General features: G+C 64.2%; 57 protein-coding genes, 2 tRNA genes and 1 pseudogene (1 of these 60 only partly in view). 23 read left to right on the top strand and 37 right to left on the bottom strand.

The genetic code is table 11. The features are described from left to right. The 3 genes and pseudogenes from NOV72_RS32895 to NOV72_RS28115 all read left to right on the top strand — a co-directional run. Positions 1-137: pseudogene (locus tag NOV72_RS32895) on the top strand (IS4 family transposase); the annotation flags it as partial. Positions 138-342: 205 nt separating this feature from the next. Beyond that, positions 343-693, top strand: a complete 351-nt coding sequence (locus NOV72_RS28110; RefSeq protein WP_106857806.1) for a BON domain-containing protein — start codon at positions 343-345, stop codon at positions 691-693. Positions 694-849: 156 nt separating this feature from the next. After that, positions 850-2244, top strand: coding sequence for a sigma-54-dependent transcriptional regulator (locus NOV72_RS28115; RefSeq protein WP_106857807.1), 1395 nt, complete (start codon positions 850-852; stop codon positions 2242-2244). 54 nt (positions 2245-2298) lie between these two features. On the opposite strand, the gene nagZ is transcribed toward NOV72_RS28115, so the two are convergent. The 22 genes from nagZ to NOV72_RS28225 form a co-directional block, all read right to left on the bottom strand. Further along, positions 2299-3327 (bottom strand): beta-N-acetylhexosaminidase, encoded by a 1029-nt coding sequence (gene nagZ / locus NOV72_RS28120; RefSeq protein WP_106857808.1) that lies wholly within the window; start codon positions 3325-3327, stop codon positions 2299-2301. 39 nt (positions 3328-3366) lie between these two features. Beyond that, the gene (gene acpS / locus NOV72_RS28125; protein WP_106857809.1) at positions 3367-3771 is read right to left on the bottom strand and encodes a holo-ACP synthase; all 405 of its coding nucleotides are present in this window, start codon (positions 3769-3771) and stop codon (positions 3367-3369) included. A 9-nt stretch (positions 3772-3780) separates the two neighbouring features. Next, positions 3781-4554, bottom strand: a complete 774-nt coding sequence (gene pdxJ / locus NOV72_RS28130) for a pyridoxine 5'-phosphate synthase (RefSeq protein ID WP_106857810.1) — start codon at positions 4552-4554, stop codon at positions 3781-3783. Continuing rightward, a complete protein-coding gene (recO, locus tag NOV72_RS28135; RefSeq protein ID WP_106857811.1) occupies positions 4551-5426 on the bottom strand; it encodes a DNA repair protein RecO in 876 nt (291 codons plus the stop codon). The genes pdxJ and recO overlap by 4 nt, the downstream gene beginning before the upstream one ends. A gap of 3 nt (positions 5427-5429) precedes the next feature. Further along, positions 5430-6329 carry a GTPase Era gene (era, locus tag NOV72_RS28140; RefSeq protein WP_106857812.1) on the bottom strand — a complete coding sequence of 300 codons (900 nt, stop codon included), beginning with the start codon at positions 6327-6329 and terminating at the stop codon, positions 5430-5432. A 57-nt stretch (positions 6330-6386) separates the two neighbouring features. Beyond that, the gene (gene rnc, locus NOV72_RS28145) at positions 6387-7460 is read right to left on the bottom strand and encodes a ribonuclease III (protein ID WP_106857813.1); all 1074 of its coding nucleotides are present in this window, start codon (positions 7458-7460) and stop codon (positions 6387-6389) included. A 165-nt stretch (positions 7461-7625) separates the two neighbouring features. Then, complete coding sequence (lepB, locus tag NOV72_RS28150) at positions 7626-8519, bottom strand: signal peptidase I (RefSeq protein WP_106857814.1); 894 nt, start codon at positions 8517-8519, stop codon at positions 7626-7628. Between the two features lie 45 nt (positions 8520-8564). Continuing rightward, positions 8565-10355, bottom strand: coding sequence for a translation elongation factor 4 (gene lepA, locus NOV72_RS28155; protein ID WP_106857815.1), 1791 nt, complete (start codon positions 10353-10355; stop codon positions 8565-8567). A 133-nt stretch (positions 10356-10488) separates the two neighbouring features. Continuing rightward, positions 10489-10749 (bottom strand): glutaredoxin family protein, encoded by a 261-nt coding sequence (locus tag NOV72_RS28160; RefSeq protein ID WP_106857816.1) that lies wholly within the window; start codon positions 10747-10749, stop codon positions 10489-10491. 4 nt (positions 10750-10753) lie between these two features. After that, positions 10754-12289 (bottom strand): DegQ family serine endoprotease, encoded by a 1536-nt coding sequence (locus NOV72_RS28165; protein WP_106857817.1) that lies wholly within the window; start codon positions 12287-12289, stop codon positions 10754-10756. Positions 12290-12311: 22 nt separating this feature from the next. Continuing rightward, entirely contained in the window at positions 12312-13355 is a 1044-nt protein-coding gene (locus NOV72_RS28170) for a MucB/RseB C-terminal domain-containing protein (protein WP_106857868.1), read from the bottom strand. A 4-nt stretch (positions 13356-13359) separates the two neighbouring features. Further along, entirely contained in the window at positions 13360-13995 is a 636-nt protein-coding gene (locus NOV72_RS28175; protein WP_106857818.1) for a sigma-E factor negative regulatory protein, read from the bottom strand. A gap of 82 nt (positions 13996-14077) precedes the next feature. Then, complete coding sequence (rpoE, locus tag NOV72_RS28180; protein WP_035501673.1) at positions 14078-14677, bottom strand: RNA polymerase sigma factor RpoE; 600 nt, start codon at positions 14675-14677, stop codon at positions 14078-14080. 95 nt (positions 14678-14772) lie between these two features. Continuing rightward, complete coding sequence (locus NOV72_RS28185) at positions 14773-15213, bottom strand: protein YgfX (protein ID WP_245933188.1); 441 nt, start codon at positions 15211-15213, stop codon at positions 14773-14775. A 46-nt stretch (positions 15214-15259) separates the two neighbouring features. Beyond that, positions 15260-16498 carry a beta-ketoacyl-ACP synthase II gene (gene fabF, locus NOV72_RS28190; protein WP_106857820.1) on the bottom strand — a complete coding sequence of 413 codons (1239 nt, stop codon included), beginning with the start codon at positions 16496-16498 and terminating at the stop codon, positions 15260-15262. A gap of 144 nt (positions 16499-16642) precedes the next feature. After that, on the bottom strand, positions 16643-16882 hold the full coding sequence (gene acpP, locus NOV72_RS28195; RefSeq protein WP_004197638.1) for an acyl carrier protein: 240 nt from the start codon (positions 16880-16882) through the stop codon (positions 16643-16645). A 249-nt stretch (positions 16883-17131) separates the two neighbouring features. Continuing rightward, a complete protein-coding gene (gene fabG, locus NOV72_RS28200) occupies positions 17132-17872 on the bottom strand; it encodes a 3-oxoacyl-ACP reductase FabG (protein WP_106857821.1) in 741 nt (246 codons plus the stop codon). 11 nt (positions 17873-17883) lie between these two features. Next, entirely contained in the window at positions 17884-18816 is a 933-nt protein-coding gene (gene fabD / locus NOV72_RS28205; protein WP_106857869.1) for an ACP S-malonyltransferase, read from the bottom strand. 119 nt (positions 18817-18935) lie between these two features. Further along, positions 18936-19925 carry a beta-ketoacyl-ACP synthase III gene (locus NOV72_RS28210; protein WP_106857822.1) on the bottom strand — a complete coding sequence of 330 codons (990 nt, stop codon included), beginning with the start codon at positions 19923-19925 and terminating at the stop codon, positions 18936-18938. Beyond that, complete coding sequence (plsX, locus tag NOV72_RS28215; RefSeq protein ID WP_106857823.1) at positions 19925-21064, bottom strand: phosphate acyltransferase PlsX; 1140 nt, start codon at positions 21062-21064, stop codon at positions 19925-19927. The genes NOV72_RS28210 and plsX overlap by 1 nt, the downstream gene beginning before the upstream one ends. 138 nt (positions 21065-21202) lie before the next feature. Beyond that, positions 21203-21382, bottom strand: coding sequence for a 50S ribosomal protein L32 (rpmF, locus tag NOV72_RS28220; protein ID WP_035501683.1), 180 nt, complete (start codon positions 21380-21382; stop codon positions 21203-21205). Between the two features lie 119 nt (positions 21383-21501). Further along, on the bottom strand, positions 21502-22125 hold the full coding sequence (locus NOV72_RS28225) for a DUF177 domain-containing protein (protein ID WP_106857824.1): 624 nt from the start codon (positions 22123-22125) through the stop codon (positions 21502-21504). Between the two features lie 325 nt (positions 22126-22450). Here NOV72_RS28225 and NOV72_RS28230 point away from each other — a divergent pair, with 325 nt between their 5' ends. Together NOV72_RS28230 and NOV72_RS28235 are read left to right on the top strand one after the other, a co-directional pair. Next, complete coding sequence (locus NOV72_RS28230; protein ID WP_106857825.1) at positions 22451-23068, top strand: Maf-like protein; 618 nt, start codon at positions 22451-22453, stop codon at positions 23066-23068. Continuing rightward, on the top strand, positions 23065-23784 hold the full coding sequence (locus NOV72_RS28235; protein WP_106857826.1) for an SAM-dependent methyltransferase: 720 nt from the start codon (positions 23065-23067) through the stop codon (positions 23782-23784). Before NOV72_RS28230 ends, NOV72_RS28235 begins: the two co-directional genes overlap by 4 nt. Here NOV72_RS28235 and NOV72_RS28240 read toward each other — a convergent pair whose 3' ends face one another. From NOV72_RS28240 to rluC, 4 genes are read right to left on the bottom strand one after another with little or no spacing between them, the layout of a single operon-like run. Next, on the bottom strand, positions 23785-24744 hold the full coding sequence (locus NOV72_RS28240; RefSeq protein ID WP_106857827.1) for a S49 family peptidase: 960 nt from the start codon (positions 24742-24744) through the stop codon (positions 23785-23787). Positions 24745-24770: 26 nt separating this feature from the next. Beyond that, the gene (locus tag NOV72_RS28245; protein ID WP_106857828.1) at positions 24771-25145 is read right to left on the bottom strand and encodes a Rieske (2Fe-2S) protein; all 375 of its coding nucleotides are present in this window, start codon (positions 25143-25145) and stop codon (positions 24771-24773) included. Continuing rightward, entirely contained in the window at positions 25142-25801 is a 660-nt protein-coding gene (locus tag NOV72_RS28250; RefSeq protein ID WP_106857829.1) for an HAD-IA family hydrolase, read from the bottom strand. Before NOV72_RS28250 ends, NOV72_RS28245 begins: the two co-directional genes overlap by 4 nt. Continuing rightward, entirely contained in the window at positions 25802-26800 is a 999-nt protein-coding gene (rluC, locus tag NOV72_RS28255; protein WP_106857830.1) for a 23S rRNA pseudouridine(955/2504/2580) synthase RluC, read from the bottom strand. Between the two features lie 886 nt (positions 26801-27686). On the opposite strand from rluC, the gene NOV72_RS28260 reads away from it, so the two are divergent. The 6 genes from NOV72_RS28260 to NOV72_RS28285 all read left to right on the top strand — a co-directional run bounded on the left by NOV72_RS28260 (position 27687) and on the right by NOV72_RS28285 (position 35200). Then, positions 27687-30968 carry an Rne/Rng family ribonuclease gene (locus tag NOV72_RS28260; protein WP_106857831.1) on the top strand — a complete coding sequence of 1094 codons (3282 nt, stop codon included), beginning with the start codon at positions 27687-27689 and terminating at the stop codon, positions 30966-30968. Between the two features lie 220 nt (positions 30969-31188). Next, positions 31189-32295, top strand: coding sequence for a GTP 3',8-cyclase MoaA (moaA, locus tag NOV72_RS28265; RefSeq protein WP_106857832.1), 1107 nt, complete (start codon positions 31189-31191; stop codon positions 32293-32295). 43 nt (positions 32296-32338) lie between these two features. Then, entirely contained in the window at positions 32339-32932 is a 594-nt protein-coding gene (gene mobA, locus NOV72_RS28270) for a molybdenum cofactor guanylyltransferase MobA (RefSeq protein WP_245933191.1), read from the top strand. Between the two features lie 134 nt (positions 32933-33066). Then, complete coding sequence (gene moeA, locus NOV72_RS28275; RefSeq protein ID WP_106857834.1) at positions 33067-34371, top strand: molybdopterin molybdotransferase MoeA; 1305 nt, start codon at positions 33067-33069, stop codon at positions 34369-34371. A 65-nt stretch (positions 34372-34436) separates the two neighbouring features. Beyond that, a complete protein-coding gene (locus NOV72_RS28280) occupies positions 34437-34712 on the top strand; it encodes a hypothetical protein (RefSeq protein ID WP_008342276.1) in 276 nt (91 codons plus the stop codon). A gap of 68 nt (positions 34713-34780) precedes the next feature. Beyond that, positions 34781-35200, top strand: a complete 420-nt coding sequence (locus tag NOV72_RS28285) for a GNAT family N-acetyltransferase (protein WP_106857870.1) — start codon at positions 34781-34783, stop codon at positions 35198-35200. 1 nt (position 35201) lies between these two features. Here NOV72_RS28285 and NOV72_RS28290 read toward each other — a convergent pair whose 3' ends face one another. The 5 genes from NOV72_RS28290 to pncB all read right to left on the bottom strand — a co-directional run bounded on the left by NOV72_RS28290 (position 35202) and on the right by pncB (position 41053). Then, positions 35202-36650, bottom strand: coding sequence for a DNA recombination protein RmuC (locus NOV72_RS28290; protein ID WP_106857835.1), 1449 nt, complete (start codon positions 36648-36650; stop codon positions 35202-35204). Next, the gene (locus NOV72_RS28295; RefSeq protein ID WP_106857836.1) at positions 36647-37627 is read right to left on the bottom strand and encodes a 2-hydroxyacid dehydrogenase; all 981 of its coding nucleotides are present in this window, start codon (positions 37625-37627) and stop codon (positions 36647-36649) included. Before NOV72_RS28295 ends, NOV72_RS28290 begins: the two co-directional genes overlap by 4 nt. A 9-nt stretch (positions 37628-37636) precedes the next feature. Further along, the gene (locus NOV72_RS28300; protein ID WP_106857837.1) at positions 37637-39049 is read right to left on the bottom strand and encodes a sodium:proton antiporter; all 1413 of its coding nucleotides are present in this window, start codon (positions 39047-39049) and stop codon (positions 37637-37639) included. A 5-nt stretch (positions 39050-39054) separates the two neighbouring features. Then, positions 39055-39726, bottom strand: a complete 672-nt coding sequence (locus NOV72_RS28305) for a LutC/YkgG family protein (RefSeq protein ID WP_106857838.1) — start codon at positions 39724-39726, stop codon at positions 39055-39057. Between the two features lie 136 nt (positions 39727-39862). Then, positions 39863-41053, bottom strand: coding sequence for a nicotinate phosphoribosyltransferase (gene pncB / locus NOV72_RS28310; RefSeq protein WP_106857839.1), 1191 nt, complete (start codon positions 41051-41053; stop codon positions 39863-39865). Positions 41054-41343: 290 nt separating this feature from the next. Between pncB and fdxA the strand changes: the two genes are divergently transcribed. The 3 genes from fdxA (at position 41344) to NOV72_RS28325 (ending at position 42018) form a co-directional block, all read left to right on the top strand. After that, positions 41344-41667 (top strand): ferredoxin FdxA, encoded by a 324-nt coding sequence (fdxA, locus tag NOV72_RS28315; protein WP_035501717.1) that lies wholly within the window; start codon positions 41344-41346, stop codon positions 41665-41667. 120 nt (positions 41668-41787) lie between these two features. After that, positions 41788-41863, top strand: a tRNA-Asn gene (locus tag NOV72_RS28320). A 79-nt stretch (positions 41864-41942) separates the two neighbouring features. Further along, positions 41943-42018, top strand: a tRNA-Asn gene (locus NOV72_RS28325). Between the two features lie 473 nt (positions 42019-42491). Here the strand turns inward: NOV72_RS28325 and NOV72_RS28335 are convergent. The 3 genes from NOV72_RS28335 to NOV72_RS28345 are packed head-to-tail and all read right to left on the bottom strand — an operon-like array spanning position 42492 to position 45201. Further along, positions 42492-43073, bottom strand: a complete 582-nt coding sequence (locus NOV72_RS28335) for a LutC/YkgG family protein (RefSeq protein WP_106857840.1) — start codon at positions 43071-43073, stop codon at positions 42492-42494. Continuing rightward, the gene (locus NOV72_RS28340) at positions 43070-44461 is read right to left on the bottom strand and encodes a lactate utilization protein B (protein WP_106857841.1); all 1392 of its coding nucleotides are present in this window, start codon (positions 44459-44461) and stop codon (positions 43070-43072) included. Before NOV72_RS28340 ends, NOV72_RS28335 begins: the two co-directional genes overlap by 4 nt. Further along, a complete protein-coding gene (locus NOV72_RS28345; RefSeq protein WP_106857842.1) occupies positions 44458-45201 on the bottom strand; it encodes a (Fe-S)-binding protein in 744 nt (247 codons plus the stop codon). The genes NOV72_RS28340 and NOV72_RS28345 overlap by 4 nt, the downstream gene beginning before the upstream one ends. Before the next feature lie 126 nt (positions 45202-45327). On the opposite strand from NOV72_RS28345, the gene NOV72_RS28350 reads away from it, so the two are divergent. The 6 genes from NOV72_RS28350 (at position 45328) to NOV72_RS28375 (ending at position 49851) form a co-directional block, all read left to right on the top strand. Next, positions 45328-46071, top strand: coding sequence for a FadR/GntR family transcriptional regulator (locus NOV72_RS28350; RefSeq protein ID WP_106857843.1), 744 nt, complete (start codon positions 45328-45330; stop codon positions 46069-46071). A 295-nt stretch (positions 46072-46366) separates the two neighbouring features. After that, positions 46367-46843: a CreA family protein gene (locus NOV72_RS28355; protein WP_106857844.1), complete on the top strand. Its 477-nt coding sequence runs from the start codon at positions 46367-46369 to the stop codon at positions 46841-46843. A 74-nt stretch (positions 46844-46917) separates the two neighbouring features. Further along, entirely contained in the window at positions 46918-47739 is an 822-nt protein-coding gene (locus tag NOV72_RS28360; RefSeq protein ID WP_106857845.1) for a helix-turn-helix transcriptional regulator, read from the top strand. Between the two features lie 172 nt (positions 47740-47911). Then, a complete protein-coding gene (locus NOV72_RS28365; RefSeq protein WP_245933192.1) occupies positions 47912-48601 on the top strand; it encodes an AzlC family ABC transporter permease in 690 nt (229 codons plus the stop codon). Next, positions 48598-48921, top strand: coding sequence for an AzlD domain-containing protein (locus tag NOV72_RS28370; RefSeq protein WP_106857846.1), 324 nt, complete (start codon positions 48598-48600; stop codon positions 48919-48921). The genes NOV72_RS28365 and NOV72_RS28370 overlap by 4 nt, the downstream gene beginning before the upstream one ends. A gap of 165 nt (positions 48922-49086) precedes the next feature. Beyond that, positions 49087-49851, top strand: coding sequence for a DUF4088 family protein (locus NOV72_RS28375; protein WP_106857847.1), 765 nt, complete (start codon positions 49087-49089; stop codon positions 49849-49851). Here NOV72_RS28375 and NOV72_RS28380 read toward each other — a convergent pair. The 3 genes from NOV72_RS28380 to NOV72_RS28390 form a co-directional block, all read right to left on the bottom strand. Continuing rightward, positions 49848-51971: an ATP-dependent helicase gene (locus NOV72_RS28380; protein ID WP_106857848.1), complete on the bottom strand. Its 2124-nt coding sequence runs from the start codon at positions 51969-51971 to the stop codon at positions 49848-49850. The two genes, NOV72_RS28375 and NOV72_RS28380, sit on opposite strands and share 4 nt — an antisense overlap. A gap of 147 nt (positions 51972-52118) precedes the next feature. After that, positions 52119-52376, bottom strand: a complete 258-nt coding sequence (locus tag NOV72_RS28385) for a hypothetical protein (RefSeq protein WP_106857849.1) — start codon at positions 52374-52376, stop codon at positions 52119-52121. Positions 52377-52435: 59 nt separating this feature from the next. Beyond that, positions 52436-52876, bottom strand: a complete 441-nt coding sequence (locus tag NOV72_RS28390) for a hypothetical protein (RefSeq protein ID WP_106857850.1) — start codon at positions 52874-52876, stop codon at positions 52436-52438. Positions 52877-53170: 294 nt separating this feature from the next. On the opposite strand from NOV72_RS28390, the gene NOV72_RS28395 reads away from it, so the two are divergent. The 3 genes from NOV72_RS28395 to NOV72_RS28405 all read left to right on the top strand — a co-directional run. Next, positions 53171-53392: an RNA-binding S4 domain-containing protein gene (locus tag NOV72_RS28395; protein WP_106857851.1), complete on the top strand. Its 222-nt coding sequence runs from the start codon at positions 53171-53173 to the stop codon at positions 53390-53392. Positions 53393-53630: 238 nt separating this feature from the next. Next, positions 53631-55079, top strand: a complete 1449-nt coding sequence (locus NOV72_RS28400; RefSeq protein WP_106857852.1) for an MATE family efflux transporter — start codon at positions 53631-53633, stop codon at positions 55077-55079. Positions 55080-55413: 334 nt separating this feature from the next. Further along, positions 55414-56238 carry the start of a phospholipase D family protein gene (locus NOV72_RS28405; RefSeq protein WP_106857853.1) on the top strand. The gene runs 837 nt beyond the window's last position, so only the first 825 of its 1662 coding nucleotides appear in the window; the start codon lies at positions 55414-55416; the stop codon falls past the right edge of the window.

Genomic DNA, 56238 nt, shown 5'->3' on the forward strand with positions numbered 1-56238 from the left:
CCGCCTGCCTTCAGCGTCTGCGCGAAAGGCTCAAGTCTCTGCCCAACGAAAAACGACCCGGACGTGCATGCGACCGGGTCGTCAAATCCCGCCCCAAACGGTACACCGTTCGCTATCTAAGAAAAGACCTTAACTGAACGGCATTACCCATCGCGGGCGCTTTTTCTTTTGCATGAAGTTTTTGACAAATTCAGGCAAACTTTACCGGTTGCGCCCGGAATAATTTTGACGCCCGTGGACGCGAGCGTCTGCGGATCGCCCGCTGGAATTGCATCCATCGGAAAAATTAACTGCGTGGCACGATTTCTGCTCGATCGTGCAAATCCAGATTTCAGAGCCGACATGCCAAGCACGCCTTCCTTTCATCGCCGGTTTCTGATCGCTGCGGCGCTCGCTTTGCCCGCATTCGCGTTCATCGCCGGCTGCAAGTCCACCCCGGCGGCATCGGCGAATGCGAGCGGCGGCAGCGAGATCGCCACCGACGACGCGGCGCTTGCCGCGCGAGTGAAGGCCGCGCTCGTCGCCGATCCGGGACTGAAGGCGTTGCCGATGAGCGTCGCGACCTATCGCGGCGTCGTGCAGTTGTCGGGATATGTGGATTCGGAGGTACAGATTCAGAAAGCGCTCGCCGTGGCGCGTGGCGTGCCGGGCGTGCAATCCGTGAGCAACGAATTGCATCTCAGGCCGCAATGACGCGCGCGCACAAGAATTGACGAACGAATGACGCAGGACGAAAACCGCAGCGGGTGACGCGCCAGACGCCGGAAAGAGGCGCCGTTCCCGCCCACGAACCGCCCGATCCCACGCGGAGACGGCGCACTACAGTCCACTTTGATACGTTGGTCCGCCATGCCACACGCACTGATTGTCGAAGACGATCCCAATAGCCTCTCCGGCCTGTCCGCGATTCTCACGGCAGACGGCTTCTCCGTCGATACCGCGACGACGCTCGCCGAAGCGCGCTCCGCGCTCACTCGCTTCATTCCGGATGTCGTGCTGATCGACTTGAATCTTCCGGACGGCTCCGGCCTCGACTTGCTGCCGAGCCTGCCCTCGCAACCGCCCGATGGCGCATTGCCCGTGATCGTGATGACGGGTAACGCGACGGTCGAAAGCGCGATCGAAGGCCTGCGGCACGGCATCTGGGACTATTTGCTGAAACCGGTGAACATTCCGCGTCTGCGCAGCCTGCTCGCGCGCATTCCGAGGCCGTACGAGCTCACCGAGGAAGTGCAGGCACTGCGCTCGACGCTGCGCGAGCTGGGCCATTTCGGCGACATGATCGGCCGCAGCGCCGCGATGCAGCACGTCTACGATCTGATCGAGCACACCGCGCCGACCGAAGCCGCCGTGCTGATCTGCGGCGAGCCGGGCACGGGCAAGAAGATCGCGGCGCGGACGATTCATCAGTTGAGCCGCCGGCGCAAAGGCCCGTTCGTCACCTTCGACTGCTCCGCGAGCCGCAACAACGACGGCTCGCAGCGCTCGATGGAAAGCATTCTCTTCGGCCACGAGCGCAACGCGTTCGCGGGCGCGGAGAATCGCGAGCCGGGCCTGCTCGAACAGGCGGGCGGCGGCACGCTGTTCCTCGACCAGATCGATTCGCTGCCCGCCGCGCAGCAGGAAGCGCTTTTGCGCGCGCTCGATTCGCAGACCTTCATGCGGGTCGGCGGCAGCAATCGCATCATGACGGACTTCCGGCTGATCGCCGCGTCCCGCCTGCCGATGCGCGAGGCGGTCGCGAGCGGCGCATTGCGCGAGGATCTGTCGCAGCGCCTGGCGGCGTCGTCGATCATGCTGCCGCCGCTGCGCGAGCGCGACGACGACATCGCGCTGATCGCGGAAACGCTCGTCGATGAGCTGAATCGCGAGAATCACATCGCCGGGATTACGAGCGGGTCGCCGAAGCGCATCAGTCCGGCGTTCATCCGCGAGTGCATCACGAGCGAATGGCCCGGCAACGTGCGCGAAATGCGCGAGCGCGTGCGGCGCGCGTATCACGCGTCGGGCGAGACGATCGAGACACTGCGCGTCGATGAACCGGGCGGCCTCGGCGGACGCGGCCTGAACGGCAGCAGCGTGCAGGTGACGGTCGGCACCGCGCTTGCGGATGTCGAAGACATGCTGATTCGCGCGACGCTCGAAGCGGTCGGCGGCACGCGTCATCGCGCGGCGACGCTGCTCGGCATCAGCCCGAAAACGCTCTACAACAAGCTGCAGCGGATGAAGCTGGAATCGTCGTGATTCGAGGCGGCGCTCAACGCAAAACGCCACGGTGCAAGCCGTGGCGTTTTTGTTTTAGCCGAGCGTCTCTTTGATGAGCGCCCGCGCCGCCTGGTAGTCGGCGTGCGCCTGCAACTTGCTCCAGCGCAGCGGCTTGCCGCGCGGACGCATCTGCCTCAAGCGCTGCTCCGATGCCTTCGGCAGCGTATAGCGCAACTGCTCCAGCACCTTGCCCGCCTCGTCCGGCTGATTGCAGATCAGCACCATGTCGCAGCCCGCCGTCAGCGCGGCCGCCGCTGCTTCGGTGAGCGTGCCGCCGGCGCGCGCCGCTTCCATCGAAAGATCGTCGCTGAAGATCGCACCGTTGAAGCCGAGCTTGCCGCGCAGAATGTCCTGCAGCCAGATGCGCGAAAAGCCGGCGGGTTTGTCGTCGACCTGCGTGTAGATCACGTGCGCCGGGATCACCGACGACAGCGACATGCCGAGCCAGTCATACGGGCGCACGTCGGCGGCGAGGATTTCGTCGAGCGGACGATCGTCGGTCGGCAGCGCGACGTGCGAATCGGCTTCGGCGAAACCGTGACCCGGAAAGTGCTTGCCGCAGTTCGCCATGCCGGCGAGCGCGAGGCCGTGATTCAGGCTCTTCGCGAGCATCGTCACGACGCGCGGATCGCCATGCAGCGCGCGATCGCCGATCACTTTCGACTGCCCGTAATTCAGATCGAGCACCGGCGTGAAACTCATGTCGATGCCGCACGCGCGCAACTCCGCTGCGAGCACGTAGCCGAATGCGGTCGCGGTTTTCGTCGCGGCGAGCACGTCGCGGTCCCACAGCTCGCCGAGCTTGCCCGGCGCGGGCAGCACCGTGAAGCCGTCGGTGCGAAAGCGCTGCACGCGCCCGCCTTCGTGATCGACGGCGATCAGGATGTCGTCGCGCACCGAGCGGATCGAATCCGTCAGCGCGACGAGTTGCGCGCGGTCCTCGAAATGCCGCGCGAACAGAATGATGCCGCCCGTCATCGGATGCGTGAGGCGCTCGATATCCGCGTCGTTCAGCGTCGTGCCGGCGACGTCGAACATGACGGGGCCGGGAGTGCGTTTCATCGGATTCAATTGATTGATTGTGCGTTGGTTGGATTGAACTCAGCCCTGATCGGCCACTTCCGCGACGACGAACGACACCGCGTAATCGCGCTCGTCGCTGACCGTGACCTTCGCCGTGATGCCGCGTTGCGCGAGCCATTCCGCCAGCTCGCCGGATGCGGCGATCATCGGCTTGCCGCTCGGCTCGTTGAGCGTCTGCAGCGCGCGCCAGGTCATCGGCCAGCGCATGCCGAGGCCGATCGCCTTCGAAAATGCTTCCTTGGCCGAAAAGCGCGTCGCGAGGAACGCGAGTCCGCGCACTTCCGAACGCCCGTTGCGCGCGTGATAGATGCGCAGTTCGTCGGGGCCGAGCACCTTTTCGGCGAAGCGCCCTTTCGTGCGCTTCATCACCGCCGCGACGCGGCTCACCTGCACGACGTCCGTGCCGATTCCGTAGATGGCCATGACGTGCGCTCAGCGGGCGTGAATCGACGCGAGGCGCGACGCGACCATGATCGCCTTCATCTCGCGCACGGCGTTGTCCCAGCCCGCGAAAATCGCGTGCGCGACGATCGCGTGCCCGATGTTCAACTCGACGATGCCCGGCAGCGCGGCGATCGCCTGCACGTTCGTGTAGTGCAGTCCGTGACCCGCGTTCACCTTGAGCCCGAGCGAGTTGCCGAGATCGACGCTCGCCGCGACGCGCTCGAACTCGCGTTGCTGTTCGGCTTCCTCGTGCGCTTCGGCATAGCGGCCCGTGTGCAGTTCGATCACGGGCGCGCCGGCTTCCTGCGCGGCGCGAATCTGCGCCTCGTCCGGATCGATGAAAAGCGACACGCGCACGCCCACGTCGGCGAGCTGTCTGCACGCGGCCTTCACTTCCTCGAACCGGCCCGCGACATCGAGGCCGCCTTCGGTCGTCACTTCCTGGCGCTTTTCCGGCACGAGGCAGGCGTCGTGCGGCTTGATCTCGCACGCAATGTCGAGCATCTCGCGCGTCACCGCGCACTCCAGATTCATGCGCGTTTTCAGCAGCGGACGCAGCGTGCGCACATCGGCATCGACGATATGGCGGCGATCTTCGCGCAAGTGCAGCGTGATGACGTCGGCGCCCGCTTCCTCGGCGGCGAGCGCCGCGCGGATCGGATCGGGATACGGCGTGCCGCGCGCATTGCGCAACGTGGCGACGTGATCGATGTTCACGCCCAGATCGATCACGCTCGCAGGCGATGAGAGAAAGAAGCTCATAGTTTTTGCAGGTCGATCAATATCTGACGGGTGGCGAGCGGCGTGCCGCCCAGGTAGTGGTTCAGCAGGAAGCGCATCAGCGTTTTGCCCTGCGCGGCGGTCTGCGGGCTGGTGTAGTCGTCGCGCTCCATGTCGATGAGCGTCTGCCCCGATATCACCGGCCATGCCGCCGGCAGATCGTCGGACGCTTCGCGCACGCCGCGATCGGGATCGAATACATAGCGGCCTTCGGCCACGACCGGCTGGCGCGTGACGGTGCGCGTGAGGTTCATCGCGTAGCCGGTTTCGCGCAGGAGCACGCGCTCGAACGAACGCAATACCTGCACGGCGGGTTCGTCGTGCGCGAGGCGCGAGAGCGTCAGCACGTAATGATTGAAGAGCGCCGGATGCGCGTCCTCGCGCGCGCAGAATTTGACGAGCAGCTCGTTCACGTAGAAGCCGCAGAGCAGCGCGTCGCCGGTCAAGGGCAGCATGCCGCCGACCCATTCGGCGGTGGTCAGCGTGCGGACTTCGCCCTTGCCGGACCACGACAGCCCGAGCGGCTGGAACGTCTGCAGCACGCCGCGCAACGCGGAATGCGGACGCTTCGCGCCTTTCGCGACGAGCGCGACACGGCCGAAGTCGCGCGAGAACACGTCGATGACGAGACTCGTCTCGCGATACGGATAGCTGTGCAGCACGAAGCCCGGCTGCTCGGCGATACGGAAGTCGGAACGCGGCTTTCTCGGCGCTTCCTGCGCGGGGGATGGCGACGCCGCACGGCGCCGCTTCGGCACGGCACGCGCGGCCGGGCGCTCGTCCGCGTCGAAATCGTCGTCGGGACGATCATCGGCGGGCGGAATCATCCGGGCGTCGTTCGAGCCGTCGTCCATGCATCACTCGTAGCCGTATGCGCGCAGGCCCGCTTCGTTGTCCGCCCAGCCGCTCTTCACCTTGACGAAGGTTTCGAGATAAACGGGGCCGTCGAAAAGCTTCTCCATGTCGAGCCGCGCTTCGGTGCTGATCTGTTTCAGCTTCGCGCCCTTCTGGCCGATGATCATCGCCTTGTGGCCGTCGCGGTCGACGAGGATCGTCGCGAAGACGCGGCGCAGGTGCCCTTCCGTCTCGAACTTCTCGATGAGCACCGTGCTCGTGTACGGCAACTCGTCGCCGGTCCAGCGGAAAACCTTCTCGCGCAGGATTTCGGCTGCGAGGAAGCGCTCGCTTCGATCGGTCAGGTCGTCCTCGCCGTAGATCGGCTCGCCTTCCGGCAGATAAGGCTTCACGACCGCCATCAGCCGCGTGATGTCGTCGGGATTCTTCGCCGACAGCGGCACAATCTCGCGGAAGTCGCGCAGCGCCGACATCTGCTGCATGAAGGGAAAGAGCGAATCCTTGTCGCCGACGCGATCGAGCTTGTTGGCGATCAGGAGCGTCGGCGTGCCGGCCGGGATCAGGTCGAGCACTTTCTGGTCGTCGGGACCGAAGCGGCCCGCTTCGATCACGAAGAGGATCGCGTCGACGGAAGTCAGCGTCGAAGTCACCGCGCGGTTCAGCGAGCGGTTGAGCGCGCCGCTGTGGCGCGTCTGAAAACCAGGGGTATCGACGAAGATGTACTGCGCGTCCTCGAACGTATTGATACCCGTGATGCGGTGGCGCGTGGTCTGCGCCTTGCGCGAGGTGATGCTCACCTTCTGACCGACGAGCGCGTTCATCAGCGTCGATTTGCCGACGTTGGGACGGCCGACGATCGCGACCATGCCGCAGCGGAAACCGGAAGAAGTAGGAGCGTTCATAGATGTGTGCGGCAAGAAATCGTTGGGGCGCGTGTGCGCGATGGGCGCGGCGGCGCGTCAGTGACCGGCGTCGGCGGCGCGCACGACGCGGCTCGCCGCAGCATCCGGGCTTTCGCTTTCGCGCGCGTTGCTGTGGTCGTCGCGGTCGTCGGAATGCGCGGGCTGTTCGGCGGCCGGCGCAGGCTCGCTCTTCGCTGTTTTTTCGGGCTTGTGGATCACGGCGCGTTCGGATTTGTCGGCGGCGGCATAGGCGCCTGCCGACGGCTCGACGTGCGTCGCGCGGATCACGGCGAGCGGCGCGGCCTGTTGCACAGCCTGCGGACCTTGATGGCGCTCGCGCCGGTCGGGCGAACGCAGATCCAGCGCCGTCTGAATGCCGATGACGCCAGGCACCACTTCCGGTTCGACCTGCTTCGCGGCGCGCGCGCCTTTACGCTTCGGCTTCACGGCGAGCGTTGGCGCGGCGGCCGCCACTTCGTCGAGCGCTTTCTTGGCGGCGGCCTGTTCGGCGGCGCGGCGGCTCGCACCGGAACCCGACACCTTCACGTCGAGCTTCGGCACCGTGCATTCGACTTCGAACTGCTGATTGTGCGCGGCGCCATGCGTGGCGATGACGGTATAAGTAGGCAGCGCGATCTTGTGACCCTGCAGATACTCCTGCAGCAGCGTTTTGGCGTCCTTGCCGATGGTGCGCGGATCGATGTGATCGAGCACCGGCGTATAGAGCCGCTTGATGACCGTCGCCGCGACGTCGAAACCGCCGTCGAGGAAAATGGCGCCGAAAATGGCTTCGAGGGTGTCCGCGAGAATCGACGGGCGGCGAAAACCGCCGCTGCGCAGTTCGCCTTCACCGAGCCGCAAGCCTTCAGACACGTTGAGCGCCTGCGCAATCTCGTAAAGCGACTGCTGTTTGACCAGATTCGCGCGCACGCGGGACAGGTCGCCTTCGTCGAGTTTGCCGAATCGTTGGAACAAAAGCGCAGCCACCACGCAATTTAGAACGGAATCGCCGAGAAATTCGAGCCGTTCATTGTGCGTGGCGCTGTGACTGCGGTGGGTCATCGCCTGGCGCAGCAATTCCGCATTGCGAAATTCATACCGCAGCCGGCTTTCCAACGGAGAAGATGGCATGGAGAGAGTATAACGCGGGCGCGCAAGCGGACGATTCCGCCGGACGGCGCCGGAAAACGCGTGGCGAGACGGTGTTAGCCGTGCTTCTTCACGCCGTTTCGAAGCTTGTTTTAATCGTGACGAACGCCGGTCATCTTCATGAGACGAGCCGGCGTTGCGTGTGTATTACTGGAATGCGCCGATGCGCTTCAGATTGCTGAAGTTCATCCAGATGAAGAACGCGCGCCCGACGATGTTGCTGTCCGGCACGAAGCCCCAGTAACGGCTGTCCGCGCTGTTGTCGCGGTTATCGCCCATCATGAAGTAGTTGCCCGGCGGCACCTTGCACGTGACGCCCTGCGCGTTGTAGTTGCAGTTGTCGCGGAACGGGAAGTCGTCCGCGCCGACGACGAACGGCGGCACCTGCGGATTGTTCAGGATGCGGTTCTTGCGGCCGTCGAGGTCTTCTTCGAACTGCTTCGCGTAGCCGATGCGCTCGTCGTCGAAATAGTCCGGCAGCGGCGTCTCGGGCACCGGCTTGCCGTTGATCGTGAGCTTCTTGTCTTCGTACGCGACCGTATCGCCCGGCAGACCGATCACGCGCTTGATGTAGTCGACCGACTCGTCCTTCGGATAGCGGAACACCACGACATCGCCGCGCTTGAGCGGGCTGCCGTTCGTCAGCTTGGTGTTGGTGATCGGCATGCGCAGACCGTACTCGTACTTGTTCACGAGGATGAAGTCACCGACGAGCAAGGTCGGAACCATCGAGCCCGACGGAATCTTGAACGGCTCGATGATGAACGAGCGCACCACGAACACCGCGAGAATCACCGGAAAGAAGCTCGCCGTGTATTCGAGCCACCACGGCTGGCGCAGCTTGTCGTCGCGCAGGCGGGCGCGCGTCTGCGCGGCATTTTCATCGGCGAAACGCTCGCCGACGCGTTCCTGCTGGCGATCGAACTCGGTCACCGCGGCTTCGGCGGCGCGCCGCCGTTGCGGCAGGAAAACCAGTTTGTCGAGCACCCATGCAATACCCGTCAACACGACGAGAATCAAAAGAATCAATGCGAAATTCATCAATCGCTTCCGGTTGTTATCGTTGTTTGCCTTGCGGCGCCAGCGTCATTCGTCGACGCGCAGGATCGCCAGGAAAGCCTCTTGCGGGATTTCGACCGAGCCGACCTGCTTCATGCGCTTCTTGCCGGCCTTCTGCTTTTCGAGCAGCTTCTTCTTGCGCGTGATGTCGCCGCCGTAGCACTTCGCGAGCACGTTCTTGCGCAGCGCCTTGATGTTTTCGCGCGCGATGATGTTCGAGCCGATGGTCGCCTGAATCGCCACGTCGTACATCTGACGCGGAATCAGCTCGCGCATCTTCGACGCCACTTCGCGGCCGCGATGCTGGCTCTGCGTACGGTGCACGATGACGGAGAGCGCATCGACCTTGTCGCCGTTGATGAGCATGTCGACCTTGACGACGTCGGCGGCGCGATATTCCTTGAACTCGTAATCCATCGACGCATAGCCGCGCGACGTCGACTTCAGGCGGTCGAAGAAGTCGAGCACGATTTCCGCCATCGGGATTTCGTAGGTGAGCTGCACCTGGCGGCCGTGATATTGCATGTTGATCTGCGAGCCGCGCTTCGCCGTGCACAGCGTGATGACCGAGCCGACATATTCCTGCGGCATGTACAGGTTCACGGTGACGATCGGCTCGCGCACTTCCTCGATCTTCGGCGGCTCCGGCATCTTCGCCGGGTTCTCGACGGAAATGGTCGTGCCGTCACGCTGCACGACTTCGTAAATCACGGTCGGCGCCGTGGTGATGAGGTCCATGTCGAACTCGCGCTCGAGCCGCTCCTGCACGATTTCCATGTGCAGCAGACCGAGAAAGCCGCAGCGGAAACCGAAGCCGAGCGCCTGCGACACTTCCGGCTCGTATTGCAGCGAGGCGTCGTTGAGCTTCAGCTTTTCGAGCGATTCGCGCAGCGCGTCGTACTGGTTCGCCTCGACCGGATAGAGACCGGCGAAAACCTGCGGCTTCACTTCCTTGAAGCCCGGCAGCGGCGATTCGGCGGCACGGTTCGAAAGCGTGACGGTGTCGCCCACTTTCGCGGCCGTCAGTTCCTTGATGCCCGCGATCACGAAGCCCACCTGCCCCGCCGACAGTTGCGCGAGGTTGGTCGATTTCGGCGCGAACACGCCGACGTGCTCGACCGGGTATTGCGCGCCGGTCGCCATCATCTTGATCTTGTCTTTCGGCTTCAGCGTGCCGTTGACGATACGCACCAGCATCACGACGCCGACGTAGTTGTCGAACCACGAATCGATGATGAGCGCCTGCAGCGGCGCGTCCACATCGCCCTTCGGCGGCGGCACTTTCGCGATCAGCGATTCGAGCACGTCCTCGACGCCCAGACCGGTCTTGGCGCTGCAATGCACGGCGTCGGTCGCGTCGATGCCGATCACGTCTTCGATTTCGGCGATCGCGTTCTCGGGATTCGCCGCCGGCAGGTCGATCTTGTTCAGCACCGGCACGACTTCGACGCCCAGTTCGATCGCGGTGTAGCAGTTCGCGACCGTCTGCGCCTCGACGCCCTGACTCGCATCGACGACGAGCAGCGCGCCCTCGCACGCGGACAGCGAGCGGCTGACTTCGTAGGAGAAGTCGACGTGCCCCGGCGTGTCGATCAGGTTCAGGTTGTAGAGACGGCCGTCGCGCGCCTTATAGGTGAGCGCGGCGGTTTGCGCCTTGATCGTGATGCCGCGCTCGCGTTCGAGGTCCATCGAATCGAGCACCTGCGCTTCCATCTCACGGTCGGACAAGCCGCCGCACAACTGGATGATGCGGTCAGCGAGCGTCGACTTGCCGTGGTCGATGTGCGCGATGATCGAAAAGTTACGAATATGATCCATTCAGTGCCGCAAGCCCGAAAAAAGCGAAAAAGGCGCGCCCTCACCAACGCGGAGCACGCCTTGAAAATTTGGGGAAAACTTCTGCATTTTAGCCGAAAACGGCTGTGCCCCGGCGGATTTCGCCTTTGCGGGTTCACCGCCCGCGCGCGCCGAGCGCCGCGTACACGGCGCGACGATCGAGCCGGTACTGGCACAACTCGACGCCGTCGAGCGTGAGCACGGGCACGCGCTCGTCGTAGCGCGCCTCCAGCAGCGGATCTTCGTCGATGTCGATCCATGCGACGCCCAGGCCGTGTTGCGCCGCGATCGGCTCCAGCTCGGCCCGCATGTCCTCGCACAAATGACACCAGGCGCGCCCGTACAGGACAAACCGCGCGCCCGAAGCCGAAATCATGCGCTTATTTCTGCGCCGGCACGCGCGGACGCAGCGGCACGAACTGCGTGTTGTCGCCGCGACGCACGAGAATCGCGACCATCTTGCTGGCGTCGAGACCTTGCGCGACTTCCTGGAACTGCTTTGCGCTCGTGATGTCCGTATCGCCGATGCGCATGATGATGTCGCCCTTCTGGAAGCCCGCGCGCGCCGCCGGCCCTTCGACCGCATCGATCTGAACGCCGCCCGACAACTTCAGCGCTTTCTTCTGGTCGGCCGGAATGTCGCTCACCGCCATCCCGAGGGAATTGCTCGCGCGCTCCTTCGGTTGCGGCGATTTCTTCTGCTCGGTCTTCGCGACCTTGTCCGGCTGCATCTCGGCCACGACGACCGACAGATCGCGCGTCTGGCCCTTGCGCCAGATCGTCAGCGTGGTCTTCGTGCCGGGCTTCGTGTCGCCGACCATGCGCGGCAAATCCGTTGCGGTCTCGACGTTCTGGCCGTTGAACTTCAGGATGATGTCGCCCGGCTGCACGCCCGCCTTGTCGGCCGGACCGCCCGACTCGACGCTCGACACGAGCGCGCCCTGCGTTTTCGGCAGCCCGAGCGAATCCGCGACATCTTTCGTCACTTCGCCGATCGCCACCGCGATGCGGCCGCGCACGACCTTGCCCGACGTCTTGAGCTGGTCCGCCACGCGCATCGCTTCGTCGATCGGAATAGCGAACGAGATGCCCATGAAACCGCCCGTGCGGCTGTAAATCTGCGAATTGATACCGATCACCTCGCCCGCCATGTTGATGAGCGGACCGCCCGAATTGCCCGGATTCACGGCGACGTCGGTCTGGATGAACGGCAGGTAATCGCCCGTGTCGCGGCCCTTCGCGCTGACGATGCCCGCGGTCACCGTGTTGTCGAGGCCGAAGGGCGAACCGATCGCGAGCACCCATTCGCCGACGCGCACCTTGTTCGAATCGCCGATGGTGATCGCGGGCAGATTAGTCGCGCTGATCTTCACGACGGCCACGTCCGTACGCTCGTCCACGCCGACGAGACGCGCCTTGAATTCGCGTTTGTCGGTGAGCGTGACGTAGATGGTGTCCGCGTCGTCGACGACGTGCGCGTTGGTCATCACGTAGCCGTCGGTCGACAGAATGAAACCCGAGCCGACACCGCTGCTTTGCTCCGAGTTGTCCTGGCTGTCGTCCGGCGAGCTGCGGCTGCCGCCCTTGCCCTGATCGCCCTTGTCGCCCTGGCTTCCGCCGCCATTGTTGCCGCCGCCGCGCGGAGGCTGGCCGGGCATCGGAATGCCGAAGAAGCGGCGAAAGAATTCGGACATGTCGCCGTCGTCGAGACCCGGCGGCAGGCCGCGTAGATCGCTGCTCGTACCCACGCGCGAGGTCGTGCGGATGTTCACGACCGAAGGCCCCACCTTGTCGACGAGCGTCGTGAAGTCCGGCAGGTTCACCGTGGGCACCGCCGACGCAGATTGCGATACGAACGGCAGGCACACGGCGAGCGCCGCGGCCGCGATGAACTTGCGCAGCGAGAAGTTGCTCATATGTTGGAGGCCGGGATCTGGATTACTTGGAAGGCTTGTATTCTATGGTAGAAGCAAATTGCTGCAATGTGGCTTGCGGCACTTCACCCAGCAAGGTGATCCAGAAATCCCCGCGACGCTTCACCAGAACATGCGTGGCGCCGCTATTTCCCGCGCCTTCCTTGCGCGTATTTTTCTCCACCGGTTCGACGAAAACGGAGATTGTCGCGAGGCCGTCGGAGAACACGGCCTGATCGACCGGAATCGGCGGCTGTCCCTGCTGGCTCGACGCCATCGGACGGCGAAGTTCGCGAATCTTGCGAAAGCCGGCGATATTCGGCGTCAGTTGCCAGCCTTGCGCTTCCATGTCGACGGACTGCACGGGCGGCCGCACGACGGTCCAGCCCGACGTGCCGCGGATGCCGTTCGCGATCGGCGCCTTGTCGATCGGCCCGCCGATGCGCACTTGAGAAAACGAAAGCTGTTCGAGCACCTGACCGTCCGGACCGAGCGTCTGCGCGCGCAGCAGCAGGCCGGTTTTCGTGTCCGCCCACAGCTTGTAGGCGAATCGATAGGAATCTTTCGGATCGAGTTCCAGCACTTGGCTATCGACGCCGGCGACGCGGTCGCTGCCGAGCAGCTTCGGCTCGTAGACGGCGAGCACCTGGTCGCCACTGGTGGAAAGCAGCGCGGGGAAAGAATCGCGGTTCTGCCGATGCTCCACGACGAGGAGATGCCGCTCGGGCACGAACGTGAACATGTCGTCGTCGTGACGCAGCATCTTGCGCGGCGCGCCATCGAGACTTTCGAGCGATTCGTATTCGCCGTCACCGCGCGTGGCGATATGCGTGATGCGCGACGACTGAACGGTCGCGCCACGCTGATAGACGAACGTGCCTTCGTAATTTTGCTGCTGTGCCGCTTCATGAATGCGGTTGAGCAGGCTGGCGGCGGTCTTGCGCGCAGCGGCGGGATCGTCTCCCTGGGCATAAGAGCCCGTTGCCGCTGTCAACAACGCGGCTGCGCAGAGCATCAACGCCGGCAGCCGCCCCCAGTAACTTTTTTTATTCAACCGCACATTCAGCATCAAATTATTGGCCTTGCGACGTAGCCGCTGCGCGAATCAAAGGCATGGAACCGGGCATCGCGGGCTGCTGGGAGAACTGCTGATGCGCTTCGAGGTATTGATCGAGATCGGCGTCGCGGATGATGTTCGCTTCCACGATCGGCGAGCGTGTGGTTGCCGCCGGCACCGACGCGAGCGCGACGCGCTGCATCGAATCCGCCGGCGCGATGCTCGCCACCTGCGTCCCGCCGTGTCCGCCGACGCCTTGCAATTGCGGCACGACGATCCATGTCAGCGTGGCGGCCGCCGCGGCGACTGCAAACGCCGGCATCACGCGACGGCGCAGCATGCCGCCACGCGCTTTCGCCGCTGCGGCCGGCAGCGCCGCGGGCGCCAGCACATGCGCTTCGGCCGCGAAGCGCTCGGAGAACGCGGCCATGAACGCATTGCTGCGCGCCGGGCTGACCGCGAGATCGTCGGAGCGCAGGGCGTCGCCGATTAGATGATAGGTCGACCACGCCGCGCGTTCTTCGCTCTTCGGATCCGCGAGAAACTGGCTGACGCCACCCATTTCTTCGAGCGATTCACCGTCGACGAACGCCGACACGCGCTCGCTGCGCGAACCCGCCTGTGTTTGATTCTGCATCGAGACCGACCCCATGATGCTCCCCATCTTTTGACCACACCCCGTTGTGACACCACCAACCCAGATATCGCGTCCCTGCCCCGAGGATTTTCGCCGCCTACCAGCGTTTGCCTTCGGGAGTGTCCAACAACGGACGCAATTTTGCCGCAATGGCTTCGCGAGCACGAAAAATTCTCGACCTGACGGTGCCGATCGGGCAGTCCATCATTTCGGCGATTTCCTCGTAACTCAGACCTTCAATTTCCCTGAGCGTGATGGCAGTGCGCAATTCCTCCGGCAACAGCGCCATCGCAGCGTTGACCGTTTCGGCAATCTGCTTGCTCATCAACATCGACTCGGGCGTGTTGATATCCCTTAGTTGGTCCGCGTCGGAGAAAGTTTCCGCTTCTTCTGCATCGGCCTCGGTAGAAGTGGGAGCACGGCGGCCCTGTGTCGCAAGGTAGTTCTTTGCCGTGTTGACGGCAATCCGGTAGAGCCAGGTATAAAACGCCGATTCGCCGCGAAATTGCGGCAGCGCACGGTAGGCCTTGATGAAGGCGTCTTGGGCGACGTCCTCGACCTCGGCGGGGTCGCGCACGAGGCGCGAGATCAGTCGAATGATCTTGCGGTGGTATTTGGCGACCAGCAGTTCGAACGCGGCCTTGTCACCCTTCTGGACACGCTCGACCAGCAATTGGTCGATTTCTTTTTCGCTCACCTGTGAAATCCGTTTAACTTGGGGTGTTGCGCGGAGGGCTATTGTAGCGTTACCGCCTGTAAGGCAACCGGTACGCTCATGCGCCGTTACAGTCGTTACAGGTGGGAACGAGCGGCGCGGCGCGCCTGCACTGAGAGTTGCCGAAAGGTGCCGGCATCGACGGAATCCGCCGCGACGACGAGCGTTTCGCGCCGCTCGCGCGCATCGCGAAGCGTCAGCACGAGGAGCCGTCCGCTCCATTGCGCGCACCCCGCGATACGCGTATGCCGCATCGCCCCGGTACGGCTCCAGATGGCGAGGCCGTCCGGCAAAAGGCCGATGGCCGAAGGTTGCGCCCGCAGCCATCGATACGACGCGAGCGCAAGCGCCGCCAACGTCGCCGTGCACGCCACGGACGCCTGCCCGGCATTTTCCGTGTGCGCAAGGACGCACTGAAACACCGAAGCGCCCGCGACGCCCGCGAATCCGAGCATCGCGCCCCGCAAGAAGCGCGAAGGCCGCAGCGCGACGCCTGCGTCACACTGCGGCCGTTCCACATGCGCGCTCGCCATAACGATCCCCGCGATGACGAGCGCGCCGTGCTCAGTGGCGCTTGAAGACGAGCGAGCCGTTCGTGCCGCCAAAGCCGAACGAATTCTTCACCGCCACGTCGATCTTCATTTCCCGCGCCGTGTTCGCGCAGTAGTCCAGGTCGCACTTCGGATCCTGGTTGAAGATGTTGATGGTCGGCGGCGAGACCTGATTGTGGATTGCCAGCACGGTGAACACCGACTCTAGGCCGCCCGCGCCGCCCAGCAGGTGGCCGGTCATCGACTTTGTGGAGTTCACGACGACCTTCTTCGCATGATCGCCGAGCGCGCGCGTGATGCCGATGGTTTCCGCAATGTCGCCGAGCGGCGTCGAGGTGCCGTGCGCATTGACGTAGTTCACTTCGTCCGCGTTGATGCGCGCGTTCTTCATCGCGTTGACCATGGCGCGGCGGCCGCCGTCGCCGTCTTCCGGCGGTGCGGTCATGTGATATGCGTCGCCGCTCATGCCGTAGCCGAGCAATTCGGCGTAGATCTTCGCGCCGCGCTTCTTCGCGTGTTCGTACTCTTCGAGCACCATCACGCCGGCGCCTTCGCCGAGCACGAAGCCGTCACGGTCGGTGTCCCACGGACGGCTCGCCGTCGCGGGATCGTCGTTGCGCTGCGAGAGCGCTCGCGCCGCAGCGAAACCGCCGATGCCGAGCGGGGAAACCGTGGCTTCCGCGCCGCCGGCGATCATGACATCCGCGTCGCCGTATTCGATCAGACGCGATGCCTCGCCGATGCAGTGCAGGCCGGTGGTGCAGGCCGTGACCATCGACAGATTCGGGCCCTTCAGACCGAAACGGATCGACAGATGGCCGGAGATCATGTTGATGATCGACGCAGGCACGAAGAACGGCGAAATGCGGCGCGGGCCGCGATTGAGCAGTTCGGTCTGCGTGACTTCGATCATCGGCAGACCGCCGATGCCCGAGCCGACCACGACGCCCACGCGCTCCGAATTTTCATCGGTGATCTCGAGGCCGCTGTCCTGCATGGCCTGGACACCCGCGGCGAAGCCGTAATGGATGAACGTATCCATATGGCGCGCCTCTTTGGCGGGCATGTAGTCTTCGATATTGAAGCCCTTCACCTCGCCCGCGAAACGCGTGGAAAAGTTCGTCGCATCGAACTTCGTGATATTGGCGATGCCCGACTTGCCCGCGACCAGATTGGCCCAGCCGTCGGCAACAGTATTGCCGACAGGCGAAACGAGCCCCAGGCCTGTAACAACAACTCGACGACGGCTCACGGTAACCCCTTATCCATAGAATGACGAAAAACAAAAGCCACAGCGGCCACAGGAAACCGCCCTGTGTGCCCTGTGGCTGTCAAATCGGTTTGCAGCGACGATGCATCAAGCTGGTTGAGCGATGAGTCGCTGGCGCGTCCGGCCTTAGGCCTTGACGTTCGCGCGAGCGTAATCGATCGCTTGCTGAACCGTGGTGATCTTTTCGGCCTCTTCATCGGGAATTTCCATGCCGAATTCGTCTTCCAGCGCCATCACGAGTTCGACCGTATCGAGCGAGTCAGCGCCCAGATCGTTCACGAACGAAGCTTCGTTCTTGATTTCGGCTTCCGCCACGCCCAGTTGTTCGGCGACGATCTTCTTCACGCGCTGTTCGATGTTGTCCATGCAGCCCTCCGAGGGAAAAAAGTTCAAAAATACGAGTGCGCGCATTTTATCAGGTTTGGACCCGCAAAATACGGCGCGTCAGTTCCATGCTCCGTCGTCCGGAGACCTTCATCAAGAGGTCTGCCGCCGGCGTTGCATCAATTTGTCACTGCCGCGCTGGAGCGGTGCACACGAAGCTCTTTTGAGCATTTCGCGCGCCCGTCCCGGCGCGGATATTAAGCGAAATTCCGCGAAATGCCTATTCAGGCCTTACATATACATGCCGCCGTTCACGTGCAGCGTCGTGCCGGTGATGTAGCCGGCAAACGGCGATGCCAGGAACGCCACAGCATGCGCGATATCTTCCGGCGCGCCCAGTCGGCCAAGTGGTATCTGCGCGGTGAGCGCGGTGCGCTGATCTTCCGGTAAAACCTTGGTCATGTCCGTGTCGATGAAACCCGGCGCGATGCAGTTCACGGTGATGCCGCGGCTGCCGATTTCACGCGCCAGCGCGCGCGTCATGCCCGCGACGCCGGCCTTCGCGGCGGCGTAATTGGCCTGACCCGGATTGCCCGAAGAACCGACCACCGACGTGATGTTGATGATGCGGCCGCCGCGCGCCTTCATCATCGGGCGCAGCACCGCGCGCGACAGACGGAAGACCGCGCGCAGGTTGGTGTCGATGACGGCGTCGAATTCGTCGTCCTTCATGCGCATCGCGAGTTGGTCCTTCGTGATGCCCGCGTTGTTGACGAGCACGTTCAGCGTGCCGAATTCCTTCACGATGCCGTCGATGAACGCGTCGGCCGCAGCCGCGTCGTTCACGTTCAGCACCGCGCCGCGGCCCTTGCCGCCCGCCTGCTGCAACGCTTCGCCGATGCCGGCCGCGCCGCTCTCGCTCGTCGCCGTGCCGATGACCGTCGCGCCCTGCTTCGCGAGTTCGAGCGCGATCGCGCGTCCGATGCCGCGCGACGCGCCCGTGACGATTGCTACTTGATTCTGGAGACTCATGTCGTTGTTCCTCAACCCGCGATCAGTTTGCGCGTTTCCTCGAGCGACGCCGGATCGAAGATCGAGCCGCCGACGAGATTGCCGTCGATACGCTTCGTCAGACCCGCGAGCACCTTGCCGGGACCGCATTCGATGACGTGCGTCACACCGTCTTTCGCCATGGCCTGCACGCATTCGACCCAGCGCACCGGACCGGCCGCCTGACGCACGAGCGCGTCCTTGATCGCGGCGGGATCGGACACGACGGCGACATCGACGTTATTGATCAGCGGAATCTGCGGCGTTCTGACTTCGATCTTCGCGAGATAGTCGCGCAACTGGTCCGACGCGGGCTTCAGCAAGGACGAATGGAACGGCGCGGAAACCGGCAGCGGCAGCGCGCGCTTCGCGCCCTTCGCCTTGGCCACTTCGCACGCCTTCTCGACAGCGGCCTTCGAACCGGCGATGACCACCTGCGCGGGCGCATTGAAGTTCACCGCTTCGACGACGCCCGCCGCCGACGCCTCGGCGCAAACGGCGCGCACGGTGTCGTCATCGAGGCCGAGGATCGCGGCCATGCCGCCTTCGCCCACCGGCACGGCGCTCTGCATCGCCTGCGCGCGGAAGCGCACGAGCGGCACGGCGTCCGCGAACGCGAGCGCGCCGGCCGCGACGAGCGCGGTGTATTCGCCGAGACTGTGGCCCGCGACGAGCGCCGGCTTCAGACCCGTTTCCTTTTCCCATACGCGGTAGATCGCGTAGGCGGCCGTCAGCATGACAGGCTGTGTGTTCGTCGTCAGGTTCAGTTCTTCGGCGGGGCCTTCGGCGATCAGCTTGCCGAGATCCTGGCCGAGCGCGTCGGACGCCTGCTGCACGGTCTCGCGCACGATGGCGTGTTCGGCGAATGCGTTGAGCATGCCGACCGACTGCGAGGCTTGTCCGGGGAAAACGAAAGCAAATTTCATATCGTCCTCGTTGATTGGAATGATCCGCGATGCCTTCACGGACCGCGCGCTATTCGAGCGCGCGGGGTCGGCGATGAAGTGGGATCAGTTGCGAATGAATAGAGGGAATCGATGAACGATCAGTAGCGGATAACCGACGCGCCCCACGTGAAGCCGCCGCCCACGCCTTCGATGAGCACGTTGTCGCCGCGCTTGATGCGGCCGTCGCGCACCGCGACGTCGAACGCGAGCGGAATCGATGCCGCCGACGTGTTGCCGTGCTCGCCGACCGTCACGACCATGCGCTCCGGCGGCAGATGCAGCTTGCGGCAGGTGCTTTGCATGATGCGGATGTTGGCCTGATGCGGGATCAGCCAGTCGATGTTTTCCGGCGCGAGCTTCGCCTTGTCGAGCGCTTCGAGCGCGACCTTTTCGAGCACGTTGACCGCGAGCTTGAACACCGCCTGGCCGTCCATGTGCAGGAACGCGCGGCCTTCCACAATGCCGCCGTTCACGTTGCCCGGCGTGCACAGAATGTCGGAATAGCTGCCGTCCGCGTGCAGCGCGCTCGACAGCACGCCCGGCTCTTCGGACGCTTGCAGCACGATTGCGCCGGCGCCGTCGCCGAACAGCACGCACGTGGTGCGATCGTTGAAATCGAGAATGCGCGAGAAGGTCTCCGCACCGACGACGAGCGCCGTGCGGTTCATGCCGCTGCGAATGAAGCTGTCGGCGGTCGCGACACCGTACGCGAAACCGGAGCACACGGCCTGAACGTCGAAGGCCGCGCCGTTGTTCTTGATGCCCAGCTTGTTCTGCAACAGGCAGGCGGTGCTCGGGAACACGAAGTCCGGCGTGGAGGTCGCGACGATGATCAGATCGATCGACTGAGGATCGATGCCCGCCGCTTCGATCGCTCGCTGCGACGCGACGAGCGCGAGATCGCTGGTGGTTTGATTCGGAGCCGCAAAGTGACGCGCGTGAATGCCGGTGCGCGCGACGATCCATTCGTCGCTCGTCTCGACGCCCTGCTTCGCGAGACGGTCCGCCAAGTCCTGATTCGTGACGCGCTCGGACGGCAGATAGCTGCCGGTGCCCAGCACGCGAGAGTAAAGATTGGATTGAGCCATTATGCCTTCGAATGTAGCGCAGTACCGGACTCGCCCGGCGGGTTCGGCTGCGAGTTGGGCTGTGAGTCGAGTTGCTGGACCGGCTGGTCCGACACATTGGACGCGGAAGCGGTCGCATCGACCTCGCGCGCGGCGGGCGCATTCTCTTCCATCGCGCGCACCAGACGCTCGAGCACGCCATTTTTGACGGCATCATACCCGCGTTTGATAGCCCACTCAAACCCGAAGGCCTCGGCCGAGCCGTGGCTTTTGATGACCAGCCCGCGCAGGCCGAGCAACGCCGCACCGTTGTATTGCGCGGGATCGACACGCTTCTTGAAACGCTTGAGCACGGGCAGCGCGACGAGCGCCATCAGCTTCGACGCGAGATTGCGGCTGAACTCTTCCTTGATCATGTCGGCGAGCATTTTCGCGAGACCTTCGGAGGTCTTCAGCGCGACATTGCCGACGAAGCCGTCGCAGACGACGACATCGGTCGTACCTTTATAGATGTCGTTGCCTTCCACGTTGCCGTAAAAGTTGAGCGTGCTCGCGCGAAGGAGCTCGCCCGCGCGCTTGATCGTTTCGTTGCCCTTGATGACTTCTTCGCCGATGTTGAGCAGGCCGATGGTGGGCCGCTCGCGTCCCTCGATCGCCGATACGAGCGCGTGGCCCATTTCCGCGAATTGCAGCAGATGTTCGGGCTCGCAATCGACGTTGGCGCCGAGGTCGAGCACGGTGGTGTAGCCCTTCTGGCTCGGCATCGCGAACGCGATGGCGGGACGCTCGATGCCGGCGAGCGTCTTCAGCACGTAGCGCGACACCGCCATGAGCGCGCCGGTATTGCCGGCGGAAATGCAGGTCTGCGCCTCGCCTTCCTTCACGAGGTTGAGCGCGACGCGCATCGACGAATCTTTTTTCTTGCGCAGCGCGACTTCGACCGGATCGTCCATCGCGACGACTTCGCTTGCGGGAACGACGGTCAGACGCGGCTCGTCGAGAGCCTTGGACTTCTTGAGCTGAGCGCGAATGGGCTGCTCGAGACCGACGAGCATGAGCTGTGCGTCGGGATGCGAGCGCACGAAATTGACGGCAGCGGGAACGGTCACGGCCGGACCGTGGTCGCCTCCCATGCAGTCGATGGTTATCTTTACAGTCATGGAAAGCGACGATTTTCGGGCACAAAAAAGCGGCAGTGAAATGCCGCCTTCTCGTCGTACCGGGAAAGTGTCAAGAGCGAGTTGCGCCCGCGTGCCCGCAGAACGGTTCCGACGGGAGCTTCAGGCGTCGACGAACGCTTAGTCGTTCTTCGTCTTGATGACTTTCTTGCCACGATAGTAGCCGTTCGGGCTCACGTGGTGGCGCAGATGCACTTCACCCGTGCTCGGCTCGACAGCCAGCGGAGCCGTCGTGAGGAAGTCGTGGGAACGGTGCATGCCGCGCTTCGACGGCGACTTCTTGTTTTGCTGAACTGCCATGATTACTCCAGAAAAATTTTGCGAATTCTAACACAGCCCGATCCGCCGACAGCCCTCGGCCGTTCGGCCATCGGGTGCGCACATCGCGCTACCAGTTTGTTGCGTGTTACAAAACTATTTCAGTGCTTCTTGTCGTCGGGTCCGCTCTGCTTCAGCTTCTCCAGCACGGCAAAAGGATTCGGCTTTTCGTCCGCTTCCTGCGCACCGCTTTCATCCGGCTCGTCGTCCGCATCGCCCGGAAGCAGGCTTTCGTGAATCTCGGGACACACGTTGTGCTTGGGCACGAGCGGCAAGGAAAGCAGCAATTCCTCTTCGATCAAGTCGACGAGATCGAACTGGCGCGAGCCTACGATCACTTCGACTTCATCGTCGTCGAGCGGAAATTCGTCCGCTTCTTCTTCCGTCGCCACGATCCGATACGTTGCATCGACATCGAGATGTTGCGAATACGGCTGAAGACAGCGCTGACACATAAGCCACACCGAGCCGTGCACCGCGAGACGCAGATACGGCTGCGGCGCCTCCGTGCCGTCGTCCTGCAATTCCGGCTGGGTCGAGCCCTCGCCCTGCCAGGTGAACACGGTGTCGCGATCTGGCGCTTCCACCGGCACTTCGGCTAACATGCGCGGCATCTGCGACAAGCGCAGCGCGCCGGCCGCCTGTCTGCCGCTTTTGGCGAAGTCGTAAATGTCGAGCGCGCGCAGATCGGCGGGGCTCGCAGGTTTGCCAGGATTCTGAGTCATGTGCGCTCCTGCTTGGCCTTGCTTGGTTAGTGCTTCCGGTGAGTGCTCAGTATGCACCGCGATGCTACATCGAGGCACGCGTGGCTTGCCCGAATTTGCATCGGGCCGACATTCGTGCTTCTTGGTTGCTTCCTGGGTGCTGCTTCCTGGCATTTTCGGCTGAAAAGCGCTTCCGCCACCGGCTCATCGGCGCTCGCAGACAGTTTCGCCGCGCAAGTACCGATGAAAAGCCCAAAATCATATCGGCTTTATTCTTTCGAGTCAAATACTTAAGGGCGGACCTGCCACCCGTCGTTTTCACACCCATTTTTGCCGGATTCGCTCCATGTCCGAAGCTTCAAAAACGCCGCCGCGCCTGATTCTGGCGTCCAGTTCACCCTATCGGCGCGCGTTGCTCGAGCGCTTGCGCATGCCGTTCGACGTCGTTTCGCCCGATATCGATGAAACGCCGCTCGCCGGCGAAACGCCCGAAGCGACCGCCGTGCGGCTCTCGATCGCCAAGGCGCGCGCGGCCGCCGGGCGCATCGGCGGGCACGCGGATGCGCTCGTGATCGGCTCCGATCAGGTCGCGACCTTCGACGGCAAGCAGATCGGCAAGCCCGGCACGCACGAAAAAGCCGTCGCGCAGCTTCAGGCGATGCGCGGCCGCAGCGTCGAATTTCATAGCGCGCTTTGTCTGTTCGACAGCCGCACGGGCGACGTGCAATCCGCCGACATTGTCACGCGCGTGCAGTTTCGCCGCTATTCGGATGCGCAGATCGAAACCTATTTGCGCACTGAAACGCCGTACGACTGCGCCGGCAGCGCGAAGGCGGAAGGTCTCGGCATCGCGCTTCTCGAAGCCATCGACTCGAACGACCCGACTGCGCTCATCGGACTCCCGCTGATCGCGCTGACCGGCATGCTGTTGAACGCCGGGTATCCGGTTCTGGGGGCGGCATGAGCGGCATTCTTTATCTGATCCCGAATACGCTCGGCGAAGGCGACGCCGCCGCCCTCGCGCACGTCCTGCCCGAGCCGGTGCGCGCGCAGGCGGCGGCGCTCGCGTACTACATCGGCGAAAACGCGAAAACGACGCGCGCGTTTCTCAAAAAAGTGGGTACGGACCGGCCGATTCAGGAAATCGAAGTGCGCGAGTTGAACGTCAACACGCCGCCCGCCGAAATCGACAAGCTGCTCGCGCCGATTCTCGCGGGCACCGACGCAGGCCTCGTCTCCGAAGCGGGCTGCCCCGCCGTGGCCGATCCGGGCGCGCTGCTCGTGCGGCGCGCGCATCAGCGCGGCGTGAAGGTCGTGCCATTCGTCGGTCCAAGTTCGATTCTGCTCGCGCTGATGGCGTCGGGCATGAACGGACAGAGCTTCGCGTTCAACGGTTATTTGCCCGTCGACGCCGGCGAGCGCGGCAAGCGGCTGCGCGATCTGGAGCAACTGTCGCGCAAGGCCAATCAGACGCAGATTTTCATCGAAACGCCCTATCGCAATAAGGCGATGCTCGACACGCTCATCGCCACCTGCGCGCCGTCGACGTTGATTTGCGTCGCCGTCGATCTCACGTTGCCGGGCGAAACCATCGTCACGCGCACGGCGGCCGACTGGAAGAAACAGGCTGCGCCGGACCTGCACAAGCGTCCGGCGATTTTTCTTTTGCTGGCGTCGTAATCAGCGCAGGTGAGGCTTGCCGCCGAGCGCGAGCGCGCGCACGGCGGCATCGCCGACCGAGGCGCCAAAGCGCCTCACGACGCGCTCGCTGATGCTCTCCTTCTGCGTGTAATCGACGATATCCGGCTGCTTGATGACTTCGCGCGCCACGTATCCGGCGTCGCCGAAACCGTCCGCGAGACCGAGTTCGACGCTTTTCTCGCCCGTCCAGAACAGGCCGGAAAAGAGCTCCGGATCGTCCTTCAGACGTTTTCCGCGCCCGAGCTTCACCGCGTCGATGAACTGCGTGTGGATCTGGTCGAGCATGTCCTGCGCGTGCGCGTTCATCGCGGGCGTTTCCGGCGAGAACGGATCGAACGCGCCCTTGTTCGCGCCCGACGTGTGCATGCGGCGCTGAATGCCGAGTTTGTCCATCAGACCGGTGAAGCCGAATCCGTCCATCAGCACGCCGATCGACCCGACGATACTCGCGCGATCGACGTAAATCTTGTCCGCCGCCGCCGCGACGTAATAGCCGCCCGACGCGCACATGTCGTCGACGACCACGTACAGCGGCGTCTTCGGATACTTCGTGCGCAGCCGCCGGATCTCGCCGTTGATGATGCCCGCCTGCACCGGACTGCCGCCCGGACTGTTGATGCGCAGGATCACGCCCGCCGTGTTCTCGTCCTCGAACGCGCTTTGAAGCGCGCCGTCGATGTTGTCGGCGCTTGCGTCGCTGTTCGCGGAAATTTCGCCTTGCAAATCGACGAGCGCCGTGTGCTTGCCCGCTTTCGCGACGCGGTCGCCGGTGAAATCGAAGACGCCCCACGCGATCAGCGCGATCACGCCGAGGAACACGAAGCGAAAGAAGATGCGCCAGCGTCGCGCGGCGCGCTGCTCGCGGATGGCGGCAAGCGCGATGCGTTCGAGCGCCTCGCGCTCCCAGTTGTCGTTGCGCGGCGGAAGGTTGTCGGACATGCGTTATGGATGGGTTGAGAAGGGAATCAGGCGGGACGCAATGCGTCGTCGGGCAGCCAGAAAACCGCGCGGCCTTCCGGCGTGTCGCGTTCCTCGACCGTCACGGCCCGCAGACGCGCGCCCCGGCATGGACCGCCGACACATTTTCCGGTATCCGGCTCGTAAATCGCGCCGTGGGTCGCGCACATCAAGTATAGGCCCGAGCTTTCGAAGAACTGGCCCTCGTTCCAGTCGAGTTCCATCGGCACGTGCGCGCAGCGGTTCAGATAGCCGTGCGGCTGGCCGTCGTAGCGCACGAAGAAGACGACGGCGTCGCCGCCCGCGTCCGTGGCCGGCACGCGCACACCGGCGCCGCCGTCGACGAGTTCATCGGAAGCGCAGACCCGCACCGGCTCGCTCATGCGTGCTCCCGCAGCCAGCCGGCCAGCGACGCGACGCTATCGGCGCAAAACTGTGGCTTGAGCGCCGCGAGCGAGTCCGCCGGATGCGCGCCGTAGCCCACGCCGATGCCCGCCGCGCCCGCGTTGATCGCCATTTGCAGGTCGTGCGTGGTGTCGCCGATCATCACCGTGCGTCCGAGATCCTGGCCGAGTTCGCGCGTGAGTTCGTGCAGCATCGCGGGATGCGGTTTCGAGAAGGTTTCGTCGGCGCAGCGCGTGCCGTCGAAGTAGCTCGTGAGCCGCGATTCGTCGAGCGCGCGGTTCAGCCCGACGCGGCTCTTGCCCGTTGCGACGCCGAGGAAATAGCCGACATCGCGCAGTTCCTGCAACATTTCGCGCACGCCGTCAAAAAGCTCGGTCTTCTGGCCCATCGTCAGAAAATGGAAGCGATAACGCTCGGCGAGACGCGGATAGTCGGACGGATCGAGCGTCGGCGCGCAGATTTGCAACGCGTCCTTCAGGCCGAGACCGATCACGTAGCTCGCGGATTCGTCGGCCGGAACCGGCAGCCCGAGGTCGCGGCACGCCGCCTGAATGCTGCGGGTGATGTGGACGGTCGAATCCATCAGCGTGCCGTCCCAGTCGAAAACGATCAGATCGAATTGCTGCCGCGCCATTTACGCCGTCTCCCCGTTTTTTAGCTGCTCGATGAACCGTTTGCATTCGGCGGGCAGCGGCGCTTCGAACTGCAGCGGCTCGCCCGTCGCCGGATGCGTAATTTTCAGACGATATGCGTGCAAAAACATGCGTTTTAGCGACGGTTTGGCGCTCGGGCGGGCCAACTCCTTGTTCAGCGCGAAATCGCCGTATTTGGCGTCGCCCGCGATCGGCAGCCCGATGCTCGCCATATGCACGCGAATCTGATGCGTGCGCCCCGTCTTCAGTTCCGCCTCGACCCACGCGTAGTCGCGCCAGCGCTCGATCAGATTGAAAACCGTGTGCGACGGCAGCCCGTTCTCCTGAACGCGCACGCGCCGCTCGCCGTCAGCCGCCACGTACTTGTGCAGCGGCGCCTTCACGATGCGGCGGCGGCCCCAGTCGCTCTGCCAGTCGCCGTGACCGAGCGCGTAGTAGCGCTTGTCGACGCGGTTCTCGCGAATCTGTTCGTGCAGGTTCACGAGCGCGGCGCGTTTCTTCGCGAGCATCAGCACGCCGGAGGTCTCGCGATCCAGCCGATGCACCAGTTCGAGAAATTTCGCGTGCGGCCGCGCATTGCGCAGTTGCTCGATCACGCCGAACGCGACGCCGCTGCCGCCGTGCACCGCGACGCCGCAGGGTTTGTCGATGACGATCAAATGGTCGTCCTCGAAAAGGATCGGAAATTCGGCGGCCGGCGCGTTCGACGACACCGGCGCCTCGTCCTGCTGCGCGATGCGAATCGGCGGCACGCGCACTAGATCGCCCAGTTCGAGCCGGTACGCCGCGTCGATGCGCCCTTTGTTCACGCGCACTTCCCCGCTGCGGAGAATGCGGTAGATATGGCTTTTGGGGACGCCCTTGCAGACGCGCAGCAAAAAATTGTCGATTCGCTGACCGGCGGCGGTTTCATCGATTTCGATCATCGATACCTGTTCGCTTGCCACCTGTTTATGGGATGTTTTGCCTAACTCATTCATTCTGAATATAATTTGCGAGCAGCCTGAAAAGGTCGACGCTTAAGATCAAGCAACGGCCGAGATTGATCAGACTGTATAGGTGCAAGCGATAAACCATCATTTTACTTGCGCCCAGGGTCGGTTGCTCACCCGGAAATCGAGAGCAGCAAGTTGCACGCACGGCGATATCACCGGCAGGGACGGAGCCCACAGGCGCGTTCGGTCGAGTCGATCGCCGACGGTAACGGATTTTTGGTCAAAAAGAATTTTATCGGCGAGAAGCGACGGCGCCCGGCACGCAAAACCGGATGCCAGCCCGGATCGACCCTGCTATCGAGCGGGAGAATCAAGCAAGTCGACGCTCGCCGGTTTTGCGAACAACTGACGGCGAAACCGCTGCTGCGCTGATTCCTGCGAAGCGCGGCGACGCCGCAAAACGAGGCGAGACACACGGCCGCGAGCCGACGGGAGCAATCGAGCCCGCGGCCGCGCCCGCGCGGCATGGCAGCGAAGAAGATCGGTCACGAAGCATCGCGCAGGTTTGCGCGAGACCGCTCGTCCCGCTGCCGCCGTTGGGAGGAATCAGGCTCTTCGCAAGAGCGCGGGTCGGTTCGGCGCGTCTATTTTGAGACGCGAAAACCGCAGCGCCGCCGTTCATCCTCGCCGCGCGACGCTTCGTACGCCTCGCAGTTGTTTTGCAATGTGCCCCACGGCGCGGCCGCCCCATTTCGGGCGCCGAAGCCTGCTTTCGGCAATTCTCCCGCCAGAAGTCCCGCTCCAGCGTGCTTTGTGACAACACACAAAAAAGCGTGGCACGCCCACCCTCCCGCTTCGCGCGCGTGACGTTTCCGGTCACTGACGCCGATTCGCCCGACGAGGAAGGACGGAGCCGCTCTGGAGCCGTTTCATGAAACGCATGCTGTTTAACGCGACGCAGCAAGAAGAATTGCGCGTCGCCATCGTCGATGGGCAGAAGCTCATCGACATCGACATCGAAACCGCCGGGCGCGAACAGCGCAAAGGCAACATTTACAAGGGAGTCGTCACCCGCATCGAGCCGTCGCTCGAAGCCTGCTTCGTCAACTACGGCGAGGACCGCCACGGATTTCTGCCGTTCAAGGAAGTCGCCCGCCAGTATTTCCGCGATGGCGTCGAGATGCGCTCCGCGCGCATCCAGGACGCGCTTCGCGAAGGCCAGGAACTCATCGTCCAGGTCGAGAAGGAAGAGCGCGGCAACAAGGGCGCGGCGCTGACCACGTTCATTTCGCTGGCCGGCCGCTATCTCGTCCTGATGCCGAACAACCCGCGCGGCGGCGGCGTGTCGCGCCGGATCGAAGGCGACGAGCGGCAGGAACTGCGCGAAACCATGGCGCAGCTCGAACTGCCGGAAGGCATGAGCATCATCGCGCGCACGGCCGGCATCGGCCGTTCGGCGGAAGAGCTCCAGTGGGACCTGAACTACCTGATGCAACTGTGGCGCGCGATCGAAGCCGCGTCGCAGAGCGGCGTCGCCGGCCAGCCGATGCTGATTTATCTCGAATCGAGCCTCGTCATCCGCGCGATTCGCGACTACTTCCAGCCGGATATCGGCGAAATCCTCATCGACACGACCGAAATCCATGACCAGGCACGCGCCTTCATGGACATCGTGATGCCCGACAACCTCTCGAAGGTGAAGCGCTATCACGACGACGTGCCGCTCTTCTCGCGCTTCCAGATCGAGCATCAGATCGAAACGGCGTACTCGCGCACGGTGCCGCTGCCCTCGGGCGGCGCGATCGTGATCGATCACACCGAGGCGCTCGTCGCCATCGACGTGAACTCGGCGCGCGCGACCAAGGGCGCGGACATCGAGGAAACCGCCACGCGCACCAACCTCGAAGCCGCCGACGAAGTCGCGCGCCAGTTGCGTCTGCGCGATCTGGGCGGGCTGATCGTGATCGACTTCATCGACATGGAGTCGGCGAAGAGCCAGCGTGAAGTCGAGCAGCGCCTGAAAGACGCGCTCAAGCACGACCGCGCCCGCGTACAAATGGGCAAGATTTCGCGCTTCGGTTTGATGGAACTGTCGCGTCAGCGTCTGCGTCCGGCGCTGTCGGAAGGCAGCCACGTGACCTGCCCGCGCTGCAACGGCACGGGTCATATCCGCGACACCGAATCGTCCGCGCTGCAAGTGCTGCGGATCATTCAGGAAGAAGCGATGAAGGAAAACACCGCGGCGATCCATTGCCAGGTGCCGGTCGAGGTGACCGCCTTCTTGCTGAACGAAAAGCGTTCGGAAATCAACAAGATCGAGTCGCGCTTCAAGGTCAACGTCGTCCTGATCCCGAACAAGCATCTCGAAACGCCGCACTACAAGCTGGAACGTCTACGTCACGACGATGCGCGTCTCGACGAACCGCGCGCGTCGTGGAAGATGGCCGTCGAAGCGGCGAGCGAACTGGAATCGGAGACCGGTTACAGCAAGCGCGCCGAAGAAGTGAAGCCGAAGCAGGAAGCGGCCGTCAAGGGCATCACGCCTGAAAAGCCGGCGCCGAGCGCGCCGGTCAAGCCCGCGCCCGCCGAGGCTGCGCCTGCGCAGGCTCCCGTGGCAGTGAGCGGCGGTTTCATCGCGTGGATCAAGAATCTGTTCGGCATTCAGCCGCAGGCGCAACCCGCTCCGGCACCGGTGGAAGCTCAGCCGGCCACGCGCGCTCCGCGTGAACGCGGCGAGCGCACGGGCGGCGGCGATCGCAACCGCAATCGGCGTAGCGGCGGTAACACCGGACGCGAGGGCGCCGCAGCAAGCACTGCTACGAGCGGAAACGGCGCGGGCCGCCAGGGCGCGCGTCGCGAAGATCGCGAGGCGCGTGGCGGCCGTGAAGGACGTGAGTTGCGTGAAGTCCGCGAGCCGCGCGAGTCCCGTGAACCGCGTGAGGCACGCGAACCCCGCGAGCCGCGTGAAGCACGTGAGCCGCGCGAAACCCGCGAGCGCAACGCGGAACGCGCCGCCCGTCCGGAAGCGGCCGAGCGTCCGGAGCGCCGCGAGCGTCCCGACCGTGGCGAGCGCGCCGAACGTACCGAACGCGGTGAACGCACCGAGCGCACCGAGCGCGCGGAACGTGGCGAGCGCCGCAAGCCGCAACCGGACGCAGCCGTCGAGGCGTTGACGCAGGGTGAAACGGTGCCGTCGGAGATCGTCGAAGCGGCGCAAGCCAATGTCGACGCGCAACAAGCCGGCATCGACAGCGCCGCCGATCAGGCAGCGGCGCGTGAGGGCGAAGAGCGCCGTCGCCGTCGCCGTGGCCGTCGTGGTGGCCGTCGCGAGCGCGAAGAAGACGGCATGACGGTGAATCACGCGGCGGATGTCGCCGAGGCGGAAGGTTCGGCCGAAAACGTCTCCGCGCAAGCCGGCGTATTCGATGCCGAAGCTGCGCAGGAAGCGGCCGCGCGTCGCGAAAGCCGCCCCGCCGCGCCGCAGCCGGTCGAGCACGCGGTCGAGCACGCGGTCGAGCAACCGGTTGCTCAACCGGTCGAAGCCAAGGCGGAACCGCAAGAGCCCGCGCCCGTCGCAGCCGAAGCAGCGCCGGTTGCGAAGGCCGTCGAAGCCGAGCCTTTCGAGTTGAAGGCGCAAACGCCCGAGCCGACGACGTTCGATCTCTTCGCCAAGCCCGCTCCCGCGGCGGCTGTCGAGAATCCGTTCGGACCGTCGCCCAAGGTTGCCGAGACGACGCCGGCCGATCCGTTTGTGTCCGCCGCGACGGAAGAGCCGAAGCCTGTCGAAGCGGCCAAGGCTGTCGAAACGGCGCCGACGCCCGTCGAACCGGTAGCGGCTGAACCCGCCGAGGTCGCCGAGCCGGTGAAGACCGCCGCGCTCGCGCCGACGCCGGAAGCGACGATCGTCGAGCCGGTGCAATCGATCGAACGCGCGCAAGCGCAGGAGCCGGTCGCCGTCGTCGCCGAGCCGGTAAAGGCCGCTGCACCCGCCGCGCCCGTGACTTCGACGCCGATCGCCGTCGAAACGCTCGAGCCGATGCTGGAGCAAGCCGGTCTTGTCTGGGTCAACACCGACGAAGGCAAGCTGCGCGAAGCGAATGCCGCCGCCGCGCGCGAGCCGGCTGCGGTGCGCGTGCCGCGCGAGCGCAAGGCGCTCCCGCCGGCCGACGCCACGCCGATGCAGCAAGTGGAAACCGGCAAGCACGTCCACTAAGCGCACTCGCGCGAGCCGGCTCGCTTCGGTGAGCCGGCGGATACAGAAGACGCCATCGATCCCGGTCGATGGCGTTTTTTTTGGCGCCGCAAAAAGGGAGAACCCAAGGGAAAACCGCGATCCCTCGCCTGTGCGTCCATACGCCCGCTTCCGCTAAAATGGGACGTTGAAACCATTATTCGAACAAGGCCGCAGCGGCCGAGCCGAGACCCGAGTCATCATGTCCCGACGCATCATTCCCCTCGCCGACGTCAGCGCCGTTCCGGACTTCTCCGGCGTGGCGGCGTCGCCGTCCGGACTGCTCACCGACACGCTCGTGCGCCCGCTGCGCGACTTGCGCATTTCGGTAACGGACCGCTGCAACTTCCGCTGCGTGTACTGCATGCCGCGCGACGTGTTCGACAAGCACTACCAATTCCTCCCGCACGCCGCCCTGCTTTCGTTCGAGGAGATCGAGCGGCTCGCGCGCGTGTTCGTCGCGCATGGCGTCGAGAAGATTCGACTGACGGGCGGCGAACCGCTCCTGCGCAAGAACATCGAATTCCTGATCGAGCGGCTCGCGCTGTTGCGCACGCCGGAAGGCCGTCCGCTCGACCTGACGCTCACCACGAACGGCTCGCTGCTCGCGCGCAAGGCGCAATCGCTTAAAGACGCGGGCTTGTCGCGCGTGACGGTCAGCCTGGACGCGCTCGACGACGCCCTCTTTCGCCGCATGAACGACGCCGATTTCGCCGTCGCCGACGTGCTGAACGGCATCGAAACGGCGCAGGCCGCCGGGCTCGATCCGATCAAGGTGAACATGGTCGTGAAGCGCGGCACGAACGACCAGGAAATCGTGCCGATGGCGCGCCATTTCAAAGGCAGCGGCGCGGTGCTGCGCTTCATCGAATACATGGATGTCGGTGCGTCGAACGGTTGGAACATGAGCGAAGTGCTGCCGTCGGCGCACGTGGTCGAGCGCATCGGCGCGCATTTCCCGCTCGAACCGCTCGAAGCGCATACGGCGGCCGAAACCGCGCAGCGCTGGGCCTATCGCGACGGCAGCGGCGAAATCGGCGTGATTTCCAGCGTCACGCGCGCGTTTTGCGACTCCTGCACGCGCGCGCGGCTCTCGACCGAAGGCAAGCTCTATCTGTGCCTCTTCGCGGTGTCGGGTCACGATCTGCGCGGATTGATCCGCGGCGGCGCGAGCGACGAGGAAGTCGCGACGGCCATCGCGCGCATCTGGGAAGCGCGCGGCGACCGGTACTCGCAATTGCGTGGCAGCGCATCGGCGCCGTCGGCGGAAGATGCGCGTCGGGTCGAGATGTCGTACATCGGCGGCTGAACTCGGCGAATCGCTCGTGCCGAACGCCCGCTCCGCCTCGAACATGACTGCGCTCGTGCTCGCGGGCGGACGCGGCTCGCGCATGGGCGGCGTCGACAAAGGCATGCAGCCGTTTCATGGCGAGCCGCTCGCCTTGCACGTCATGCGGCGCATCGCGCCTCAGGCTGGCGCGCTTCTGATCAGCGCGAACCGTTCCATCAAAGACTACGCGCGACTGGGCGCGGCGTTCGACGCGCGCGTCATCCCGGACGCGCGGGCGGATTTTCCCGGGCCGCTCGCCGGCATCGCGGCCGCACTGCACGCCGCGACCACGGAATACGTGCTGGCCGCGCCTTGCGACGCGCCATTCGTCGACGAACATATCGGCGCGGTGTTGATGCAGGCACTCGACGCGCAAGGCGGCGACGTTGCCTACGCAGCAACGATCGATGCGTCCGGAGAAGTCATGGCGCACCCGGTCTTCGCGCTTCTGCGCACCTCGCTCGCCGACGATCTCGACGCCTGGCTCGACCAGGGAGAGCGCAAAGTCCGCGCGTGGTACGCGCGCCACAAGGCGGCGGAAGTCCGATTTCACGACGAACGCGCGTTTTACAATATCAACGATTTACAACAGTTGGCCGAACTGGAACGCCGCTGACTCGTTCAACCGAACCGGCAACCCGACTGTTCGCTCGCGTCCGCCGTTGCGGCATTCCGGCGTTCGGGCGTTCAACCACCGCGCGGCCTCGTGGCTGCTTCTTCGCCGGGTTCCGGCGCGATCCACGCCGATTCATGACCACGTCCAAGCAATTCTCCGCCTGCGTTGCCCAGTACGATCCAAACGCGCTTCCCGTCGAAGCCGCGCAGGAAATCGTGCGTCAGTGGGCCATGCCGCGCGCGCGGGATGCGCAGATCGAGCGCGTCGGCCTGCGCGATGCGCTCGGCCGCGTGCTCGCCGACGACGTGATCTCGCCCATCGACGTCCCCGCGTTCGACAATTCCGCGATGGACGGCTACGCGTTCGCGGGCGCAGCGCTCTCGCGCGGCGGCGACACGCTCGATTTGTCGGTCGCGGGCACGGCGCTCGCCGGGCGGCCTTTCGAAGGCACGCCGGGCACGCACCAGTGCGTGCGCATCATGACGGGCGCGCTCATTCCGCCGTGCTGCGACACGGTCGTGCCGCAGGAATTCGTCACGCGCGAAGGCGACGCGATTCTCTTCTCCACCGCGACAATCCGCGCTGGCCAGAACCGGCGACGCTCGGGTGAAGACCTCGCGAAAGGCGAGCCCGCGCTGCTCGCTGGCCGAGTCGTGCGCGCGTCGGACCTCGGGCTGCTTGCGTCGCTCGGCATCGGCGAAGTGCCGGTTCGCAAGCGGCTCACCGCCGCCTTCTTTTCGACGGGCGACGAATTGCGCTCGGTCGGCGAAACGCTGACTCCAGGCAGTGTCTACGACAGCAATCGCTACACGCTCTTCGCGATGCTCAAGCGCCTTGGCGTCGAAACGATCGATCTCGGCATCGTGCGCGACGACCGTGCGTCGCTGGAAAAGGCGCTGCGCCATGCGACCGAAAGCGCGGATGTCGTCATCAGTTCGGGCGGCGTGTCGGTCGGCGATGCGGATTTCACGCGCGAGCTGATGAACTCGCTCGGCGACGTCGCCTTCTGGAAGATCGCGATGCGCCCCGGCCGGCCGCTCGCGTTCGGCCGCCTGTGGTCGGGCGAGCGCGCGGGCACGGGCAAGTCGGCGCTCTTCTTCGGCTTGCCGGGCAATCCGGTTGCCGTGATGGCGACGTTTTATTTCATCGTGCGCGAGGCACTGCTCGCGATGTCGGGCGCGACGCGCCAGCCGCTCACGGTCATCCGCGCAAGCGCCGCCGAGCCGATGAAAAAACGCGCGGGCCGCACGGAGTTTCAGCGCGGCATCGCGACGCGTGACGACGACGGCCGCTTTCGCGTCGTCACGACCGGCCCGCAAGGTTCCGGCGTGCTCAGCTCGATGAGCGAAGCCAATTGCTTCATCGTGCTGGAGCACGCGCGCGGCGACATCGACGAAGGCGACGATATCGAGATCGTGCCGTTCGACGGCCTGATCTGACGCACGCCAGCAACGAACGTCGCCAGCACAAACATTCCTACATCGATAGACGGGGCTTTCCTTCCATGAAAAAGCAGATCTCATTCATTGCACCCGGACAGACCGCGAAAGCGCTGATCCTCGTGTACCTGACCTTCAGCGTGCCGATCGTGCTGCTCGGCGTCGTGGTCGCGTTCGTGCGATACGGCTCGGTGGAAGTGAGCACCGTCACGAGCGCGCTGCTGCTCAACGCGATTCTCGGTTTCATCCTGCTGTGGATCGCGTGCCACGCGTACAACTGGGTGGCGTCGCGTTTCGGCGGCATCGAAATCGTGCTGTCCGATGCGCCGGAGGAAGCGTGAGCGCCACGAACGATATTGCGACGATCCGCGCCGCCACGCCCGCCGACGTCCCCGCGATCTTCGGCCTGATGTACGAGCTCGCGGAGTTCGAGAAGCTCACGCATCTGTTCATCGCGACCGAGGAAGGCGTGCATGAAGCCCTCTTCGGCGCGCGTCCCGCCGCGGAAGCGCTGGTGGCGGAGCAGGAAGGCGAAGTCGTGAGCTATGCGCTCTTCTTCCAGAACTTCTCCACCTTCCTCGGCAAGCGCGGCCTCTATCTCGAAGACCTGTACGTGCGTCCGTCGATGCGCGGCAGCGGTCTCGGCACGCTGATTCTGAAGAAACTCGCCGCGCTCGCGGTCGAGCGCCAGTGCGGCCGCTTCGAATGGTCGGTGCTCGACTGGAATCAGAACGCCATCGACTTCTACGAGAAGATGGGCGCGACCGTGCTGCCCGACTGGCGCATCGTGCGCGTGACGGGCGAGCCGCTCGAACTGCTCGCCCGGTAAGTCACGAGTCGTCGTCGCCTTCGGGCGATGACGCATCGTCCAACAGGCCCGGCGCCTGTTCTCCCGGTAGCGCCTCGACATCGCGCAGGCGCTTGCCCATCTGCCGTGTGCGCGTCTGCGCCGCTTCGATCGAGCGCGTGACGGTTTCGAGCTGCGACTTCGTTTTCGCCAGCACCTCGCCGAACTTGCCGAACTCGGTCTTCACTGCGCCGAGAACCCGCCACACTTCACTCGATCGCTTCTCGATGGCGAGCGTGCGGAATCCCATCTGCAGACTGTTGAGGAGCGCGGTCAAGGTGGTCGGCCCAGCGACGGTCACGCGATAGTCGCGCTGCAGCGAATCGCTCAGGCCCGGACGACGCAGCACTTCCGCGTAGAGTCCTTCGGTCGGCAAGAAGAGCAACGCGAAGTCGGTGGTGTGCGGTGGCGCGACGTACTTTTGCGCGATCGACTTCGCTTCCGCGCGCAAGCGGCCTTCGAGCGCGCGCGACGCGTCCTCGACTCCCGCCGCATCCGCCCGCTCCTGCGCGTCGATCAGCCGCTCGTAGTCTTCGCGCGGAAACTTCGCGTCGATGGGGAGCCACACGGGCGTCGCGGCATCGCCCGGCGCGCCTGGCGCATCGTGTCGGCCGGGCAGCCTGATCGCGAACTCGACGCGCTCGTTGCTCGCCGGAATCGTCGCGACGTTCTTCGCGTATTGATCTGGCGTAAGCAACTGCTCCAGCAGCGATTCGAGTTGCACTTCGCCCCAGATACCGCGCGTCTTGACGTTGGTGAGCACCTTCTTGAGATCGCCGACACCGGCCGCGAGCGTCTGCATTTCGCCGAGCCCGCGATGCACCTGCTCCAGCCGGTCCGACACGAGCTTGAACGACTCGCCGAGCCGCTGTTCGAGCGTGGCGTGCAGCTTTTCGTCGACGGTCCGGCGCATCTCTTCGAGCTTCGTCGCGTTGTTGGCCTCGATGTCTTTCAGGCGCGCTTCGAGCGTGGCGCGCACTTCGCCGAGCCGCCGCTCGTTCGCCTCCGATAGCTGCGACAGATGCAGCGACATCGAATCGGCAAAGCGCTTCAGGGCGTTGCCCTGATCCTCGCGCGCCTGCTGGCTTTGTTGCGCGAGTTGTTGAGCGAGCGCGTCGAACTGCGCGTTCTGCACGCTCGACGTGCTCGCCAGTTGCGTCGCGAGCGTCTGATGAAATTGCGTGAAGCCGGTTTGCGATTCCATGCGCGACACGCGCGCGTGCTCGGCGATGTCGCCGCGCAGCCCGCGTTCGAGCCGCTCCTGCGCGCGCGCATGTGCCTCGCCCATGTCGTTCACGCGGTCGGTGAGCGCCTCGAATTCATCGTAAATGGGCGCGTTCGAGTTGCGCCGTATGGCGACGATGAGCGCGACAAGCGACACCACGAGCGCGATCGCCAAAGCGGCGACAACGCCATACAACGATTCCGTCATTTCTTCAGCACGTCCGGATTGATCGGGTTGGGCGGATTGCCGGCGCGCGGTCCCTCGCCGAGTGCGGCGATGAGATTGTCCGCAGCGAGATTGGCCATCGCGCGGCGCGTGCCTTCGGTCGCGCTCGCGATGTGCGGCGTCAGCACCACGTTGTCGAGCAGCATGAAATCCGGGTTGAAGTCCGGCTCGCCTTCGAACACGTCGATGCCCGCCGCCGCGATGCGCTTGTCGCGCAGTGCGACGATCAACGCCGCATCGTCGACGATGCCGCCGCGCGCGATATTCGTGAGCGTCGCCGTCGGCTTCATCAGCGCGAGTTCGGCCGCGCCGATCGTGTGATGGTTCTCCTTCGTGTACGGCAGCACGAGCACGACATGATCCGCCCGCTTGAGCAGGTCTTCCTTCGACACGTACTCGGCGTTCAACCGCGCTTCGATCTCCGGCGCGACGCGCGAACGGTTGTGATAGATCACGCGCATGTCGAAGCCGCCCGCCCGCCGCGCGAGCGCCTGGCCGATGCGTCCCATGCCGATCACGCCGAGTGTAGATCCGTGCACGTCGGCGCCGAGGAACGCGTCGAACGACCATTTCTGCCACTTTCCGGCGCGCAGATAGTGCTCGGATTCGGTGACACGGCGCGCCGCCGCCATCATCAACGCCCAGCCGAAGTCGGCGGTGGTCTCGTTCAACACGTTCGGCGTGTTGGTGCCGAGAACCTTGTGCGCGTCGAACGCCTTCATGTCGAAGTTGTTGTAGCCGACCGCCATGTTCGAGACGACTTTCAGGTTCGGTGCGCCCGCCAGTTCCTTTTCGCCGACCCATTCGCCCGCCGTGAATGCGCCGTCCTTGTCGGCGATACGGCGCGCGAACTCGTCTTGCGCAAGCACGTCGCCCAGGTTCACATCGACTTCGAAATACTGTTTCAGGCGCTCGATCACATCGGGAAACGTGGGACGCGCGACAAGTACCTTCTTCATCGATTGCTCCTAGAAAAATAGCCAGCCCAGAACGGCAAAAATCGGCAGGAGGATCACGCCCGACCATGCGATATAGCCGAAGAAACTCGGCATGCGCACGCCGCGCGATTCGGCGATCGCCTTCACCATGAAATTCGGCGCATTGCCGATATACGTGTTCGCGCCCATGAAGACGGCGCCCGCGGAGATGGCGGCGAGCGTCGTGGCGTCGGTGGTCATGAGGGTGCGGGGGTCGCCGCCCGCGAGATTGAAGAACACGAGATACGTCGGCGCGTTGTCGAGGAACGACGACAGCAGCCCCGTCGCCCAGAAATAGGCGATGTCGATCGGCTTGCCGTGCGCATCCGACACCGCGTGCACGATGCCCGCGAATGCGCCCGCCTCGCCCGCGCGCAGGATCGTGATGACAGGCGCGATCGTGATGAAGATTGCCGCGAACAGCTTCGCCACTTCCTCGATGGGCGCCCAGTCGAACGCGTTGCCCGCGCGCGCGCTTTTCGGCGTAAGCGCGAGCGAGGCGAGCAGCACGCCGACAAGCAGCACGTCGCGCACGAGGTTCTGCAATTGCACCTCGGTGCCGAACACATCGAATGCGATGCCGGGCTTCCAGATGCCGCTCATCAGCACGAGCGCGACGATCACCGCGAGCAGCGCGAAGTTGATCTTGCCGTCGATGCCGAGCGGCGGGCTGTCGGGTGTCGGATCGAGAAACGCGGATCGCGCGTCGTGCCTGCGCCAGTAGAAGCTGTCGAGCACAAAAAACGCGACGAGCAGCACGCCGCAGACGAAGACCATCGGCAGCGCGAGATGCACCGTCGTCCAGAAGAAGCCCACGCCGTTCAGAAAGCCGAGGAAAAGCGGCGGATCGCCGAGCGGCGTGAGCGAGCCGCCCGCATTCGCGACGAGAAAAATGAAGAACACGACGACATGCACGACGTGCTTGCGATTGTCGTTCGCGCGCAAGAGCGGACGGATCAGCAGCATGGCCGCGCCCGTCGTGCCCATGATGCTCGCGAGCGCGGTGCCGAGCGCGAGCAGCCCGGTATTGAGACGCGGCGAGCCATGCAGATTGCCGCGCACGCAGATGCCGCCCGCGACCGTATAAAGCGACGCCAGCAGGACGATGAACGGCACGTACTCTTCGAGCATCGAATGAATCAGTACGCTGCCGGCCGTGCCGAGGCCGAACGCGAGCGCGAACGGCGCGAGAAACGCGACCGTCCACGCGGCCGCGATCTTGCCGAAGTGGTGATGCCAGAGCTTCGGCGCAACGAGCGGAAACACCGCGATGGAAAGCAGCACGCCGATGAACGGGATGCCCCACGTTGCCGGCAGCGTCGCGCCGTCGGGTGTCGCCGCGATGGCGGGCGCAGCGATCAAGGTCAGTCCCGCGCACAGCGCGTTTGAAAAGAAACGTCGCATCTTGCTCAGGCCCCGCGCACGATGATCACATGCACGCGATACGGCCCATGCGCCCCGAGCACGATGGTCTGTTCGATATCGCCCGTGCGCGACGGTCCCGACACGAAGTTCACCGCGCGCGGCAGTTCGCCCCGCTCGGCGCGCATCAGCGCGAACGCGTCTTCGTGGGCCGCGACGATGCGCGACGCCGGCACGATCGCGATATGCGTCTGAGGCAGGAGCGCGCCGGATGCGGGCGTATCAGCGCCCGAGAGCAGCACGAGCGAACCGGTTTCCGCTGTCGCGCAAAAACAGCCGGTGATGCCGACGAGATCGGCGTTCGCCGGCTTGCGCAGTGCCGCCTGAATGCCTGCTTGCGCCCACGGCAGATCGCCAAGCGCGGGCCATGCGACGACATCGACGGGAAGATTCAGCGATTGCAGATAGCGCGCGGCTTCGGCGGGCGCATCCGCGAGCGATTCCACTTCGGCGATGGTCGTCGAAAGGCGCTCGGCTTCGAGCCTGAAGCGCGCGATCAACTCATCGCGGTTCTGAGGCAACGGCGGACGCGGACCCGCGGGATGCCGCTCGACGTACTCTTGCGCCGTCTCGCGTTCGGCTTCCGTTGGCGCGCCACGACGGCCCTGTGCGCTGCGTATGCGCGCGAGAATATTGCGGCGCGCGGCCGATGTGTCCATGGTGCCGTCCTCGTGTTGGCGTGCTTGAGATTCGTGCGCGCCGGACTGAGCGACGACGCGTTCGAATTATAGCGAGCGACTTAGGCGCACGAATCCCGGCCGAACGGCATAGGCCGAACGCACGGCTTCGAACCCGTCAGTCGTCGCCCACGGGCTGCTCGATGCCGAACACCTGACGCAGATAGGCGAGATACGCCTTGTCGTCGCACATGTTCTTGCCGGGCGAATCCGAGAGCTTGGCGACCGGCTGGCCGTTGCAGCGGACCATCTTGATGACGATCTGCAGCGGCTGATAGCCGAGATCGTTGGTGAGATTCGTCCCGACGCCGAACGCCAGTTGGCAGCGCCCGCGGAACCGCTCGTAGAGTTGCAGCACCTTGGGAATGTCGAGCGCGTCGGAGAACACGAGCACCTTGGTGCGCGGATCGCAGCGGTTCTCCTCGTAATGCCTGATGAGACGCTCGCCCCAGTCGAAAGGATCGCCGGAGTCGTGGCGCGCGCCGTCGAACAGCTTGCAGAAGTACATGTCGAAGTCGCGCAGGAACGCCTTCATGCCGTAGACGTCCGACAGCGCGATGCCGAGATCGCCGCGATATTCCTTCGCCCACATTTCGAAGCCGAAGATTTGCGAGTCGCGCAGACGCGGACCCAGCGCCTGACACGCCTGAAGGTATTCGTGCGCCATCGTGCCCAGCGGACGCAAGCCGTGCTTCATCGCATAGAAGCAGTTGCTCGTGCCGGCGAACTGCGCGCCGAGCTTGTCTTTCAACGTGAGCACGACTTCCTCGTGCCACTGTCCCGAGAAGCGGCGGCGCGTGCCGTAATCGGCGATCTTGCAGTCGGAATACTCGGGCGGCGTGGCGAGCAGCTTGATCTTCTCGCGCAGACGCTCGCGGCCGGTTTCGTACTCCGGCTTGCGCTGCGTGTTGCGGAAATAGACTTCGTTGACGATCGCGAGCACCGGAATCTCGAAGAGGATCGTATGCAGCCACGGCCCTTCGATCTCGATGTCGATCTCGCCATTGTTCTTCGGCGACGGCGCGATACGAATGGACTTCTCGTTCAGATGAAAGAGCGCGAGGAAATCGATGAAATCGCTCTTGATGAAACGCATGCGCCGCAGGTAGTCCAGCTCTTCTTCCTTGAAGCGCAGATTGCAGAGCTGGCGCACTTCGTCGCGGATTTCGTCGATGTACGGCACGAGATCCACATTCGGTGTGCGGCAGCGAAAGCGATATTCGACATGCGCCGCGGGAAAATGATGCAGCACAACCTGCATCATGGTGAACTTGTAGAGGTCGGTATCGAGCAGCGAATTGATGATCATGGTTCTGACGGGAACATCCACGCGAATTGACCGTGCGCCGTGCCTTGTTGCCGACGCCGAGCCTTGTGCCTTTAGGGCCATGTTACCCGAATGTTCACGACGTCATGACCATGCACCGCCCTTTTACGAAGCCGCGCATACATACATCACGAATCGATATAAGGCGCGCCCCGTGCGGGTCGCGCCCGTTTTTACCGTTACGCTACAATATGCGTTTCGACACGCGCACCTCCCGGCCCATGTAGCCGCCCAGGGCGCCGCCCCCAAGAATTCCGCATGCAGGAGCCTGAATGACTCACGTTGTGACCGAAAGCTGCATCAAGTGCAAGTACACCGATTGCGTGGACGTGTGCCCGGTGGATTGCTTCCGCGAAGGTCCCAACTTTCTCGCGATCGATCCGGACGAGTGCATCGACTGCGCCGTTTGCGTGGCCGAGTGCCCGGTGAACGCGATCTACGCCGAAGAAGACGTGCCCGGGGACCAGCAGCACTTCACCGAACTGAACGCGGACCTCGCGCGTAACTGGCCGAGTATCACGAAGACGAAGGGATCGCTGCCCGAAGCGGACGAGTTCAAGGACGTCAAGGACAAGTTGAATCTGCTCGAGCGTTGATTCAGTCGTACGCCTGCGGATTATTCCAGTTTTAATTGCAAAAATTGGTTATTGAGTGAAGATTCGGCGTTGACACGATAATCTCAGCCCCCTATACTTTCGCTTCTCTGCTGTAGATGTTCCCCGATAGCTCAGTTGGTAGAGCGCCGGACTGTTAATCCGTAGGTCCCTGGTTCGAGCCCAGGTCGGGGAGCCAAAAACTCCAGCAAGTCGGTTTCAAAAAAACCCAGTCCCTCGGCTGGGTTTTTTATCTCAGTTGCAGATGTTTCAGTTGTTCCCCGATAGCTCAGTCGGTAGAGCGCCGGACTGTTAATCCGTAGGTCCCTGGTTCGAGCCCAGGTCGGGGAGCCAAAAGCTCCAGCAAAAAGCCCAGTCAAATGACTGGGCTTTTTTGTTTTTCGCGCCCGATGCCATCCAAGCAGGCTTTGTATCGACGTTTGCACAATTTCATCCAGCACACGGATGACGGCGATTGCGCGCAAAGGAGCAACAAACGCGCTGGCAGATATGGGTGATCTCCCTTGCTTCCGCGGCTTATACACACTGGCGCGGCACGGTTTCTTCCGACAGCTTTCAGATCATTCCACTTTCCTGTCGCCGTTGAACGGTTTCATCTACCTGTTCTCGCGCGTGCCGTCCACGCCCTGCCTGCAACCGACGCTCTTTCCCGAGCTCGCGCCGATCAAGGCGCACTGGGAAGCCATCCGCGCCGAGGCCGTCGGTATCTCTATTCGATCCGGCTCGTCGGCAAGCAGCTCAAGACGTGAAACCGGACCGGCTGTTCGGCGAGATCGCCGTCGCGAACTTCTGGAAGCGCTGACGCGTCACGCGAGCCAAACGACGGTCAGCGAACGCACGCCTTGTGCGCCGCGAATCAGCACGCCTTCGATATCCGCCGTCGCGGACGGTCCCGTGACGAGCACCGCATAACGCGCAGACCCGAAATCGTCGCGTCGATAAACCTGCTGCAAGCCATCAACGAGCAGCGCCGGATCGAGCAGCACGACGAGATGCTGCGAAAGATAGCCGATCGAGTTCACGACGTATTCACGCTCGCTGAACCACACCGAGCCCGTTTCGGCGACGCCGAAGCGCCCTCTCACGACGCCCACATCCACATCGTGCAGCGACGCCGGGAGCGTATCGGACGAAATCGGCCGCGTGCCGTCGACGCCCGGCACCGCCGACGCAATCACCTTTGCATCCGGAAAGCGCGACGCGATCAGCGCGTTCACATCGCCCAGACTCTCGGCGTCGACGCACGTGCCGCCCATTGCCGTGAGCGCCGCCGTGAAGCGCGCCTTCGGATCGCCTTCGGGCGACGGAAACAGCGGCACGTCGGGACGCGGACGCGATGCAGGCTGCGCCGCGCGGATCTTCGACAGAAAAGCTTCGCGAGTCGTCATTGATCGGCCTTCCGGTTCTTGCGATACCACTCGTGAAAAGTCTCGGCGGGCGCCTCGGGCAGATCGCGCTGACGTCCCCAGATGTTGAGCGGGTTGTAGAGCACGAAGTTCGGCAAGCGCTTCAACGCGCCGCCGAGCGACGCGACCGTCGCGCGATAAAGCGTCGGGCTCGCGAGCAGGCGCCCCGCCATCTTCAGGACTTCCTGCTTCACGAACGGCACTTCGTGTTTCTCGGCGATCACCTCGCGCCATTTGTAGATCTGCTCGTGAATGTTCACTTTCACCGGGCAGACGTTGGTGCAACTGCCGTTCATCGTCGAGGCGAACGGCAGCGCGCTATAGCGCTTCAGATCGTGAGTGGGATTGATGATCGCGCCGATCGGCCCGGAATACGTTCCGCCGTAGGAAAGCCCGCCGCTGCGCCGATACACCGGACACGTATTCATACACGCGCCGCAGCGGATGCATTTGAGCGAGTACCAGAAGTCGTCCATCGCGAGCCGCTCGGAGCGGCCGTTGTCGACGAGGATGAAGTGCATCTCCGTGCCCGGACGCGGCGCGCGAAAGTGCGACGTGTATTGCGTGATCGGCGAACCGAGCGCGCTGCGCGACAGCATGCGCACGAACACGCCGAGATCGGCGATCGTCGGAATGATTTTTTCGATGCCGATCGACGCGATATGCAGCGGCGGCACGTTCGCCGACAAATCCGCGTTGCCTTCGTTCGTGCACACGACGACCGTGCCCGTCTCCGCGACCGCGAAATTGCAGCCGGTCATGCCCGCCGTCTTCTCGCGCACGAAGTATGGCCGCGTGTTCATGCGCTGGCTTTCGGCGAGATAGTGAATGTCACTGTTCTTCGGATCTGTACCGATGGTCTTGCCGAACAGTTCCGCCACATCCGCGCGCAACTTGTGAACAGCGGGCACGACCATGTGACTCGGGTCCTGATGATCGAGTTGCTGGATGCGCTCGCCGAGATCGGTTTCCATCACGGTGATGCCGCGCGGCTCCAGATAGTCGCGCATGTAGCACTCGTCGGTGAGCATCGACTTGCTCTTCACCAGCGAAGTCATGCCGCGCTCGTTCATCAGCGTGTAGACGAGTTCGTTGTGCTCCTGCGCATTGGCCGCGAAATGCACGACGACGCCGTTCTTCCCGGCCTGATCGACGAACTGCTCGATGTAATCGGCGAGATGGGAAAGCGTGTGCTCCTTGATCTGCGACGCGAGATTGCGCATGGTCTCCCATTCGGGGATGCCGTGCGCCTGCGCGTCGCGCTTGCTGCGCAAGTCCCACAGTCGCTTGTCGTGGAACGCGACGTGATCCGGCTTCTGCAGGAACGCGCCCGCCGCCTTCGCGTGATCGATGCGAACGGTTTTGCTCATCCTTGCTCTCCGTTCAAGACTTGCGCGATATGGATGAACTTCGCATCGGCTTTCATGCGTTCCGCGCAGCCTTGCTGATGCATCAGACATGACATGTCGCCCGACACGATGTACTCCGCGCCCGCCCCGACGTGATCGCGCACCTTGTCCTGCCCCATGCGCACGGACACGGCTTCTTCGGTGACGGAGAACGTGCCGCCGAACCCGCAGCATTCGTCGGGACGCGCGGGCGTGACGAACTCGATGCCCTTCACGCCTTCGAGCAGCGCGCGCGGTTTCGAAAACGGCGTGCCCGCGACCTCCGAATTCGATGTCTCGCGCAAATGCCGCACCGCGCTGCAACTGTTGTGCAGTCCGACCTTGTGCGGAAACTCGGCCCACGGAAACGCGCGCACCTTCAGCACGTCATGCAGGAATTCGACGAGTTCATACATATTGCGGCGAACCTTTTGCACGGCGCCCGTCTGCTCGATTGCGGTGAAGTGTTCGCGGACATGATGCACGCAACTCGCCGATGGCCCGACCACATAGTCGTAGTCGGCGAAGTTGCGCGCGAACACGCGCTCGGCGCCGGCGGCGTCCTTGTGCGCGCCGCTATTGGCCATCGGCTGGCCGCAGCACGTCTGATCCGGCGGATAGTCGACGTCGACGCCGAGCCGTTCGAGCAATTCGAGCGTGGCGATGCCGACCTGCGGATAAAACGCGTCGATGAAACAGGGAACGAACAGGGCAACTTTCATGAGGTCCGATCGTGGGGTGGGACAATCATTTTTGGTAAGCTTGGTCTGACCAAGACTTTAATGAGATGCCCGTTTCGTGTCAAACTCGGATATCCACCAGCTTTCAACCGGCTTTTACGTCCAACGATGAGTTTTCAGCCCGTCCATGCGCACTCGTACGCCCGCGTGCGTCTCTCCGATGTCGTGTCCGGCCAGATTCGCGAGCTGATCTCGAACGGCACGCTCCTGCCCGGCCAGCGCCTGCCCGCCGAGCGCGATCTGGCGGACCAGTTGAACGTGTCGCGTCCGTCGCTGCGCGAGGCGCTGATCCGGCTGGAATCGGACGGCTTCATTCGCGCGGCCGGGCGCGGCGGTTTCGTCATATCGGATGTGACGGCGCCGCTCGTGTCGCATCCGCTCGCGGCGCTGCTCGAACAGCAGCCGAACGCCAGCGCCGACGTGCTCGAACTGCGCCACGGCCTCGAAACGCTGTCCACCGCCTACGCCGCCGAGCGCGCCACCGACGCCGATATCGCGCGCATCGCCGCCGCGTTCGATGCGCTGCAAGCCGCCGTCGCCGGGAAAAGCACGCGCATCGCGGAAAAGGATGCCGCGTTCCATCTCGCGATCGCGGACGCGACGCACAACGTGGCGCTGACGCACGTGATGCACGGCCTCAACGAAGTGGTGCGCGAGTCGATGCTGACTTCGCACCGCCTCGTCGATTACGACGACGAAGTCGAGGCGAATCTGATGGCGCAGCATCGCGCGATCTTCGATGCGATCGTCGCGCGTGACCCCGCGCGGGCGCGCGAGTGCGCGGGTGCGCATCTCGATTACGTGCGCACGCTCTACGCCGATATCGCGGCACGGAAAAAGCGCGTCGCCTGAATCGCCTTACGAATCTGTAAGCAACGAGAAAGTCCCGATAGGACAAGACCTACACAGATTTCGGACATGCACGGCTAACGGGCGCCGGCGTTCGTCGCGATACTGAAACCGTCAACAACAACACGCGAAGGAGGACGATATGCCTTACTTGCTCGGATGGTTGCTCGGCGTGCCGGTCATCGTGCTGGTGATCCTGTATCTGATCTTTCATTGATCGCATGCGAGCGCGAGATGCATCGAAGAGCCAAGGGCGTCGATACAATACGACGCCCTTTCTCTTTTCCGGAAGTCGACGATGAAATCCTCCGTCCTTGCGCTCGCCGCGTCGCTCGCTACTCTCTTCGGCGCGGGCATCGCGCACGCTGAGGAAATCGCCAGCGTCAACACCAATTTCCGCTTTACCGGATCGGACCGCGTGAGCGTCGACGCTTACGACGATCCGCTCGTGCAGGGCGTCACCTGCTACGTGTCGCGCGCGCGCACGGGCGGCGTGAAAGGCACGCTCGGCATCGCCGAGGATCCGACTGAAGCGTCGATCGCCTGCCGCCAGGTCGGGCCCATCAAGATCGCGGAGCCGCTGAAACAGAAAACCGATGTGTTCTCGGCCGGCATGTCCTTCATCTTCAAGACGCTGCACGTGGTGCGCATCGTCGATGCAAAGCGCAATACGCTCGTCTACCTGACGTACAGCGACCGCATCGCGACCGGCAGCCCGAAAAACAGCGTGACGGCCGTGCCGGTGCCCGAAGGCACGACCATACCGGTGAAGTGACGGCCAACTGTCCGGCCCGGCGCGTAGCAAAGTTGTAAACTGTGCGATTCCGCCTGTCTCAGAATTCCCGAACGATGAACGCCGACCGTTTCCGCAATGCCGCACGCTACTGGCGCTCGCCGCTCGTGCCGGACGCGGACATGGTCACGGCCGAATACTACGATCACGAATTCTCGCCGCACTGGCACGACGCGTACACGGTGCCCGTCATCGAAGCCGGCGCGGAATGCTACGACTATCGCGGTGCGCATCACGTGGCCGAAGCCGGCTCGGTGCCGGTGATCAATCCCGGCGAAGTGCATACCGGCGCGCGGGCCGTCGATGCGGGCTGGCGCTATCGCGTGTTCTATCTGCCGGTGCCGCTGGTCGAAGGCCTCGCGCGCGACATGTCCGGGCGGCGCGAATCGTCGCCGTGGTTTGCCGACGACATCATCCGCGATCCCGATCTGGCGCGGCGTCTGTTGCATGCGCACCGTCTGCTGGAAAACGGCGCGGACCCGCTCGCCGCGGAACTGGCGCTCGTCGATGCCGTGACGACGCTGCTCGGCCGGCACGCGCAGGAACGCCCCGGCATCGCGCCGCTCGCCGCCGATGCGCAACGCGTCAAGGCAATGAAATCCCGTCTCGCCGACGATCTGCTCGAACCGGTTACGCTCGCCGAACTCGCGCGAACGGTCGGCCTCTCGACGTTCCACGCGGCGCGTCTCTTCACGCGCGAAACCGGTCTCGCGCCGCACGCGTGGCGCAATCAGTTGCGGATCGTGCGCGCGTTGCCGGCGTTGCGCGCGGGCGCGTCCGTCACCGACGTCGCGGCGGCGAGCGGCTTCACCGATCAAAGTCACTTCACGCGCCATTTCAAGCGCACGTTCGGCGTGCCGCCCGGCCGCTGGCGCTGAGCGTTTCGGCGAGCCAGGAAAGCGCAAGAACGTACAAGCATTGGAACCGGCGTCTTGCGTATCCTCGCTTCCATAGGAGGAAATCTTGAAAGCAACACCCGCTCAATCGTCCACGCAACCGTCCGGCGCCGCGCTGCGCGAATTCGCCGCAGGCGCGCGCGACACCATTCCGATGATGATCGGCGCCGCGCCCTTCGGCGTGATCTTCGGCACGCTCGTCACGGCCAGTCCGCTCACGCTCTGGCATGGCCAGTTGATGTCGCTCGCGGTGTTCGCGGGCTCCGCGCAGTTCATCGCGGTCGGGCTGATCGCGTCGCACGCGAGCTTCGCCGTCATCCTGGCGACGACGTTCGTCGTCAATCTGCGTCACGTGCTCTATTCCGCGACGCTCGCGCCCTATGTCGCGCATCTGCCGCGCCGCTGGCGCTGGGCGCTCGCGGGCCTTCTCACCGACGAAGTCTTCGCCGTCGCCTACGCGCATTATCAGAAGCGCGCGCCGGGCGAGACCGGTCCGCATTACTTTTTCGGCTCCGGCGTCTCGATGTATCTGAACTGGCAGTTGTGGACGCTCGCCGGCCTGTTGTTCGGCGCGGCGTTTCCCGGCCTGAAGTCGCTCGGCCTCGACTTCGCGATGGTCGCGACGTTCATCGCGATCATCGTGCCGCAACTGGTCGCCGTGCGTTTCGTCGCGGCGGCGCTCGCGTCGGGCGTGCTGTCGTTCGCGTGGCAGGGCTGGCCGTACAAGCTCGGGCTGCTCGCGGCGGTGTTCGTGGGTGTCGCGGTCGGCATGGTGCTCACGCTGATGGAAAACCGTCCGCATGAGAAAAACCGCCTGAAGAACGTCAAGGAGCGCACGCAATGAATTACGTCTGGCTGATCGTCGGCATGGCGCTCGTGACGTATGTGATCCGCGCCGCCGTCTTCGTGTTGGGCGACCGCCTGCCTTTTCCGCCGATCGTGCGCACCGCGCTTTCCTTCGTGCCGGTGACCGTGCTCACCGCGATCATCGTGCCGATGACCGTCTCGCCGCACGGCAACGGCGCCGAGATCACGTGGCGCAATCCGCAGCTCGTCGCGGCGATCGTGGCGATCGTCGTCTGCCTGCTCACGAAACGGCCGCTTTTGACGATTGCGGTGTCGCTGGCGGTGTTTTTCGCGTGGCAGTTTGCCGTGCTGCGCTAAACGTGTTCCATTAATCGGCCGTTAAACGGCTTTCAAAAAGCACCGAAGATTCCTCAAGTTCCCGGAAATTGCGCCGTTATCAGAAACGAATGGACTCCGCCCTGAGAGCGGCGCCGTAAGCAATGCCCGCGTCCGGACCAGCCGGAAGCGGAACCGGGAACCAACATGCGTCAAATCACCCTTTCGTTACGCGAAGAGACGATCGCTTCGCTGCAGCGCGATTTCGAAGCGTTCATGCGTCTGTCGCTGAAGCTGGATCCGCAGTTCGTCACGCCGACGTTCGAGGACTTCCTGCGCGCAAAGCTGCTCGACAACGACACGCCGCTCACCGAGCAGGCGGTGCAGCGCATGCTGACGCACGGCCAGTACGCGTGGGCCAAGCGCGCGCTCGACAAGGAATTTCCCGATGTCGTCGAAATCCTGATTCGTCAGGCGGCCGAGCATGGATTCGCGTTCGCGATCCGCGCCGACTGGACCGCCGAGGATCTCATCGCGGCGTCGCGCGCGTGGGCGACGGCAATCGTCACCGAGGCGAAAGGCGACGTGTCGCAGGTGGACATGCTCGCATCGCAGATCAAATCGGCGGCGGCGGATATCCGCGAAGTCGAGGAAAAGATGCAGACGCCCGCGTGGCGTCTCGCCGATTCGCTGCGCCAGCGCGTGTACGAGATGAAGATTTCCGTGGAGACGAGCATCGGTTCCACCGCGCGCGAGAAGCTCGGCGAACTGCGCTGCCTGCTGCGGCTCGGCATTTTCTATGGGTCGATCCAGAAGCAGGAAGCGCAACAGGTGCTGGAATATCTGCGCTCGCTGCGGCCGGAGCTGTTCGTCGAAGAGCCTTACGACGGCTTCACGCGTTTCGCCGCCTGGCTGCGCAGCATTTTCGCGCCGGCGCCGCGCGCGCCACGCCCGTCACGCGCGCAGCGTTAATCCCACATTCCCTTCAGGCGCGCCGCGATATCGATCTTCGCCTTCGCGGCCGCCGCGAGTCCCGCCGCCGTCGGCGCGGCGGGCGCGATCACCGGCGGCCAGGCGGCCGCTTCGAAGTGCGGCATCAGATGCGGCGGGATGAAGCGCGTGCGCTGCGCCCAGACGTGCCGGTCGCCGAGATGCGTCTGGTTGTGCACGTAGAACCGCTGCGGCGTGACGATGTGCAGGTCTTCTTTCGCACGCGTCATCGCCACGTAGAGCAGACGCCGCTCCTCGTCGATTTCTTCGTCGCTGCCCGTGCCCAGATCGGACGGGATGCAGCCGTCCACGCCGTTCAGCACGAACACGTTGCGCCATTCCTGGCCCTTCGCCGAATGGATGGTCGAGAGAATCAGATAGTCCTCGTCGAGCATCGGCACGCCGGATTCGTCGCTCGTCGCGTCGGGCGGATCGAGCGTGAGTTCGGTGAGAAAGCGCTCGCGCGTGGGATAGGTCGACGCGATGCTTTCCATCTGCAGCACGTCGCCGATGCGGATCGCCGCGTCCTCGTGATTGAGCGAAAGAATCGGCTCGTACCAGCGGCGGATCATTTCGAACTCCGCCGGCCAGCCGGATTCGCGGCCGCAGAGCTTCGCCATCAGGCCGACGAAGCGCGGCCAGTCTTCGCTGGCGCGCGCGGGCGCCTGAAATCGGGCGATCGCGCGCGGCGCCTCGTCTTGCGCGACGCTATCCAGCAGACGCCCCGCGATCGCCGGCCCGATGCCCGGCAGCAACTGCGCGACGCGAAAACCCGCGACGCGGTCGCGCGGATTCTCCGCCCAGCGCAACACCGCCAGCACGTCCTTCACGTGGACGGAATCGAGAAACTTGAGTCCGCCGAACTTCACGAACGGAATGTTGCGCCGCGTGAGCTCGATTTCGAGCGTCGCGCTGTGATGCGCGGCGCGAAACAGCACGGCCTGCGCCTTGAGTTTCATGCCCGCCTCGCGCGCTTCGAGCACTTTCTCGACGACATAGCGCGCCTGGTCGGCTTCATCGGCGACGGACACGACGCGCGGCTTCTGCGCCGAGGCCTTGTCGGTCCACAGGTTCTTCGTGTAGCGCTCCGACGCGAGCCCGATCACCGCGTTCGACGCCTCGAGAATCGGCAACGTCGAGCGATAGTTGCGATCGAGCGTGACGGTCGCGGCGGGCGGATCGAAATGGCCCGGAAAATCGAGAATGTTGCGCACGGTCGCGCCGCGAAACGAATAGATGGACTGCGCGTCGTCGCCGACGACCGTGAGGCCGCGCCCGTCCGGCTTCATCGCGAGCAGGATGGACGCCTGCAGGCGGTTCGTGTCCTGATATTCGTCGACGAGCACGTGATCGAAGCGGCTCGCGAGATCCGCCGCCACCGAAGGCTCCGCCGCGAGGTGCGACCAGTAGAGCAGGAGGTCGTCGTAATCGAGCACGCTTTGCGCCTGTTTCGCGTTGACGTAGGCGGCGAAGAGGCGCTTCAGATCGGCTTCCCATTCGCGGCACCACGGATACGACTGATCGAGCACGTTGGCGAGCGACGCGCCCGTGTTCACGACACGCGAGTAGATCGCGAAGCACGTCGACTTCGCGGGAAAGCGCTTCTCCTTCGACGACAACCCGAGTTCGTGGCGCACCAGATTCATGAGATCGGCGGAATCTTCGCGATCGTTGATCGTGAACGACGGCGCGAGCCCGACGAGATCGGCGTAATCGCGCAAAAGCCGCGCGCCGACGCTGTGAAACGTGCCCGACCACGTCAGCCCCTGCGCGATGGCGCTTCGCTTGCCGAGCGCGTTCATCGCGATTCGCGACACGCGTCGCGTCATTTCGAGCGCCGCGCGGCGCGAAAACGTGAGCAGGAGAATGCGATGCGGATCGGCGCCCTTCACCAGCAGATGCGCGACGCGATGCGCAAGCGTGTTGGTCTTGCCCGAGCCCGCGCCGGCGATCACGAGCAGCGGCCCGCCCGCGCGACCGGGTTGATCGACGCCGAACTCCACGGCCTCGCGCTGCGCTTCGTTGAGCTTCGCGAGATAGTCGGCGACCTGTTTCGCGGTGGATTCGGAAGCGGCGTCGGCGGTGTCGGGGAGCGTGAGCACGTGAGGAAAAGCGGCGGGAAAGAGTGACGCACACTGTATATCCATACAACCCGCGCGCGCAAGTCTTTGGCTCGACAACGCTTTTGGCCCCCAATGCAACGAGCCCGGTTCACGGGAACCGGGCTCGCATCGCGACGAAAGCGCGTGTTACTCCGCCTTCTTCGCGTTCTTCAGCTTGGCGTCGGCGGCGGCTTCGTTGGCGTCGGATTGCGCCTCCGTTTTCTTCTTGTCGGCCTTGGCTTGCGCGACGGCAGCCTTCTTGTCGGCCTTCGACTGCTCCTTCGCGGCCTTTTGATCGGCGGCGGTCGGTGCGTCGGATGTCGTTTGCGCGAACGACGCCACGCTCACGCTCGCGAACGTGGCGGCGATCAGCGCGGCCAGAAGCGCGTTGGTTTTTCGATTCATGGTGTCCTCCCGTTTTCGATGCCGCGAGCACCGCTGCGCGGTCTCGCGGCGCTTCACGCTCAGTGCTGCAGGCCCGCGTCCTTCGGCGTGCCCGGCTCCGTCGCGTTCAGTTCCGCCTTGGCGGCGTCCTTGTCCGCCTTGCGGTTGATCTTCGCGTTCTGCACCTCTTCCTTATATTGCGCCTTGGCCTGCTGGTTCTGCGCCTTCAGTTCGGCCTTCGACGCCTTCTTCGACGCGCGATATTCAGCGTTCGCCTGCGCGTTCGCGTTGCGACGCTGGACGAGCGGATCGGTCGGCGCGGGCGCGACGACGTTTTGCTGCGGCGGCGTCATCGGCTGCTGGGCCTGCATCGGCTGCATGGTCTGCGGCTGCATCGGCTGCGGCTGCGCTTGTGTCTGCACTTGCACCGGCGCGGCCTGCGTCGCGGTCTGCGCGTAGGCGCCCGAAGCGGCGAGCGTGGCGATGGCGGAGCCGATCAGAAGAATTCGTGCGCGAGTCATAGGCTAGTCCTCTCTGTAGTTGGCGTCGGCGGCGTTCTGAAAGCAATTGAACCGCGCGACTTTTGTCGATTGGAAAGATGACCGAAGCTGCATCGATCAAACGGTCGGACCGGATGACGATCAGGCGAGTTCTCGAAAACCAGTCATTGTTACCGACGGTTTCATCTGGCTACATTTGCCCGCCGCCTCGCTTGCATTCCGGTTACCGATCCGGCCATATCCGTTAGCACAGCGCATGCCCGGCAACTCGATGCGCGTGGTTTATCATGGAGGCCTTTGCCGGTTCACCGTCCCATGCCGCCACTTCAATTCACCCTCACGGGCGATTACGTCGAACTCCACAATCTGCTCAAGCTGATGGGCCTCGCGGACAGCGGCGGCTCGGCGAAAGCGCGCGTCGCCATGGGCGATGTCACCGTCGACGGCAAAGTGGAGATGCGCAAGACCTGCAAGATCCGCGCGGGCCAGAAGGTGAAGCTCGACGGCGAGACCATCCACGTGCGCGCGCCCGAGTAGCCCGCCGCCACTTGCGCGCACGCGCCGCGCGCTTGAGAAAATCCGTCTATAAGCGATCGCGTCATCGACATGCCGCACGCGACGCAATAAGCTAGTCGTCTTTCGTTCTGGTTTCAGCGCCGGGTCCGTAGCGTCGGTTTTCCCGTCAGTGCACGTTTCGCAGTGCGCTCCGCTTTCCCCCTCGCGTTCCAGTCCGGCCGCATCTTCTCGCGGCCTTTTCGTTTCCATCCGGGCATCCATGCAATCGCAAGTCACGCGCGCCGCGCGCGCGCATCAAGGACCGCCGAGCCTCTCGCGACACGCCGTCGACACGGCGCGCCTCGCCGCGCCGCTCGCCATCGCGCAACTCTCGCAGATGGCGATGGGCGTCACCGACACCATCCTGCTCGGCTCGCTCGGCCCCGACGCGCTCGCGGCCGGCGGTCTCGGCGCGAATCTCTTCTTCGTCGTCGTGACGCTGCTGCAGGGCGTGCTGACGTCGGTTTCCGTGTCGGTTGCGCACGCGCGCGGCGCGAACGCCGACGACCGCGTGCCGGGCATCTACTGGACGGGGCTCATGCTTTCCGTGCTGCTCGCCGTGCCCGCGTTCGTGCTGCTGAGCTACGCCGAGCCGATCCTGCTCGCGTTCCACGAACCGGCGACGCTCGCGAAGAACGTCGGCGAATATTGCGCGGTGCTGCGCTGGGGAACGCCTGCCAGTCTGATCGGCGTCGGAATGATGCGCGCGTTCCTGCCCGCGATCGGCGCGGCGCGCAGGCTTTTGTGGATTTCGATCGGCGGCGTGTTCGTCAACGGCTTCCTCAACTACGGGCTGATTCACGGCGCGTACGGCCTGCCGCGCGAAGGTTTTCTCGGCTCCGCCGCGGCGACCACGATCACCGTCTGGGGCATCGCGATCGCGCTCGTCGCGGTGCTGCATCTGCGGCCGCGCTACCGGCATTTCGTCGTGCGCGCGCGTCCGCGCCTGCCGCTGATGGGCGAGCTCTTCGGCCTCGGCTGGCCCGTCGCGATCACCTACGGCGTCGAATCGACGCTCTTTCTCGCCACCGGCATGATGGTCGGCCTGCTCGGCGAAGCGCCGCTCGCCGCGCACCAGATCGCGCTCAACGTCGCGTCGGTCGCGTTCATGGTGCCGCTCGCGATCGGCCAGGCGGCGAACGTGCGCGTCGGTTACTGGGTCGGCGCGGGCGTGCCGGTCGCGGCGCGGCACGCGGGCTTCGTCGCGCTCGCGCTCGGCGTCGGCTTCATGATGTGCTCGGGGCTCGTGCTGATCACCGTGCCGCGCGCGATCGTCGGCCTGTATCTGCATCTCGACGATCCCGCCAACGCGCATACCGTCGCGCTCGCGGCGTCGCTGCTCGGCGTCGCGGCCGTGTTCCAGATCGTCGACGGCATGCAGACGGTCGGCTCCGGCTGTCTGCGCGGCCTGAAGGACACGCGCATCCCGATGCTCGCCGCCGCGTTCGGCTACTGGGGCGTCGGCTTTCCGACCGGCTATGTGCTCGCGTTCCACTTCGAGCTTGGCGCGAAGGGCCTGTGGTGGGGACTCGCCGCCGGGCTCGCGAGCGTCGCCGTGCTGATGACGCTGCGGTTTCATCGCATCAGCCGGCGGTTCATCGAGACGGGCGTTGCGCCCAAGCCGGACGACGCCGATACCGCGAACGCCGCGCCGCACGGTCACGTCTGATAAGCGCACGACGCGCGCGCCGATTTGCATAGCACGAATGCTTGGTTGGGCCGCGCGGCGCGCATTGCTACGATGAACCCGTCTCCTCCTTGAGACATCTGTGACAGGGGTTGTCAGCCCGCTTTCGACCAGCGGGCTTTTTTTCGTCCCCGGCTTCCGTTTTTCCTCGCTCGCCGGCGTTCCGTCCGACCTTTTCCCGATTTCCCATAAAATATTTTCGAGACGAACGGGGCGAGAACGCACCTTGCTTCACCGCTCCGTTCGTCGAAAGTGTCGGAACGTGCCGAATCGCGACAACTAAAAACGAGGAATCGAAGTGTCGGAAAGCCGGGGGATGGAGGAAGTGACGGAGCGTGGCGGGAAACACGCCAGCATCGAACGAAGATTCAGCGCCGCCGTGCGCAACGTGGCGATCGTCTTTTTGACGACGGCGCTCGCCGCCTGCGCGACGCGCCCGCCCGCGACGGCATTCGACCGGCCGGCGAGTCACGCGCTGGCGGCGAGCGAAGTGACGCCGCTCGCGAACGCGCTCGCGCCGCTCGAGCAGCGGCATCCGGATCAGTCGGCCGTGCGCCTTCTGCCGACCGGCACCGACGCGCTCCAGGCGCGCATCGCACTCGCGCGCGCGGCGACGAAGACGCTCGACATGCAGTACTACATCGCCGAGGAAGACAACACCGGCAAGCTGCTGCTGGGCGCGGCGCTCCATGCGGCGGATCGCGGCGTGCGCGTGCGCATGCTCGTCGACGATCTGAACTTCAAGGACATCGACCGGATCATGGCGGCGCTCAACTCGCACGACAAGATCGAGATCCGCGTGTTCAACCCGTTCGGCAGCGCGCAGCGCAGTTTTTCGGAGCGCACGCAGAATGTCTTCACGAAGCTCGGCCACTTCACGCGCCGCATGCACAACAAGGCGATGATCGCGGACAACCAGATTGCGATCGTCGGCGGGCGCAATCTCGGCGACGAATACTTCAACGCGAGCCCGACGCTGCAATTCCGCGACCTCGACGTTTTCGCCGCCGGCCCGGTGACGCAGAAAATCTCCGCGAGCTTCGACGACTACTGGAACAGTTCGCTCGCCTATCCGCTGCGCGCACTGAACAAGCAGAAGTTCGATCCGTCCGAGCTCGACAAGACCCGCGACGACCTGCGC

This window comes from Caballeronia novacaledonica (genome assembly GCF_900258035.1).
In the GTDB taxonomy this organism is placed as follows: Bacteria; Pseudomonadota; Gammaproteobacteria; order Burkholderiales; family Burkholderiaceae; genus Caballeronia; species Caballeronia novacaledonica.

Coding starts and splice junctions, on each gene's coding strand:
- NOV72_RS28110 (WP_106857806.1), top strand. CDS start 343: ATGCCAAGCACGCCTTCCTTTCATCGCCGGTTTCTGATCGCTGCGGCG.
- NOV72_RS28115 (WP_106857807.1), top strand. CDS start 850: ATGCCACACGCACTGATTGTCGAAGACGATCCCAATAGCCTCTCCGGC.
- nagZ (WP_106857808.1), bottom strand. CDS start 3,327: ATGAAACGCACTCCCGGCCCCGTCATGTTCGACGTCGCCGGCACGACG.
- acpS (WP_106857809.1), bottom strand. CDS start 3,771: ATGGCCATCTACGGAATCGGCACGGACGTCGTGCAGGTGAGCCGCGTC.
- pdxJ (WP_106857810.1), bottom strand. CDS start 4,554: ATGAGCTTCTTTCTCTCATCGCCTGCGAGCGTGATCGATCTGGGCGTG.
- recO (WP_106857811.1), bottom strand. CDS start 5,426: ATGGACGACGGCTCGAACGACGCCCGGATGATTCCGCCCGCCGATGAT.
- era (WP_106857812.1), bottom strand. CDS start 6,329: ATGAACGCTCCTACTTCTTCCGGTTTCCGCTGCGGCATGGTCGCGATC.
- rnc (WP_106857813.1), bottom strand. CDS start 7,460: ATGCCATCTTCTCCGTTGGAAAGCCGGCTGCGGTATGAATTTCGCAAT.
- lepB (WP_106857814.1), bottom strand. CDS start 8,519: ATGAATTTCGCATTGATTCTTTTGATTCTCGTCGTGTTGACGGGTATT.
- lepA (WP_106857815.1), bottom strand. CDS start 10,355: ATGGATCATATTCGTAACTTTTCGATCATCGCGCACATCGACCACGGC.
- NOV72_RS28160 (WP_106857816.1), bottom strand. CDS start 10,749: ATGATTTCGGCTTCGGGCGCGCGGTTTGTCCTGTACGGGCGCGCCTGG.
- NOV72_RS28165 (WP_106857817.1), bottom strand. CDS start 12,289: ATGAGCAACTTCTCGCTGCGCAAGTTCATCGCGGCCGCGGCGCTCGCC.
- NOV72_RS28170 (WP_106857868.1), bottom strand. CDS start 13,355: ATGCTGAATGTGCGGTTGAATAAAAAAAGTTACTGGGGGCGGCTGCCG.
- NOV72_RS28175 (WP_106857818.1), bottom strand. CDS start 13,995: ATGGGGTCGGTCTCGATGCAGAATCAAACACAGGCGGGTTCGCGCAGC.
- acpP (WP_004197638.1), bottom strand. CDS start 16,882: ATGGACAACATCGAACAGCGCGTGAAGAAGATCGTCGCCGAACAACTG.
- fabG (WP_106857821.1), bottom strand. CDS start 17,872: ATGAGTCTCCAGAATCAAGTAGCAATCGTCACGGGCGCGTCGCGCGGC.
- fabD (WP_106857869.1), bottom strand. CDS start 18,816: ATGAAATTTGCTTTCGTTTTCCCCGGACAAGCCTCGCAGTCGGTCGGC.
- NOV72_RS28210 (WP_106857822.1), bottom strand. CDS start 19,925: ATGGCTCAATCCAATCTTTACTCTCGCGTGCTGGGCACCGGCAGCTAT.
- plsX (WP_106857823.1), bottom strand. CDS start 21,064: ATGACTGTAAAGATAACCATCGACTGCATGGGAGGCGACCACGGTCCG.
- rpmF (WP_035501683.1), bottom strand. CDS start 21,382: ATGGCAGTTCAGCAAAACAAGAAGTCGCCGTCGAAGCGCGGCATGCAC.
- NOV72_RS28225 (WP_106857824.1), bottom strand. CDS start 22,125: ATGACTCAGAATCCTGGCAAACCTGCGAGCCCCGCCGATCTGCGCGCG.
- NOV72_RS28230 (WP_106857825.1), top strand. CDS start 22,451: ATGTCCGAAGCTTCAAAAACGCCGCCGCGCCTGATTCTGGCGTCCAGT.
- NOV72_RS28235 (WP_106857826.1), top strand. CDS start 23,065: ATGAGCGGCATTCTTTATCTGATCCCGAATACGCTCGGCGAAGGCGAC.
- NOV72_RS28240 (WP_106857827.1), bottom strand. CDS start 24,744: ATGTCCGACAACCTTCCGCCGCGCAACGACAACTGGGAGCGCGAGGCG.
- NOV72_RS28245 (WP_106857828.1), bottom strand. CDS start 25,145: ATGAGCGAGCCGGTGCGGGTCTGCGCTTCCGATGAACTCGTCGACGGC.
- NOV72_RS28250 (WP_106857829.1), bottom strand. CDS start 25,801: ATGGCGCGGCAGCAATTCGATCTGATCGTTTTCGACTGGGACGGCACG.
- rluC (WP_106857830.1), bottom strand. CDS start 26,800: ATGAATGAGTTAGGCAAAACATCCCATAAACAGGTGGCAAGCGAACAG.
- NOV72_RS28260 (WP_106857831.1), top strand. CDS start 27,687: ATGAAACGCATGCTGTTTAACGCGACGCAGCAAGAAGAATTGCGCGTC.
- moaA (WP_106857832.1), top strand. CDS start 31,189: ATGTCCCGACGCATCATTCCCCTCGCCGACGTCAGCGCCGTTCCGGAC.
- mobA (WP_245933191.1), top strand. CDS start 32,339: ATGACTGCGCTCGTGCTCGCGGGCGGACGCGGCTCGCGCATGGGCGGC.
- moeA (WP_106857834.1), top strand. CDS start 33,067: ATGACCACGTCCAAGCAATTCTCCGCCTGCGTTGCCCAGTACGATCCA.
- NOV72_RS28280 (WP_008342276.1), top strand. CDS start 34,437: ATGAAAAAGCAGATCTCATTCATTGCACCCGGACAGACCGCGAAAGCG.
- NOV72_RS28285 (WP_106857870.1), top strand. CDS start 34,781: ATGTACGAGCTCGCGGAGTTCGAGAAGCTCACGCATCTGTTCATCGCG.
- NOV72_RS28290 (WP_106857835.1), bottom strand. CDS start 36,650: ATGACGGAATCGTTGTATGGCGTTGTCGCCGCTTTGGCGATCGCGCTC.
- NOV72_RS28295 (WP_106857836.1), bottom strand. CDS start 37,627: ATGAAGAAGGTACTTGTCGCGCGTCCCACGTTTCCCGATGTGATCGAG.
- NOV72_RS28300 (WP_106857837.1), bottom strand. CDS start 39,049: ATGCGACGTTTCTTTTCAAACGCGCTGTGCGCGGGACTGACCTTGATC.
- NOV72_RS28305 (WP_106857838.1), bottom strand. CDS start 39,726: ATGGACACATCGGCCGCGCGCCGCAATATTCTCGCGCGCATACGCAGC.
- pncB (WP_106857839.1), bottom strand. CDS start 41,053: ATGATCATCAATTCGCTGCTCGATACCGACCTCTACAAGTTCACCATG.
- fdxA (WP_035501717.1), top strand. CDS start 41,344: ATGACTCACGTTGTGACCGAAAGCTGCATCAAGTGCAAGTACACCGAT.
- NOV72_RS28335 (WP_106857840.1), bottom strand. CDS start 43,073: ATGACGACTCGCGAAGCTTTTCTGTCGAAGATCCGCGCGGCGCAGCCT.
- NOV72_RS28340 (WP_106857841.1), bottom strand. CDS start 44,461: ATGAGCAAAACCGTTCGCATCGATCACGCGAAGGCGGCGGGCGCGTTC.
- NOV72_RS28345 (WP_106857842.1), bottom strand. CDS start 45,201: ATGAAAGTTGCCCTGTTCGTTCCCTGTTTCATCGACGCGTTTTATCCG.
- NOV72_RS28350 (WP_106857843.1), top strand. CDS start 45,328: ATGAGTTTTCAGCCCGTCCATGCGCACTCGTACGCCCGCGTGCGTCTC.
- NOV72_RS28355 (WP_106857844.1), top strand. CDS start 46,367: ATGAAATCCTCCGTCCTTGCGCTCGCCGCGTCGCTCGCTACTCTCTTC.
- NOV72_RS28360 (WP_106857845.1), top strand. CDS start 46,918: ATGAACGCCGACCGTTTCCGCAATGCCGCACGCTACTGGCGCTCGCCG.
- NOV72_RS28365 (WP_245933192.1), top strand. CDS start 47,912: ATGATGATCGGCGCCGCGCCCTTCGGCGTGATCTTCGGCACGCTCGTC.
- NOV72_RS28370 (WP_106857846.1), top strand. CDS start 48,598: ATGAATTACGTCTGGCTGATCGTCGGCATGGCGCTCGTGACGTATGTG.
- NOV72_RS28375 (WP_106857847.1), top strand. CDS start 49,087: ATGCGTCAAATCACCCTTTCGTTACGCGAAGAGACGATCGCTTCGCTG.
- NOV72_RS28385 (WP_106857849.1), bottom strand. CDS start 52,376: ATGAATCGAAAAACCAACGCGCTTCTGGCCGCGCTGATCGCCGCCACG.
- NOV72_RS28390 (WP_106857850.1), bottom strand. CDS start 52,876: ATGACTCGCGCACGAATTCTTCTGATCGGCTCCGCCATCGCCACGCTC.
- NOV72_RS28395 (WP_106857851.1), top strand. CDS start 53,171: ATGCCGCCACTTCAATTCACCCTCACGGGCGATTACGTCGAACTCCAC.
- NOV72_RS28400 (WP_106857852.1), top strand. CDS start 53,631: ATGCAATCGCAAGTCACGCGCGCCGCGCGCGCGCATCAAGGACCGCCG.